This is a genomic window from Edaphobacter aggregans DSM 19364, from assembly GCF_000745965.1.
GTDB classification, from domain to species: Bacteria; Acidobacteriota; Terriglobia; order Terriglobales; family Acidobacteriaceae; genus Edaphobacter; species Edaphobacter aggregans.
Window position 1 is genome coordinate 1 of the sequence record NZ_JQKI01000021.1, and the last position, 57,671, is coordinate 57,671.

The window sequence follows — 57,671 nt, forward strand, 5'->3', positions numbered from 1 at the left end:
CGCACCCGACTCCGGCGTGGACTGCAGCGTCCGGCTGTCCACCACCATCGCCGTGGGCTGTGGCTTGCGCTCGGCAAACTCACGCAACAGAGAGCGCAGGTCTTCCACCATGATCTCGAAGCATCCGGCACCGATCCAGCGCCGCGTCTGCTGGTACACCACCGGCCACGGCGGAAGATCGTTCGGTATCATCCGCCAGTGCGCCCCAGTCTTCACCAGCCAGCGCAGAGCGTTGAACACCGCTCGCAAACTGTGCGACCGCTGCGCAGCGTCCTCCCGACACAACGCCAGATAGGGCGCTACAAACGCCCGCTCCTCATCGCTCACATCGCTCGGATAACCAACCTGACCCTTATTCCCCATACAAACTATGCTGCACGATGACAACAACACAATCACCGCCTTCCTACAGATGGGAATTAAAGTTATTAACAGTCTCTAGTGTTCTTCCGGTGTACTCGATCCCTTTTTGATTGACGTAGACGAGCCTCCCGTCTGGTGCGGCCTTGAACAGAACCGCAGGGAGATTCTCGGCGAGGAGATTCAGTTGCAGCTCACTCTCCCTGAGGGCGGTTTTCTTTGGTTCGAAATCCAATGAGTTCAAGGTAGCTCCAGGAAGCGAGAACACCCTCGGCTCTATGCGTATAAAATACGAGGATGACCTCGACTTTGTCAAATTCTGTCCGGGTGAAGCCGAAGCAGGAGCGCGCAACACGGCGGCTTGCGAATTTTCTGGATGCTGCAGCGGAACTCTTCGCAGAGATCGGCTATGAAGCTGCAACGATGACTGCTATCGCCGAGCGTAGCGGTTCCGGGATTGGCACGCTTTATCACTATTTCCCAGACAAGCAATCCATGGCCCTCGCTCTTCTGAACCAATATGCAAAGAAGATCGAGGCGCATTGGAAGCCCTTGACGGAACAGACAGAGACCCTGTCCCACACCGCGTTTGCAGAGACGTTCCTGGAACGCATCACTGAATTCCTACGGGAACGCCCCGCCTATCTGAAGTTGCTCACCGCGCCGATCCGGTTTTCCCGTGACCCAGGTGCACGCAGGGCTTTACGCGTCGCAATTGCGAATGCCTTTCGAGCAAAGGCCCCATCGCTCACCAATGAGAAAGCTATGTTGGCCGCAAACATCACGCTCCAGATAGTCAAAGGCATGACAACGCTCTATGCGGAAGCAGGCCCAGGAGAGAAACCTCTGATCATCACAGAGTATAAGAAGGCACTGACGCTGTATCTGGGAAGCGTTTTGTCCGAGGACGAGCGGCCTCCAAAAGAGAGACAACGGTAAGGCAGCGTTCTGGGCGAATCCACGTACCATCACAAGCGTGAGGAGAAGGGCCAAAACTATGGTATGGATGCTCATTTAGCACCGTAATCAAAGCGGTGAAAGACAAAGCAGTGTCGCGAAACGGATGCTTCGATGGATTTGCCAACGCGGCCGATTTGGAAGCACCCTCTCCACTCAAGTCTTTAGTTTGGCGAGCAATGAGTTCAATTCGCACAGGGATGAAGATGGCTGAGGGCAGCCTGCGGTTCAGCGTCTTTTTTCATTGGGTCTGGACGTACCTCAGCGCAAACCGTGGTTGGTCATTGAACAGCGCGAGAATAGCTGACGAAGGTTTCACAACGGCAGTTGAGGAAGCAATCTATGCGGTTCATATGACGCTACTGAGATCCGAACTCGCTATCTTTCATGCCTCTGGGTCTTGTGGCAGTGGTTGCATCCGCTCAGAATTTTCCGCAGCGAAATGCCCTTAGCAATTTCGTGGTCCGCATAGCTGTTTACTTCGGTTGTCTTGAACCGCTCTTAACCGCAAGTCTCCGCTATCAACTCATCATGCTTTACATAAACATGTAATAGATCAAGGGTGCCCAGTGGCATATTGTCTTATTCATAAAGTCGAGGGTGTCCTCGATTATGGAGCTACGCTGAACTCATTAGATCTCGGACGGAAGGACACCGACCTCGCATCCAACGGGCGACCGGAACCGTCGATCACCTGGCGGTCCGTATCCTCGATCAGTTTGGGCTCGATCACTCCGCTGCCCGTCGTTGGGAAGGAATGAAAGCCGGTAATGTCACCAATCACGAATTCGCAGAGGTAAAGTAGCGCCACTTTTCGAACAAAGGAGAATGTTATGACAACACTTCGACATGCAATCAGAGTTGGGGCTTCTCGTGACGCAGCCTACCACGCATTCACTGACATCGCCGGATTAGCCGGCTGGCAGCTGGGCCGCGTCCAGGGTGAGGTCCGTGTCGGCAAGACGCTCACCATAGAACGACACCCCGGTCTGCACTTCGGCTGGCGGACGGTTGAGCTCGATCCCGGCCATAAGATCGTACAGACCTGCGTCGAAGGTCCTGGTTCGTCCGCCGGAAAGACCTTGACCATCACCTTCTCTAATGAAACCGATAGCAAAACCCTTGTCGAACTGAGCGATGCAGGATGGCATAACAATGACCCGCATCTGCCGCTCTGCAACACCTATTGGGGCGAAGCGCTGACGCGGTTGCGTTCGTATCTGGAAACCGGCAAACGCTAAGCGAAACGAACAATGCAATCAGCAAACCCATTTTCACTGTGGAGGTAAGTCTAACGTGGCCTACAAAGATCTTCGAAGTTTTCTGAAACTCCTCGCCGAGAACAATCAGCTTTTGCGAATCAGCGAGCCAGTCTTACCTGAACCGGATATTGGAGCAGCCGCATCGGCTGCTAACAAGGGTCTCGGAGAGACCGCACCGGCATTGATTTTCGACAATATCAAGGGATACGGGAAGGCGCAGCTTGCCATTAACGTGCATGGCTCGTGGCCCAATATGGCTCTCATGATGGGCCTGCCGAAAGATACGCCGCCCAAGGCGCAGTTCCATGAGTTCTGCCGCCGTTATCAGAACTTTTCCAAAGGGGTTGTCGAGGAGCGGAAGACGGCACCGTGGCAGGAAGTTCAAATCACGGAAAACATCAATCTTTATGAGTTAATGCCGCATTTCAGGCTCAATCCTGGCGACGGCGGCCTCTATATCAACAAAGCCTCGGTCGTATCGCGTCATCCAGATCATCCCGATGAGCGGAATGTCGGCATGTATCGGTTGCAGGTGAAAGGCCCGAACCGGTTGAGTGCACAGTTTGTGCCTGAGCACGATATCGCGCTCCATTTTCAGGCTGCAGAACGCGAGAACAAGCCACTCCCCATCGTGATCGCCGTGGGCAACGATCCAGTACTTAGCATCGTCGCATCCATGCCTCTGCTGTACGGTCAGTATGAGTTTCAGATGGCGAGTGCCCTGCACGAGGAGCCTTATCCAGTGGTAACGCTCGAAAATGGCCTCCAGGCTCCTTGGGGTGCCGAGTATATCCTCGAAGGCCATGTCACTCCTGGAGTCCGCGAACCTGACGGTCCCTACGGTGAATTTACGGGTCACCTGTCCGGGCTGCGAAACATGGTATCGGTCGAAATCACCAAAGTCTGGCATCGCAAGGACCCGATCTATGAATATACGTCGATCGGCATGCCTTGGACCGAGATCGACTACATGTTCCTCAATACCTGCCCGCCGCTTTATGTGCAGCTCAAGGAGAAATTTCCGGAGATACAAGCGGTCAATGCCCTCTATACGCATGGCCTTATCGTCATCGTTTCTACGAAGACACGGGTTGGTGGCTTCGGCAAGGCGGTCGGCATGTCCGTCCTGACAACGCCCCATGGTTTGGGTTATGCAAAGGTCGTCATTGTCGTCGATGACTTCGTCGATCCATTCAACCTGCCTCAAGTTATGTGGGCGATATCGACCAAGGTCAATCCGAAATACGACACAGTCGTCATACCGGACCTATCGGTTTTGGCTCTTGATCCGGGTTCGGAGCCTCCTGGGATCACCCACAAGATGATCATCGATGCCACGACCCCGGCGCCGCCTGAAAAGCATGGCGAATACTCTATGCAGGTCTTGGATCCGCTGGAAGCAAAGGACTGGTTGCCAAAGCTGCAGGCTTTGATGAAGCACGCCTGATGTTAGCAAAGACTGAGAGGAATCATAATGACAGATAAAAGCACTCTGATTTGCCCACGATGTGAGTCTATCTCGACAGGGGTTCGATTCGAGTCTCCTGTTGCAGGCGTATGGACGCTCTACGGCTGTGACGACTGCCTGTTTACCTGGCGGTCGACTGAGCCGAAGACGATTACTGACCCGAAGCAGTACCCCACACGCTTCAAGGTGAAGCTCGAAAAACTCAAAGACATTCCCGTGATGCCGGCCATCGCCCACCCGGATCGCTGAGTGGAAGGGGTCCGCACCAATACGGTCAGCCTGCGTGCGGAAAAGGCACATCGCAGACGAATAGGCCCCCGAGGTTCCTATTCCGAGCAAAACACGGACAGGGATCAGCGTGCCCATTGCGGGGAGCAGATCACTGCGGCAGGAGAGAGGATTGCCAAGGCACATCGTCACTGTTCACATGGCGCGGCGGTACCGGCCCCCATCTCGCCGATAAAAAGCAAGTTTGTCGGGATCAATGGTCATGCCGAAGCCAGGACCGGACGGGACGACAAGGTGGAAATCCTGGTAGACAAGCTGCTCAACTGTGAGGCTATCGCTGAACAATTCCGGTGCGAAGAGCTGGCAACCCCAATCGAGCCGCGAGACCGTGGAGAAGAGCTGCGCTGACGCGGCGGTTCCAATACTGCTCTCGAGCATGGTGCCACCGAACAGCGACAGCCCGGCGGCCTCCGCAATTGTAGCCACCTTGCGGGTGCGCAGTAGACCACCATGCTTGACGAGTTTGAGGGAAAATGCACCGGCGGCGCGATTGCGCGCAAAAGCCATTGCACTGTCTATGGTGTCCACTGCCTCGTCGGCCATGATCGGCACGGCGAAGCGCTCGCTTAGCCGCCGCATCCCTTCGATATCCGCGCGAGGCAGTGGCTGTTCGATAACGGCGATACCAGCGTCCTGCAACCGTTCAATCGCCCAAACTGCCGTGGTCTCATTCCAACTCTGATTGATGTCGACGTGTACGCGCGCCCGGTCGCCCAGCGCCTGCTTCACTGCGGCAGCCCGGGCAACGTCATCGTGCGGGTCGCCCTTGCCGATCTTAACGAGGAACAGTTTGTAGAGCCCTGCAGCCATTTTCTCCTCAGCCTCCGCGATATCCTTCGCTGCATCTCCGGTTCCCAACACCCATAGCGTAGGGATTCGTTCACGCACGGCGCCCCCGAAAAGTGTAGCGGCGGAAACGCCGAAGCTGCGGGCTGTCAGATCGACGCAGGCCATCTCGACTACGCCCTTCGCATAGGCGTTATCCTTCACTATTTTGTCCATTGTTAGCAGGATGGCCTCCAACGCTGGCGGATTCTGGCCGATGACGGACGGACTCAGATAATCGTCGATCAACGATTTGATGCCTTCGACGGTCTCTGCCCCGTAATGTGGGATAACAGGGGCTTCGCCGATCCCTTCATTTCCATTCTCGTCGCGAATCCTGGTCAGGACTCTTCCTTGGCTGTTGATGGTCGCCATTGCCAGGTGATGCGGGCGGCGAGTGGGAAGATCAACAATGATCGTCTCGATTGAAGCAATACGCATGTCCAGACCCTTTCCATTGCAGTTTTCGTTAAATCAATGCGTTGCCATGGCCTCTGATTCGCGAAGGCCATGCCACCGAACAGCCTGTGGCGTTTCGAGTCCGAACTGATCGAGAACGCGCGCGACAATGTGGTCTACCATCTCATCCAGGTTCCTGGGGCGGTTATAGAAAGAAGGAACCGGCGGGATCATCACTGCGCCCATTCGACTCAGCGCCAACATGTTCTCAAGATGAATATCGTTGAGTGGGCTTTCGCGAGGAAGAAGAACCAGCTTGCGTCGTTCTTTCAGCACTACGTCTGCCGCACGTCCGATCAGGTCGGCAGCATATCCACTACGAATCGCTGCAAGCGACTTCATGCTGCACGGAGCAATGATCATGCCATCTGTCTTGAACGATCCGCTCGAAATAGACGCAGCAAGATTGCTATTGGAGTGAACCTCAGTGGCCAACGCCTCTACCTCTGGTGCAGTAAACTCCGTCTCGTGCTGTATGGTTACCCTCGCCCACTTGCTTAAGATGACTTCAGTATTGACGCCCAGCTCGCGAAGCGCTTGAAGTATGCGGATCCCAAAGATCGCGCCTGTCGCACCGGTAATGCCTACTACGACTCTCATATTTGCCCTCACGTTCATTGGGGAATTAATTTCTGACCGTGTCAGATACACATATCACCCGGAAATCCATAGAGGGTTGTCCAGCCGGCGAGCACCTTGCGTTTGAGCTCCTCTGGATAAAGCGTCGCGAAATCGGCGCGAACAGGCACCTGGTCAGCAGCCCAATCGTCACGAGGAAGCCCGTTGAGCACGGCCTTTGTGGTGAACATGGCCGCTTTTTCGTTGCCCCGCATAAAGGCATTCAGAGGATTGGCGGACAGGGTGGGGAACATGATCTCACCGTCGCCAGGATGGACGCGTGTCACCATAGCCCATAGCACGTCGGCCGGATTACTCGGATCCACGTCGTCCAGTACGACGAAAATGCGCGGCACCACTTGCCCGCCTCGGAGTGAAAACACGTAATCGCCCAATGCACGCGCAAAATCGGCGGCGTTCGTGTGGGCGGTGCGCCGCTTCCAATTCCCCGACACAGTTACGACAAGTAGGTGGCATGCTGCCTCGAACGGGACAAAGCAGGCGGTCACCGGCCAGCCATTCTTGCGCAACTCGGCCAGCACGGTTGCCGCGATGCCGATGCCCCAGCAGGTGTGATTCTCCTCCGGCGGGTATCCGGCCGCGACAATTGGCAGAATGGGATCGTCCCGGTATGTCATCGCCGAAACGCGATACAACGGCCGCAATTTACGCGAGCTTGGTACGATGTAGCCTGGGTACTCGGCCATCGGACCTTCCGCATCCATCTCGTCGAGGGTGAGATGGCCCTCAATGACGATCTCAGACGATGCCGGAACGTCCAGGTCGACGGTTTCGCAGCGAACAACCTCGATCGGCTCACCCACGTAACCACCGATCACTGGCCCCTCAGAGATGCCGTCACGCAGCGGCATCCCAGCGAAGAACGGCACCACTGGATCCTGGCCGAGTGAGAGCGCGAAGGGCATGGGCTTGCCAATCGCCTTCCACATGGCGTGCACGCGGCCGACATGTTTCTGCGGCGAGACGATGCCAACCATCGTGTTGCGGTCTCGTAGCATGATCCGAGCGATCGACCAGTTGGTCCAAGCGCCGTCTGGCGAACGTGCGACGATCGTTCCCCAAGTGTTGATGTAGCGCCCGCCATCGCCGTCATGGATGAGCGGCGTCGGCAGACGCATCAGGTCCACTGCGTCGCCTGTGAATACATTTCGCTTGCAGGGTGCGTCCTCGACGACGCGAGGCGGGATAGGCGGATTGTCTTCAGCGCGGGACAGCGCTTCCACGATCTCAAGCGCTGTTGCTCCCGGCGGCAGCCCGACCGAAACGGCGATGCGGGCGAAGCGTTGGCCCGGACGAGCACTAAGACCTGCGGGAGCGCCCAACACGCGAAACCCGGGTTCGGCACCCTTGACGCGGCCGAACAGAGGAGCGGCCGCGCCGGTCTCGTAGCAGCGGCGGGTCACCGCGCCAATTTCAAGATTCCAGTCGACCTCGTGTGCGATCTCCTGGAGTTCGCCGAGATCACGCAGAGCGTCGAGGTATTGTCGCAGGCTGGAGAGATGACGGGAGGAACGGAATCCCTGCAAAGGCGGGACGGCTACGTTCGTAGCAACAGGATTCTGTTCGATAGGGCACATAGGTAATTTCTCAGCGGTCATTTTGAACCTCTCTGTTGGGCAGCGCTGGCGACCATGTCGGTTATTTTTTCCATCCACTGCTGAGTTCCAGCCAGGCATGATCGGCCTCTGTTTTGGGCTCTATGCTCCACTCGATCGTCGCTTGAAAGCAGCTTCAGCAATATCCGGTGAACAATCGTGCCGCCGGCTCCTGTGTACGCTAGTGTGATGTTGTGTTTGTCCGGCATACAGTTTCTCCTAGGGGCTGAGGTTATTGTTGGTCTAGCTGCCGGTATCGGTAAGGAGTGGTTGGTGCCAATCACGAGTTAAGAACCGAGGACATCCTCGACTTTATGAAGTAAAAGATATGTCGCTTGGCACCCTTGATCCATTACATATTTATGTCAAGCATGATGTTGAGCTGAAGCGGAGATTTGCGGCTCCAGAAAGCGACGGCACCCTCGAACTGATTAGCATAAAATGCGAGGATGCCTTCGACTGTCCCAAATTCTGTCCGAGTGGAGCCGCAGCAGGAGCGGGCAACACGGCGGCTTGCTAATTTTCTGGATGTTGCAGAGGTGCTCTTCGCAGAGATCGGCTATGAGGCCACAACGATGACTGCTATCGCCGAGCGTAGCGGTTCCGGGATTGGCACGCTTTATCACTATTTCCCAGACAAGCAATCCATGGCCTTCGCTCTTTTGAACCAATACACACAGAAGGTCGAGGCTTATTGGAAGCCTTTGATAGGACAGGCGGAGACACTGTCTCACACCGTATTTACGGAGACGTTTCTCGAACGCGTCGTCGAATTTCTAAGGGAACGTCCCGCCTATCTGCAGTTACTGGCCGCGCCGATCCGGTTTTCTCGTGATCCGGCTGCGCGCAGGGCTTTGCGCGTTGCTATCGCGAACGCATTTAGAGCGAAGGACCCATCGCTCACCAGCGACAAGGCTATGTTGGCCGCAAACATCACTCTCCAGATGGTCAAAGGCATGACAACGCTCTACGCGGAAGCAGGTCCGAGGGACAAGCCTCTGATCATCGCAGAATATAAGAAGGCCCTGACGCTGTACCTGGGGAGCGTTTTGTCCGAGGACGAGCGGTCTTCAAAAGAGAGGCGACGGTAAGGCGGGCCGTTTCTCGACACCGCACTGTGACCGTTGAGATGCTTGCGGTTGGGGGGGAACTCGGAAGTTGGCACATGGACGTAAAGTCGCCTTTGCGGACAAGTGACCCTCCCAGGAAGCCGACTGCTATTCATTTTTGGCGAATTTACTTCACTGTTAGCGATACGGGCTCGCACCCCATGAGTCTGGGTTGACCTGCTGCTGCGCTTTTGAAAATGTCCGTTACTGCGGAGCAGACAGACGACGCTCTCTTCTCCACCTCGTTTGAAGCGTCAATGAATAAAGAGAGCGATCTTGGAATAGGCTGGCGTCGATCGTTCTTATATATGCACATCTATCACATTCCCATAGGCTTGGAAGGGCGCCTTTATCGGCAAGGGCAGCGCACGACCAATACACGACCATTCCCGAAAAGCGTCATGTTATTCATAACAGGTTATTTAGCCAAAACGCGCGAAAGCCTCCCGTCAGGGGTGGCTCATCTTTGTGCTTCGTAAATCATTGATTCTAAATGGTGGCCAGAGACGGGATCGAACCGCCGACGCCGGCCTTTTCAGGGCCGCGCTCTACCACTGAGCTATCTGGCCTTGGCACTCAAGCAAAACGCCACATCGGGGATCGCCAAGAACACCCGGGCGTACGTCTGTTGCATCTGCCTTTTCAGGGGAGCTCGCCACCGGGCAGGGAGCCCGCGGCTCAAACGCAAATCAAGTATAGCAACTCGAAGCCGTTCTCTCCAAACTCGCCTTCACGTTATCCTTGCACCAACGACACCTCTTATCTAATTCAAAGGACGCTTTCATGCCCCGTCCCGCCCAGCGCCTCGCGGTTGCGCTCCTCCTCTGCCTCGTCTCCTTCGCCCAGTCCCAGACCGCGGCAAAGCCTTCTCGCCTATTCCCGACCCCGCAGGAACAGCGCGCCATCCAAGCCTTCGAAGCCGCAAAGAAGAACCCGCTCGAGCTCACCGCCTTCCTCGTCAACATGCCCAAAGGCGGCGACCTCCACATGCACCTCTCCGGCGCCGTCTACGCCGAGACATTCATTCGCCAGGCCGTCGCCGACGAGCTTTGCTACAGCCCCGCAACTCGCAGTCTCTTCAAGCCCTCTTCCGCCGCCAGCAGCCTTCCTCCGCAGCAGATCTGCGGAGAAGGGAATCGCCGCGCCGAAGACGCCCTCAAAGACCAGAAGCTCTACGACGCTCTCGTCGACAACTTCTCCATGCGCAGCTTCGTCTCCTCGGCCGGCGTCAGCGGACACGACCAGTTTTTCGCCACCTTCTCCCGCTTCGGTTCCATCAAGCAGCGCCATGTCTATGAGTGGCTCGACGAGGTCGCCACGCGCGCCGCCGCGCAGAACGAGCAGTACCTCGAGATCATGCAGACGCCCGACTTCTCCGCCGCGGCGAAACTTGGTTACTCCATCCCCTGGCCCTCCACGCCCGCCGACCCCGCGATGAACCGCACCGGCGATGCGACAGGTACTACACACGCCGACCTCGCAAAGCTCCGCGACCAGCTCCTCGCCGGCGGACTCCGCGACATCGCCGCCGCCAATCTCCAGGAGCTGTCCGACGCGCTCGACGGGCGCAATCGTATCGAAAATTGCGGCACGCCCGCCGCCACACGCGCCTGCTCCGTCAAGATCCGCTTCCTCTACCAGGTCCTCCGCGGCTTCCCGCCCCAGCAGGTCTTCGCGCAGACGCTCCTCGGCTTCGAGGTCGTGCAGGCGGAGCTCGACTCCGGTCAACCCCGCATCGTCGGCCTCAACTTCGTCATGCCCGAGGACAGCTATCTCTCCATGTCCGAGTACCACCGTCAGATGCTCATGCTCGATTACCTGCACAGCATCTACCCGCGTGTGCACATCTCGCTTCACGCCGGCGAACTCGCCCCCGGCCTCGTCCCGCCCGACGGCCTCCGCTTCCACATCCGCGAGGCCATCGACCTCGGCCATGCTGAGCGCATCGGCCACGGCGTCGACATCATGTACGAGAACGAGCCCCAGGCCCTACTCAAGGAGATGGCCTCGCGCCACATCATGACCGAGATCAACCTCACCTCCAACGACGTCATCCTCGGCGTCGAAAAGCAGTGGCATCCGCTGCCCGTCTACCGCGCCGCCGGCGTTCCCGTCGCGCTCTCCACCGACGACGAAGGCGTCTCGCGCATCAACATTACTCACGAGTACACCCGTGCCGCACTCGACTTCTCACTCTCCTACCTCGACCTCAAGCGCATGGCCCGCACCTCGCTCGAGCACAGCTTCCTCCCCGGAGCTAGCCTCTGGTCCCAACCCGACGTCTTCACCGCTGTGAATCCCGCCTGCGCCGCACAACCCCTCGGCTCTGAAAACCCCACACCCAAGTGCCTCGCCTTCTTCCGTTCCAGCGAAAAGGCTGCGGAACAGTGGCAGCTCGAACACCGTTACCAGTTGTTCGAATCCAGCAAGTAAACGTCCTCTCACGAATGACTCCGGAGCGCTCCTGAGTATCTCGGCGATGCATTCGGGTGACGATCGCCTCAGACCTTGTTTCGTGAGGATCTGAAGGATTCGCTATTTTTTTTTACCATCTCCGGAAGAGTAAGAATCCAAATGTGATGGATAGCGGCCCTGTGATCATTGGGCCCAGGCCCGTTGCCAATCATGGGACACGCCGTCTATATTCCACTGCGCCATCAATTGTCACGAAACGGTTCGATGGTAACGGGCCCTCCTCATAACGTAAGCAACCGTTTCCTAAACCCTGGTCCAAAATTCGCTCCCATTAATGGACTTGAGCAGAACAACGTTCGAGTCTGGATACAGAGGCGCCAGGCCTAAAAAAGGAGTATTGACATGAATCTGACACCAGAACAACGTGAGCAAGTCGCTAACGAAGTGAAGAGATTCGCAGCGGATTTGCAACTCACCTCTGATCAGAAAGAAAAACTGCAAACTGCTTTTCAGGATGCTCGTGGAAAGCTGGGCGATTACATGAAGGAACATCCAGGCGTCACAAAGGCCGATATCGTCAAGCAAGTGGCCGGCCAGCGTGATCAGATTCGCCAGCGTGTCGTGAACTTCCTCAACCCAGAGCAACTGAAGAAGTGGGACTCCGAGATCATCAAAGCCAAGGAATTCCTCGGACAGCCCATGGCATAAGTAAACTCCTCAAACAGCTCGGTGGCGGCCAACCTTAATCGCCACCGAGCCACCACACTCTCGGCGACACTCCAAGCCCGATACGATCCCAGACCATTCCTCCCGCCACACCAAGGAAGCCTGAACCTTGCCCTCGCTGCCGCGAAAAAACGCTATCGGGGCTGACGGTAACTCCTCGTTGCATTTAGCATCCTCATCAGGCATGCCATACGCAGCAAAGGCCTCGGGACAATGACTAAAAACATCCTCTTCACCATCCTGCAGTTCTTTCTCTTCTTCATCATCTTCGCCGTCGGCAGCCTCCTGCATCCCTTCAATCTGCACTGGGCCACCACCACCACCGCGCGGGCCACGCACTTTTTCGTCCCCGATGGACTCCTCCTCGCCATCGGCGTCTTTCTCGCCATCCTCGTCCTGCAGGCCCTCCGCAAGCGGCTCTGCGACTCAACATGGACTATCGCTGCCTTCCTGCTCGCCATCGGTGCCGGCTACGCCATCAAGCTCGGCTTCGTCACCAAAGACATCTTCTAGACCACGGCATTCGAGCCGAAGAGAAACTCAAAGCTAGCCGCGAGCTATAAAAGAAAGTGTCATCCTGAGCGAAGCCTCTCGCAGTCTTATCGCGAGAGCCGAAGTCGAAGGATCTGCGTTCCCTTCGACCGGATCGACCATCACGAAACAGGCACCCTCACGGAACCCCATCACGGAACCAATGAACGACTCCTCCAGCAATCTCTTCGCCCTCCTCAGCCGCGCCCAGCACCAGCTTGACCAGGGCTTCGCCGATCTTCCTCCCGCCCCCTCCGAGCCTCTCGGCCCCGATGCCGCCGCCATCCTCCGCGACGCCGCCACGCGTCTCCACGACAACTACCCCTACGCTCACCCTCTCTACGCCGGCCAGATGCTCAAGCCGCCGCATCCCATCGCACGCGCCGCCTACGCCCTCGCCATGTCCGTCAACCCCAACAACCACGCCCTTGACGGCGGACGCGCCAGCTCCGCCATGGAGGTCGAAGCCGTGGCCGCTCTCGCCAAAATGTTCCGTTGGCCCCAGCACCTCGGCCATCTTTCGAGCGGCGGAACCTTCGCCAACCTCGAAGCCCTCTGGGTCGCAAGCCAGCTCGCCCCCGGCAAAAAGATCGCCGCCTCCGACCAGGCCCACTACACTCACTCCCGAATCTCCTCCGTCCTTGGCCTCCCCTTCGTCTCTGTCCCGTCCGACGCCTCCGGCCGCATGGACCTCGCCGCCCTCGAGCAGCTCCTCCAGACCAACGAGATCGGCACCGTCGTCGTCACCCTCGGCACCACAGCCATCGGCTCCGTCGATCCCCTCGATCGAATCCTCGCCCTCCGCGACAAGTACCCCTTCCGCATCCACATCGACGCGGCCTACGGAGGCTACTTCACCCTCGCCTCCAACCTCGGCCCCGGAGCCCGCGCTGCCTTCGACGCCATCCCCCACGCCGACTCCATCGTCGTAGACCCCCACAAGCACGGCCTCCAGCCCTACGGCTGCGGAGCCGTCCTCTTCCGCGACCCCACCGTCGGCCGCTTCTACAAACACGACTCCCCCTACACCTACTTCTCCTCCAAGGAAATCCACCTCGGCGAGATCTCCCTCGAGTGCTCACGCGCCGGAGCCTCCGCCGTCGCCCTCTGGGCCACCCAGCGCCTTCTCCCCTACACCCCCAACGGCCAGTTCGCCCGCGGCCTCGAGCAATGCCGCGCCGCCGCCCTCGAATTCAACCGCCGCATCGCTGCCGATTCTGCAAGTTCAGCCCCGCGCTTCCTCGCCCCCATCGCCCCACCTGAGCTCGATATCGTCTTCTGCGCCGTCCGCTCCCCCAAACAAACCCCCGCGGCCTCCTCCGCCCTCGCCCAGCGCATCTTCGACGAGGCCGCCCGCCTCGACCTCCACCTCGCCCTCGCCAACCTGCCCCTCCGCTTCTTTCCCCCCGAAACCTTCCCCGGCCAGACCACCGGCACCGTAACCTGCCTCCGCTCAGTTCTCATGAAGCCCGAGCACCTCGCCTGGCTCGACCAGATCTGGCGCCGCCTCGACCAGGCCACCACAACCGCCCTCTCCAGCTAGCTCCCATTTCTTCGCCATTCTGACCCGTCTCCTCTCGCCGTCATTCTGAGCGGAGCGGAGAATCTCAGTAGTTCGCTCGCCCGCCACCAACGCCTTGCAAAATCAATCACTCTCCATCCCGCAATCTCGCCAAAAACCTGTCAATACCCCCACTGAACCACCCCAGATGACCCCTTCTTGCAGGTCCTCCCATACTCCCCTTTGATAAACTCACGCCAACGGGCCCAGAACACCGAGCGCACCATATCCAGTGCATTCGAGGTCTTGACTGCAACAGGGCGCCCACAGAAGCCGTCATAACAGTTGTAGGCAGTTTTTCGGGCCGGTTTTGAAAAGGAACACCACAGCATGAGTCTTCCCTCCGCTGCTCCCGCCACCCTCGATCTCACCCGCCGCAGCATCGCATACTTTTCGATGGAGATCGCGCTCTCCCCGGCACTCCCCACCTACTCCGGAGGTCTCGGCATGCTCGCCGGCGACACCCTCCGCTCCGCCGCCGACACCTCAGCCCCCATGGTCGCCATCTCCCTGGCGCATCGCCGCGGCTACTTCCGCCAGCAGCTCTCCGACCTAGGCCTGCAGTCCGAGGTCGACGTCCCCTGGTCGCCTGAGACCCTCCCCACCGCCGGCAAGACCATCGCCCTCACCATCCAGAACCGCCAGGTTCAGGTCCGCGCCTGGCGCTTCGACGTCACCGGAACCACCGGCCACATTGTTCCCGTCTTCCTCCTCGATACCGACATCGACGGCAACGACCCTTGGGACCGCAGGCTCACCGACCACCTCTACGGCGGCGACACCTACTATCGCCTCTGCCAGGAGGCCGTCCTCGGCCTCGGCGGAATCGCCCTCCTCCAGGCCCTCGGCGTCAAGCCCGAGGTCTATCACATGAACGAGGGCCACGCCGCGCTGCTCACCATCGGCCTCCTCGAAGAGCGCCTCGGCTCCCGCCGTCTCAGCGAAGCATCCGACGCTGACCGCGAGGCCGTGCGCAGGCAGTGCGTCTTCACCACCCACACCCCCGTCCCCGCCGGCCACGACCAGTTCGGCCTCGACCAGATGTATCAGGTCCTCGGCCACGATCGCGGATCCGCCGTCGACGCCTCAGGAGGCCTCCACAACGGCCTCATGAACATGACCTACCTCGCCCTCGCCCTCTCCCGCTACGTCAACGGAGTGGCCATGCAGCACGGCAAGGTCTCCCAGATCATGTTCCCCGAGTACAAGGTCCACTCCATCACCAACGGCGTCCACGCCGCCACCTGGCTCTCCGCCTCCTTCCAGGAGCTCCTCGATCAGGAGATCCCCGACTGGCGCACCGACAACAACTACTTCCGCTCCATCTACGGCGTCGACCCCGCGCGTATCGCCGCCTGCCACGCCAAGAACAAGCACCGCCTCTTCGCCTGGCTCGCCCGCCGCACCGGACACTACTTCAATCCCTCCGTCCTCACCCTCGGCTTCGCCCGCCGCGTCGCCACCTACAAGCGCGCCGGCCTCCTCCTGCAGGACCCCGACCGCCTCTGCGCCATCGCCGAAAAGATCGGCGGCCTCCAGATCCTCTTCGCCGGCAAGGCCCATCCCGCCGACAACGCCGGCAAAGCCCTCATTCGCGACGTCTACGCCGCCGCCGTCAAACTCAACTCCGAGTTCCTCAAGATCTACTACGTCGAAAACTACGACTGGGAACTGGGAGCCCTCCTCACCCAGGGCGTCGACGTCTGGGTCAACACCCCGCGCCGACCCTACGAGGCCTCCGGAACCTCCGGCATGAAGGCCGCCCTCAACGGCGTCCCCTCCCTCTCCATCCTCGACGGCTGGTGGATCGAGGGCTGCGCCGAGAACACCACCGGATGGGCCATTGAGGACGGCCGCTCCGAGGCCGACGAGGCCGCTCACCTCTACAACAAGCTCGAAAAGGCCGTCGCCCCCCTCTTCGCCAGCCCGCTCGCCTGGGCCCGCCTCCAGCGGCACTGCATCGGAATCAACGGCAGCTTCTTCAACACCCACCGCATGCTCTCGGAGTACATCCACAACGCCTACTTCCCCTACGAAAGCGTCCCAACCCCAATCACCCCCAGCGAAGTCCCAGGAGAAATCACCAAACCCGCCCTCGTCTAACATCGGCCTTTCCTCGTCATTTTCCTCGTCATTTTGAGCGAAGCGAAGAACCCCCGCATTTTGCTTTTGCCGTTGCCGTTGCCGTTGCTTTTGCCGTTGCAGTTGTTTTGCCGTTACCGTTGCTCTGCTTTTGCCGTTGCCTCTGGGGGAGGACTGGGCTTCAGGGAAAGAATCGCAGTAGTTCCAGCCGTTCGCAACGCCGCGAATGCAGGTGGCGTCAAGACCTGCCACTCCCCGGCACATTCTTACTCCGCGACAGCTGTCAAGCCCCCTAAGCTACGAATTCCACTCCAACCAACACAAAACAAATCACTAAAACCCCACCCCAAAGTTGCCGATTAATTTCCCTCGCCCCGCTATACTTAAAAAGCTGGAGAAATCAAAAGCCCCGGACGCCAAAAGCGCACGGGGCTTACTCTCTTAGAATCAATGTTTTTACCCATAAACCATCTCGATTCAATATTTTAGCCTGCGGAAAACACGCAAACTATTGAATCGAGATAATTTACAAAAACGAAGGGGGGAGGGGGTCAATCTCCCGTAACCGTCTGGGGCACCGCCCGCATCGGCTTCTTCCGCTCTGCCATCCGCGCGAACCTTCCCCGCAGACGGTCGAAGAAGAGGTAGACCACAGGAGTCGTAAACAGCGTCAGGCACTGCGAGACGATCAACCCGCCGACGATCGTGATGCCCAGCGGACGCCGCAGTTCGCTTCCCGTTCCAGTCCCCAGCGCCAGCGGCAGACCGCCCAGCAGCGCCGCCATCGTCGTCATCATGATCGGCCGGAAGCGCAGCAGGCAAGCCTGATAGATCGCCTCCACCGGAGTCTTGCCCTCCAGCCTCTCGGCCGCAAGCGCAAAGTCGATCATCATGATCGCGTTCTTCTTCACAATGCCGATCAGCAGAATGATGCCGATCATCGCGATCACGCTCAGATCCACCTTGAACAACAGCAGAGCCACAATCGCGCCCACGCCCGCCGAAGGCAGCGTCGAAAGAATCGTCAGCGGATGAATGAAGCTCTCATACAGCATCCCCAGCACGATGTAGACCGCAACCAGAGCCAGCAGAATCAGCACCGGCTCGCTCGAGAGCGAATCCTTGAACGCCTGCGCCGTTCCCGCAAAACCGCCGTGGATCGTCGAAGGCATCCCGATGTCCACACGAGCCTGCTCGATCGCCTCCGTCGCCTGGCTCAGCGACGCGCCTGGAGTCAGATTGAAGCTCAGCGTCGCCGCCGGCGACTGCGACTGGTGATTCACCGTCAGCGGAATCCGCTCCGTCTCGTAATGCGTGATCGCCGACAGCGGAATCATCGCGCCCGTCGTGCTCTTCACATAAATGTTCCTGAGAGCGTCCGGATCGCGCTGGTACTGCGGCGCAACCTCCATCACCACGTGATACTGGTTCAGCGGACGATAGGTCGTAGAAACCTGCCGCTGCCCGAACGCATCCGACAGCGTCGCATCAATCGCCAGCGGCGAAACGCCGAGCCGCGACGCCGTATCGCGATCGATCACCAGCTGCGCCTGCAACCCGTCGTCCTGCTGATCGGTTGCCACGTCCTTCAGCTCGGGAAGCTTCTGCATCGCGGCCATCAGCTTCGGTGCCCATTCATCCAGATCCTTCAGGCTGTCGGCCATCAGCGTGTACTGATACTGCGTCGCTGAGCTTCGTCCTCCGATGCGCAGCTCCTGGAACGCCTGCAGATACAGCGTCACGCCCGGAATCCCCGCTGTCTTCTGCCGCAATCGGCCGATGATCACCTCCGCCGTGTCGCCTCGCTTTATCCGCTCATCATCTGTCTTCAGCGAGACGAACATGTTCCCCATGTTGCTTCCGCCGCCGCCCGGACCGCCGCCGCCGACAAACGACATCACGTTCTGGACGCCCGGATCCTGCTGCACGATCTTGGCCAGCTGTTCCACCTTAGGCTTCATCGCGTCGAACGAGACATCCTGCTGGCCGCGAATCTGTCCCCCGATGCGACCTGTATCCTGCTGAGGAAAAAAGCCCTTCGGAACCAGAATGTACAGATAGACATTCAGCGCGAAGGTAAGAACGGTGATCAGCAGCACGAGTCCCTGATGCTGAAGCACCCACTTCAGTCCGCGTTCGTACTCTCCCGCCAGCCAGTCCTGAATGCGTCCGCCCAGGCGGTAAAAGCGGCCGTGCGTGCGCTTCTCATGGGGTTCCAGAAACTTCGCGCTCAACATCGGCGTCGTCGTCAGCGAGACGACCAGCGAGACCATGATGGCCACCGACAGCGTCACGGCAAACTCGCGGAAGAGCCGTCCCACGATTCCGCCCATCAACAAGATGGGGATGAAGACTGCGATGAGCGACGTGCTCATCGACAGCACCGTAAAGCCGATCTCGCGCGAGCCGTCCATCGCCGCCTGGAACGGCTTCTTGCCGCTCTCCAGATGCCGCGAGATGTTCTCGATCACCACGATCGCGTCGTCCACCACGAAGCCCGTCGAGATCGTCAGCGCCATCAGGCTGAGGTTATCCAGCGTATACCCCAGCAGGTACATAATCCCAAACGTTCCCAGGAGACTCAAGGGAACCGACACGCTTGGAATCAGCGTCGACCGCACCTCGCGCAGGAACAGGAAGACGACCATGATCACCAGCAGGATCGAGATGATCAGCGTCCTCGTCACGTCCTTCACCGAGGCGCGAATCGTCGTCGTCCGGTCGAGTGCAACGTGAAGCTGAATCGCAGGAGGAATCGCCGCCTGCAGATTCGGCAGCAGCCTCAGCACGTTGTCAACGGTCTCGATTACGTTCGCCGCCGACGTCTTGAAGACAATCACCAGGATCGCCGGCCTCCCATTGAAGAATCCGCCCGTATAGCTGTTCTCGACACCGTCGTAGACATCAGCAACATCCTGAATCCGCACGATGCCATGGGAAGCCGCAGCAGGACTCGCGCTCGACGATGGCTTCGTGCTGCCTGTGGATGTGTTGGTCGAGCTGCTTGAGCTACTGATCGCGCTCTGCAACGATGTCGGCAGCCCATTCGAAGCAGCCGCCGAGCTCACCGGCCCGCGATCCGTCGCGATGATCAGCGGAGCATACGCCGCGGCCCCGAAGAGCTGGTCCGTCGTGCTGATGCTCCATCGGTGCGTGTCGTTCTGCAGGTATCCCTTCGGCTGGTTCACGTTCACCGTACCGATGGCTCCACGCAGCGCCTCCAGTCCGAGGCCGTAGTTGAACAGCTGCGTCGGGTTCGCCTCGATGCGAACCGCAGGCTTGGCGCTGCCGCCGCAGAACGTTTGGCCGACGCCCTCCACCTGCGCGATCTTCTGCGCCAGGATACTGTCGCACGCGTCGTACATCTGCGGAACCGAAAGCGTTTGTGAAGTCAGCGCCAGGATCAGGATCGGCGAGTCCGCCGGATTGATCTTCCGGTAGCTGGGATTCTGCGGCAGGTTCGATGGCAGCTGACTGCGCGCGGCATTGATCGCCGCCTGCACATCCCGCGCCGCTCCATTGATGTCACGGCTCAGGTCAAATTGCATCGTGATCGATCCATTGCCCAGGCCCGAGGAGGATGTCATCTCGTTCACGCCCGCGATGCGGGCGAACTGCCGCTCCAGCGGCGTCACGATGGCCGAGGCCACCGTCTCCGGATCGGCGCCCGGCAGACCGGCTCCGACCGAGATCACTGGAAACTCGACCTGCGGCAGGCTCGCGACCGGAAGCAGCGTGTAAGCGACCACTCCGGCCAGAATGATGGCAATCGACAGCAGCGTCGTCGCTACAGGTCGCTTGATAAAGGGCGCGGAAAAGTGAACGCCCGCTGCCTTGGGCATCTTCGCGGCCTCTTTGCGAGCCTCGATCAGATCGTCGTTGCGCCTATGCTCTGCCATCAGTCCGCACTCACCGCATGCTCGTGCTCGTGGAACTCACGGGCAGCCTCGTCCGTGCGGAGATACTTCCGCCCGATTCGGTCGAAGAACAGGTAGACGACCGGCGTCGTATAGAGAGTAAGAATCTGCGAGACGATCAGGCCGCCAACAATCGAGATTCCCAGCGGACGCCGCAACTCGCTTCCGGTTCCGGTTCCCATCGCCAGCGGAAGACCTCCCAGAAGCGCCGCCATCGTCGTCATCATGATCGGACGGAAGCGCAGCAGACAGGCCTGATAGATCGCCTCCTCAGGCCGCATCTGGTGTTCGCGCTCCGCCTCCAGGGCAAAGTCGATCATCATGATCGCGTTCTTCTTCACGATGCCGATCAGCAGAATAATGCCGATCAGCGCAATGACGCTGAGGTTGATGTGGAACAGCAGCAGTGCCAGAATCGCGCCGACGCCTGCCGATGGAAGCGTCGAAAGAATCGTGATCGGGTGAATGTAGCTCTCGTACAACACGCCCAGCACGATGTAGACGACGATCACCGCGGCGAGAATCAGCAAAGGCTCGTTGCTCAGCGAGGCCTCAAACGCGCGCGCGGTGCCCTGGAACTCGCCGTTCACGCTCGGCGGCAGGTTCAGCTCTGCCTTGGCGCGGTTGACCGCAGCCACGGCATCGCCGATCGACTTGCCCGGCGCAAGATTGAACGAGATTGTTACGGCAGGGAACTGCCCCTGGTGATTGATGGCCAGCGAAGCCCGGCGCTCCTCGAAGTGTGTGAAGGTCGAGAGCGGAACCTGCGTGCCGTTCGAACTCTTCACGTAGATGTTGTCCAGAGCTGAAGGGTTCCGCTGGAACTTCGGCGCCACCTCGAGCACCACGTGATACTGGTTCAGCTGCGTGAAGATCGTCGAGACCTGCCGCTGGGCAAAGGCGTCGTTCAGCGTGTCGTCGATGTTCTGCGGCGTAATTCCCAGCCGTGAAGCTGTGTCGCGATCGATGACGAGATGCGCCTCCAGGCCCTCCAACTGCTGGTCGCTCGCCACGTCGGCCAGCTCGGGAAGCTGCTTCAGCTTCTCGACCATGCGATTCGTCGCATGCGCCAGCTCATCGGCGCTGGCATCCTCGAGCGAGTACTGATACTGCGTGCGGCTCACGCGATCTTCCACCGTCAGGTCCTGCAGCGGCTGCAGGAAGCACTGAATGCCTTCCACCTGCGCCAATCGGGGCCCGAGCCGTTGAATCACATCGGTTGCGGAGGTCGTCCGCACTTCGCGGTCGCGGAGGTTGATCTGAATGCGCCCGCTGTTCAGCGTCGAGTTCGTGCCATCGATGCCGATGAACGACGAGACGCTCTCCACGTCCGGATCTTCCAGGATGACGCGGGCCAGCTGCTGCTGCCGCGTGCTCATCGCCTGGAAGCTGATCGTCTGCGGAGCCTCAGTGATGCCCAGCAGCACGCCCGTATCCTGCACCGGGAAGAAGCCCTTCGGCACCACGATGTAAAGATAGATCGTCAGCACAAACGTCGCCAGCGTGACCAGCAGCGTCAGCGTCTGATGACGCAGCACCCACCGCACGCCAACCGCGTACTTCGCAATAACATAGTCGAAGAACTCTTCGCTCTTGCGATAGAAGGCGTTCTGCTGGCTCTCCGGCTTGTGCTTCAGCAGCTTGGCGCACATCATCGGCGTCAGCGTCAGCGAGACCACAGCCGACATCAGAATCGTGACCGAGAGCGTGACCGCGAACTCGCGGAAGAGACGACCCACGATATCGCCCATGAAGAGCAAGGGAATCAGCACGGCGATGAGCGAGACCGTCAGAGAGACAATGGTGAAGCCGATCTGCTCCGAGCCCTTGAGCGCAGCCTCGAGCGGTGAATCGCCCTCCTCCAGATAGCGCGAGATGTTCTCGATCATCACGATCGCGTCGTCAACCACGAAGCCGGTCGAGATGGTCAGTGCCATCAGGCTCAGGTTGTTGAGGCTGTAGCCCAGCAGGTACATCACCCCGAAGGTTCCGACGATCGACAGCGGAACGGCAATCGAGGGAATGACGGTAGCCGCGAGCGATCGCAGGAACAGGAAGATCACCATCACAACAAGCGCAATGGTGAGCATCAGCTCGAACTGAACGTCCTTCACCGAGGCCCGGATCGTATTGGTCCGATCCGTCAGCACCTCCAGCGTCACCGTCGCCGGCAACGACGAGCGAAGCTGCGGCAGCAGCTGCTGCACCTCGTCGACGACGCCGATGATGTTCGCTCCCGGCTGGCGCTGAATGTTGAGGATGACGGCGGGCTTCAGCTCCGGCCCGCGCGCCGGAATGACACTGCCCGTGGCGTCCTTGCTCTCCGGCCGCGCCGAGGTCCCCATCCACGCCGCCTGGTACAGGTTCTCCGCGCTGTCCACAGCGTTGGCCACGTCAGAGAGCCGTACCGGCGATCCATTGCGGTAGGCGATGATGACCTTGTTGTAGTCGGCGCTCGAGAGAAGTTGATCATTCGCGCCGATCGTATAAGCCTGGTGCGTGCCGTTCAGACTGCCCTTCGCCTGATCGACGTTGGCCGTGCCGAGAGCAGAGCGCAGATCCTCCATGCTCAGCCCGTAGTTCGCCATCGCCGTCGGGTTCGCCTGAACGCGGACCGCGGGCTTCTGGCCGCCGTTGATCGAAACCAGCCCAACGCCGGAGAGCTGCGAGATCTTCTGCGCCAGTACTGTGTCGGCCAGGTCTTCGACCTTTGCCAGCGGGAGCGAGTCGCTTGTCAGCGCCAGCGTTAGAATCGGCGCGTCGGCCGGGTTCACCTTGCTGTAGACCGGAGGATTCGGCAGGTCGTTCGGCAGATAGGTGTAGGCCGCGTTGATCGCCTGCTGCACGTCCTGCTGGGCAATGTCGATCGACTCAGACAGATCGAACTGCAGCGTGATGACGCTGCCGCCGCCCGAGCTCGTCGAGGTCATCTGGGTCAGTCCCGGAATCTGGCCGAACTGCCGCTCCAGAGGAGCGGTGACCGACGATGCCATCACCTCCGGGCTCGCGCCGGGATAGAACGTCATCACCTGGATCGTCGGGTAGTCGACCTGCGGAAGCGCCGAGACCGGAAGCTGCAGATAGGCGACCCATCCGGCAAGCAAAATGGCCACCATCAAAAGCGAGGTGGCCACCGGCCGAAGAATAAATGGCCTTGAGGGACTCATGGCTGCTGGCCTCCTGCGCGGCCCTGGCGGCCTGACTGTGCTCCCTGGCTCGGATTCGACTGGTTCTGCTGGGGTTGCGAGGCAGCGCCCACACCCGTATCAGCGCGGTTCGGATTCACAGCGCGCGGCCCGTTCGGGTTCGCCGCCTGCCGAGGAATCACGCGGCTGCCCTCCCGTAGCTTCTCCTGTCCATCCACCACAATCGGCTCGCCGGACTGCACGCCACCGGTCAGAATGATCTGCGACCCCTCCGTCAGGTCGACCTTGACCGGTCGCGCCTCAACGTAGAAGTGAGGCTGGTTCTGCGCGCCGGCGCCTGCCCCTGCTTCCGGCGCCGCTCCGGCACCTTTGCGTCCCGCCTTGCCTGCGTCAGCTGGGTTTGCACCCTTAAGGTCAGCGGGCGGATCTCCCGGCTTCACCACATAGACGAAGCTGCCTTGCGAGCCCGACAGCAGCGCCGCGGCCGGAATGACGATCGCATTCGGCCTCTGTTCGAGGATCAGGCGAACATTGACGAACTGATTCGGAAACAGCGCGCCATCCTTGTTGTCGAACACCGCCTTCACCTTCACGGTTCCCGTGGTGGGATCGATCTGGTTGTCCACGGTCAGCACGCTGCCGGTCGCCAAATGGTTGGCGCCCGAGCGGTCGTACGCCTCCACCATCAGCTTCCTGCCCTTGCGGATGAGATCAAGCACCTCGGGAAGATGGTCTTCCGGAAGCGTAAAGATCACGGAGATCGGCTCAAGCTGCGTGACCACCAGCAAGCCGTTCGTATCGGAGGCATGCACAATATTCCCCGGATCGACCTGCCGGAGCCCAACGACACCGTTGATCGGAGCGGTGATCTTCGTATAGTTCAGATTGACCATGGCGGCCTCGATCGCAGCCTGATCGGCCTTGATCGCTCCGCCGGACTGCCCCGCTGCGGACTGCTGGATCTGAGCATTCTCCTGCGAGACCACCCCCGTCTGAAAGAGAGCCTTATAGCGGTCCGCCTGGGCTTGATCGTTCGTGTGCTGCGCCTGGTCCCGGGCTAGCTGACCTTCCGCCTGTGCCAGCGCTGCCTGGTACGGTGCCGGATCGATCTCCGCCAGCAGCTGTCCCTGGCGCACATGCTCGCCTTCGCGAACGTTCACGCGGATCAGCTGGCCGTCCACCCGCGACTTGATCGTCACGGTGTTGTATGCAGTCACGGTGCCGAGCTGGGTCAGGTAGATCGGCATCGTCCTCTGCTGTACGAGAGCCGTCTGCACCGGAATCGGCCGGTCGAGCATTGCGGCCATCTTCTGGCCTTGCGCCGTCTGATCCTCCATGTTCTTGCGGATCTTCCACATGGCCGCTCCCACGACGCCGGCGACTATCAGGAGGACAAGCCACTTCCGAATACCCGATCCCGGCTTCTCGGGCTCGGGCAGGGGAAGTTGCGGCTCTCGGGCGGGCAGAGTCGTTCTTGGCTCTTGTTCGCTGATCGGGGCTGATGGCATTGGCGCGTTCACCGTGCTCTCAATAAAAATGTGATGAAACCATGGCTGAAGAAGTAATTGTGTCGAATGGATTCAGTAACTCCCGGTAGAACAGCAGAATAATTGATAATGACGTATAACGAGGCTCGAAGGTTTCGTCCCAGGCAGCTCCTGAAACGCGATATTGGGCGTAAATTGCGGTTTTCGTCCGGTAATCGCTCTAATTTCAAAGAGAGGCTCACACTTGCGCATCTCCGATTCCGCTCTCGACACTGCTACCCTTCCGGCGCTCTGTGTCGATCTCGACGGGACGCTGGTCAAGTCCGATACACTCGTCGATTCCACCCTGGTGCTTGCACGTCATCATCCCGAGCTCCTTCTCCGGATTCCCGGCTGGATTCTTGAGGGCAAAGCCGCCCTCAAACGACATATAACCTCCGCTGTCTCATTAGACGTAGCCCATTTGCCCTACAACCGCGAACTGCTGCAATTTCTTGAGCAGCAGCACTCCACCGGCCGGCCGATCTACCTCGCTACCGCAGCCGACTCGGCCCTTGCCGAGCGGGTCGCCGTGCATCTCGGACTCTTCAACGGCGTCCTGGCCTCCGACGGCGAGCTCAACCTCGCAGGACCGAACAAGCTCGCTGCCTTCCGCCAGGCGTTCGGTGACCACTTCTGCTACATCGGAAATGCGTTACCCGACCTTCCGCTACTCCAGAACTGCCAGCAGCCCATGGTGGCCAACCCCACCGCCGGGCTGAGTGCTGCCCTGAGAAAGACCAATGTCATTCCGGTCCGTACCTTTACCGAGAGGGCCTCGCCCATCAAGTCCTGGCTCAAGGCGATCCGCATCCATCAGTGGGCAAAGAACGTCCTTATCTTTCTCCCCGTTCTGCTGGCCCATTCCCTCTCCCTCGGCCTGCTTGTAGCCTCCTCGCTCGCATTCCTCTCCTTCGGTCTCTGTGCCTCGGCCACCTATATCGTGAATGACCTCCTCGATCTCGAGGTCGACCGCCAGCATCCGCGCAAGCGCAGGCGCCCCTTCGCGTCAGGGGATCTCTCGGCGATCGCTGGTGTCTGGGTAGTCCTCGCCTTCCTGATCGCCTCCATCTCGATCGCCCTCGCGCTCCCGCACGTGCTCGCTGCAATGTCGCCGGCGCACGCCCTTCGTCGGCCCTATCACTTCCTCACCTGGCTTGCGATCTACGCGATCACGACCCTGGCTTACTCTCTGCGGCTCAAGCGTATGGTCCTCGTAGACGTCATCGTCCTCTCCGGCCTCTACACCATTCGCATCCTGGCCGGTTCGGCCGCCACCGGCGTTGAGGCCTCCGCGTGGCTCGGAAGCTTCAGTATCTTCTTCTTCCTCTCGCTGGCCTTCGTCAAGCGCTTCGCCGAGCTTGAAAACCTGCGCGAGCGCGGAGGCGCCAGCGCCAAGGGCCGCGGCTACCACATCACCGATGTCGAGCAGCTCCGCACCTTCGGCTCGGCATCGGGCTATGTCTCGGTCGCCGTCCTTACGCTCTACATCTCAAACCTCGACGCTGCGCATCTTTACAGCCACACCAAGCGCCTCTGGCTGCTGATTCCGGTGCTCCTGCTCTGGATCAGCCGTCTCTGGCTGCTCGCCTCGCGCGGCAAGCTCGACGAAGATCCCGTCGTCTACGCCATCACCGACCGTCGCAGTCTTTTGCTCGGCGCAGTCGTGCTGGCCATCGTGCTGTCGGCGCTGTAGCTGCCGCGTCATTTATTCCCCGCTCGTTTATCCTTGAACTACGCAGCCATGACCGACGCCATTCCTCAGCTTCCTTCGTACGACGAGCCCGCCCTCGATGCCGCCTTCGCCACCCTCGCCGAAGAGGTACGCGCAGGCTCCTCCTCGCTGACCACCGTGGAGGCTCAGGAGAACTTCCGCCTGCACTGGCTCGGCCGCAAACAGGGACGCCTCAAGCTGATCTCAGACGCCTGGCTTAAGTCCGCTCCCCCCGAGGCCCGCAAGCCACTCGGCATGCGATTCAACCAGCTCAAGCAGCAGATCGAGCAGGTCCTCGAAGCTCCTGCTGCCGCGAAGCCGGCAGCAACGGCAGTGCAGGGAATCGACATCACGCTCCCCGGAGCCGTTCGCCGCCCCGGCATCGCACACCCGCTGCTCGAGACCATGCACGAGGTCGTGCGCGTCTTCCACCAGCTTGGCTACTCCACCAATCTCGGCCCGCAGGTCGAGAGCGACTTCTACAACTTCGAGGCGCTCAACTTCCCGCCCAACCACCCCGCGCGCGACACCCAGGACACGCTCCAGATCGCCGGCCAGCACACCCGCCCCTCGCGCGACCGCCTGCTGATGCGCACCCACACCTCGCCAGTGCAGATTCGCACCATGATCGCGCAGGCCCCACCCATCCGCATCGTCATTCCGGGCAAGGTCCACCGCAACGATGCCGCCGACGCCACGCACTCGCCCATCTTCCACCAGGTCGAAGGCCTCTGCGTCGACACCAACATCACCTTCTCCGATCTCAAGGGAACACTCGACCACGCCATGAAGGCGCTCTTCGGCTCTGCCGTCAAGACGCGCTTCTTCCCCAGCTTCTTCCCCTTCACCGAGCCCTCGGCCGATGTGCAGATCTCCTGCATCTTCTGCGGAGGTTCCGGCTGCCGCAAGTGCAAGCACTCCGGTTGGATCGAGCTGCTCGGCTGCGGCATGGTCGACCCCGCCGTCTTCGCCGCCGTCACCGCCGAGCGCCGCAAGATCAACCCCGACGACGACGCCTACAACCCGGAGAAGATGACCGGCTTCGCCTTCGGCATGGGCGTCGAGCGCATCGCCATGATGCTTCACGGCGTCTCCGACATCGGCCACTTCTACTCAGGAGACATGCGCTTCCTCGAGCGGTTCGCCTAAGCAAAGACGATCTGCTTCACATCCTGTACGGTGATGTGGAAGGGCCCGAGGTCGCTCTCACCATTGAAGGCGTAGTCCTTCTTCATCGCACCGTCGACTGTCCTTCCATCGACCAGCGTCACCTTGACATCAACCGTGCGCTCATCTGCGTGCACGTCGAGAAAGTCGATCGCCTTGATCTTTTCGAACGCGATCGTCTGACCGCTGGTCAGTTCAATGGCCTTCTCGGTGAAGTTATGGATAAATGTCTTAGCCGATAGATTGGTGACCTCTCCGGCACGCGAGGTCACGGTCACCCTACCCCTCGCCGCAGCCGGAGCAACTGCCGTAGAAACCGAACCCTGTTGCGTGGACGCAGGCGGCGCAGAGCCAGGCGCAGTGCTCTGCAACGGAGCAGAGACCGCAGCAGGGTGTTCGTTTGCGCCGGGTTTCTCGTGCGGACCTATGGCAACCCACAGACCTGTAGCCGCAGTCAGCAGCGCTGCAAGGCCGGTCAGGATTCCCGGCATCGTCGTCCAGAAGTTCTGCTTCCTCTCGAGCTCAGGCAAGATCGCACCTCGCTTCCCGATACGAGATACAGATGGACGGAATTCTACATCCGCGAACACAAGGACATAGTCCGAGCCGCACGCATCGTCAGGATGCTCTACTTCATGCCCGTTCGAACAGTCTCCAGGTTCACCGGATGAACACGGATCGTTCCCCTGCTCGGGCTGTCGATATCTGCAATCAGAAAAAACGCGACCGAGACCACCAGGGGCAACACCATCAGGAGCTTTAAATTCGGCAGCCTCACTCCAAACCCAAGCAGTGCATTGCAGAAGATGGCGATCGAGAACAGGAGTGCCCACGCGGAGCCCGGTATCCGGTTTCGCCAGGCCGCCAGCGTGTAACCCTGCGAGTTGATCACATCGTTCATGCCGGCCACGGCCAGCGTGATGACCACGGGAAGCGGTTGCGTGAGCGCCGGCCGCGAAACCGTAATCCACATCTCGTTCTGTAACCGTTCCGTCTCAGCGTCGATCCGTGCCAGTTCGTTCGAGTCGCGCATCGTGTAGAACTGAATCCTCAGGTCCATGTACTGGCGAAGCTGTTCCCGTGCCCTATCCCCATTTGCCGGAAGTAGATCGGTCCGAAGGTACTCGGTCCCTATGGCATTTGCTTCGGCCTCTTCGTAGCTCTTGCGCAGATCGTATCTCCCGATCGCCATGGAGAAGCTGAAGCTGATAATCAGAGCAAGCAGCGTCAGTGTTGCTCCCAGGACCACACTGTAATCCGCGCGCAGATCCTCCGAGATGCCAGGTCGCCGCTCCCTCAGCTTTAGTCCAACCCAGGCCACGAACCAGAGCACCAAAAACGCAACCACCAGAACTAACCGCGGATAATGGACGAGTGTCTCCATCTGCTCTCTCCTATGCCTGAGGTGCGCTCCGTTACGCCGTCTTCTCCGCTCCAAAGAAGCCCAGCAGCATCTGGATCAGCGCCAGCACCAGCGCCGCAATCAACGCCGGCATGAAACCTGTAATGGTAAACCCGGGAACCAGCTTGCTCGAAAACCACAGCACAATCGCGTCAATGACAAAGACAAACAGCCCCAGCGTCAGCAGCGACAGCGGAAACGTCATGAACTTCAGAAAGAGTCCCAGGGTTGCGTTCACGATTCCAATGATCACCACCGCGAACATCGCTGAACCGAAACTACTGATCTGGAAACCCTGGACGAAGTGCGAGACCACCAGCAGAACAACTGCGTTCACAATCCAATGCAGCAACCAGCGCATAGCGATTCCTTTCAGACTCTGGATTTGGTAGAGACAGAAGGCATGGCCCGGCGAATCAGCCTCTAGAGCATAACCGAGCCTCTCGCAATCTGCACTTGCAAATTCACTTCGCCGCTTCGTGGTCGTAGCTGATCACTCGCGTCACCTTCCACGCTCCGTCCTTGTACCGCCACAGGTGGATGAACTTCGCCTCGCCTACCTCGCCATGGTCCTGCGCGTAGGGATGGTAGAAGCGATGCACCCCGATCTCCACCGCCCCATATCCATGCAGGGGATGCGCCTCCAGAGTCCCCTCCACCAGCTTTCGCTGCACCTTCCCGCAAATGTTGTTCTTGATTGCATCGAGAAACGGCTGCTTGCCCACCGTCAACCCCGTCTTGTCGTGATAGAACTCCAGGTCATCCGCTACCAGCGAGCTCATCCTGGCCAGGTCGCAGTTGTTGTATGCGTCGAACAGCTGCTTATCCAGCTCCGCCACCACACCCGTCAGTTCCTGCTCGTTCTTGATTGCGTCCAGCGCAGGGACAGCCTGGCCCTGCATCGGAATCCCCATCCCCAAAGCGGCCATCAACGTCAGGCCAAGCACCATGTTCATAAACCTCAACCTCCTCGCTCCATCCACGCCCAGATACGACAACAAGGCACAGAAGGTTCACGTACTCCATCAGCTAACGCTCCCTCGCTCCTTTACAATGAAGCTACCCATCAGAGCAGCCGGGAGGCCTTCCGCTGACTTGCTGACTCGCTGACTCACTCATGAAAATTCTCACAAACTGGCTGCGCCACTATCTCCCTACGCTCTCCGTCACCGACCGGCAGCTCGCCGACGACCTCACCCTCCGCGGCGTCGCCGTAGAAGGCGTCCACCCGCTGGGCGAAGGCAACGGCCACCTCTTCGAGATGGACATCACAACCAACCGCGTCGACGCCATGAACCACTACGGCATCGCCCGCGAGGCCGCGACCATCTACGACCTTCCGCTCGCGCCGCTGCACCCCAGGCTCCCCGTCGGTACCCTCGTCGACGAGCCCTTCCCCGTCACCATCGCGCCTGAAGCCAAAGGCCTCTGCGGACGCTTCACCGCGCAGGTCCTGCGCAACATCACCATTGCGCCATCGAGCGGTTGTGTCGCCCAATACTTCTCGCTCCTCGGCCAGAAGCAGATCTCGAACGCCGTCGATGCCTCGAACTTCGTTCTAACCGGCATGGGCCATCCCACCCATGCCTTCGACCTCGACAAGATCGAAGGCGGCATCCTTGTCCGTCTCGCCCGCAAAGGCGAAAAGCTTCGCCTCCTCGACGGCTCCGAGCGAACCCTCGAGCCCGACGACCTCGTCGTCGCCGACGAGAAGAAGGCCCTCGGCCTCGCCGGCGTGATGGGCGGCTGGGACTCGATGATCACCCCGGAGACGAAGAACGTCCTCGTCGAGGCCGCGTGGTTCGATCCCGCAAGCATCCGCCGCAGCTCGCGCCGCCACCTCCTCTTCACCGACGCCAGCCACCGCTTCGAGCGCGGAGCCGACATCAACGCCGCGCCCATCGCCAACGGCCTCGTCTCGCAGCTCATCCTCGAGGCCGGCGGCAAGCTCGAAGGCGAGCTCATCGATGTCATCGATCCCGACGTGATGGCCCACACCGCAGGCCGTCCTACCATCGAGATCTCCATTCAGCAGGTGCACCGCCACCTCGGTACCACCCTCGAGCCCGAAGGCATCACCGGCGAGATCGTCTCCCGCTACCTCACCTCGCTCGGCTGCCAGCCTCTCCTGCACGGCCTCGATGTCTACCAGGTCAAGCTGCCCTCCTGGCGCCTCGACCTCGAGCGCGAGATCGATCTCGTCGAAGAGGTCGCTCGCGTCTACGGTTATAACCGCTTCGCCAACACACTTCCCACCGCGCTCCCCGTCACCGACTATCCAGCCGCTGCAGCCGAGCACGCCGTCCGCAGCCGCCTCCTCTCCCTCGGCTACAGCGAGGCCGTCTCCAGTTCCTTCGCCAGCCGCGAAGACTCCGAGCTCTTCTACGCTCCCGGCGCCGAAGGGAAGGGAACCGTCGCCATGGAGAACCCTCTCTCCGAAGAGGCATCCCTCCTCCGCCCTGCGCTGGCCCCCGGCATGCTCACCATGCTGGCCCACAACCTCAACCGCGACGTCCGCGAGGTTCGCCTCTTCGAGCAGGGCCAGATCTTCATCGGCTCCGCCATTCCCGACACCACATTCATCGGCGAGGTCACTGAGACTCCGCAGCTCGCCATCGGCCTCACCTCCGCATCGCAGCAAGCCACACCGCTGCACTCGGCATCGGACGCCCCCGTCTTCGAGCTTAAGGGCGTCATCGAATCCCTCGTCTCCCTCTTCGCCCCACCGGGCGGCCCCGCAGCCCTCAGCTTCACCACGGCCAAAACCCCCGCATGGCTCGAGCCCGGCCGCTCCGCCACTGCTCTGCTCGACAACCAGCCCCTCGCCCACTTCGGCGAGCTCGCCTCCGCCCAGCGCGAGTCCCGCAAGCTCCGCCAGACCGTCTACCTCGCGCAGCTCGACCTCGCCCGCCTCTACGAGTTGCCGCTCAAGCGCGTCACCGCCCGCGAACTCTCCCGCTACCAGGCCGTCGAGCGCGACTTCTCCTTCGTCTTCCCCGACACCACCTCCTGGCACACCATCGCCGAGAACATTCGCGCGCTCTCCATCCCGGAGATGTCGCGCCTCACACCGGAGGAGATCTTTCGCGATCCAAAGGGCAAAGCCGTCCCCTCCGGCCATTACTCGCTGCTCCTCCGCACCGTCTTCCAGTCGCACGACCGCACCCTGCGCGACGAAGAGATCACCGGCTGGTCCGCGCGCATCATCGAAGCCCTCACGAAGCTAGGCGGAGCCCAACGCGCCTAGTCCTTCAAAAACCGTGAGAAAAGAGGCACCCAGAAAGGTTCCTTGCACACAAAATCCACGCCCCGCGCATCTATACTTCGCAACAGGAGTATGTAAATGAGCACAGCTACCATCAGCGTCGACGAGTTCCAGGCCCTCGAACAGAAAGTCCTTCGCGCGGTCGAGATCATCAAACAGGAGCGCGAAGCCCGCGCCAAGGCCGAGGCAGAGATCGCCAGCCTCAAGGAGCAGCTCGAGTTTCAGACCCTCGTTGCCCAAGAGGCTCAGACCGCAGTCGCCACCCTCAGCAAGGACCGCGAAACGGTCAAGCAGCGCGTCGAAAAGATGTTGCAGCAGATGGACGAGCTAATCTAAACCGCTACAGGAGCCCCGATGGACCAGACTCTCACGCAGCCCGCACCGCAACAGACCCAGCCTCAACAGGCCGTGAGCCAGTCCGTCGCCGTCGAGATCTACGACCAGATCTATCACCTTCGCGGAATCGACCCTGCATACATCGAGCAGCTCGCGCGCGTCGTCGACGCCAAGATGCGCGCCGTCTCCGCCCACGGCAACACGGTCGACTCGCTCAGAGTTGCCGTGCTCGCCGCCCTCAACATCGCCGACGAGCTTGAAACCCTGCGCCAGCGCTACGAGGCCCTCGCAGGCAGCCTCTCGCTCTCGCAGGTCACCATCCGCTCCCGCGCCGGTTCCCTCGCCGGAATGCTCGACGAGATCCTCGAAGACCGCAAAGCCGGCTAGTTCTCTTGATTTTCCTTAGCTCCCTACTCCTTTCAACACACCCCGTCAACTTGCAAAGCCACCCCACCGCCTGTAGCATCACAACCTAAGAGACCGGCCTGCAAAGCAGGTACGCGATCCACGCTGGTTGAACCAACATTCATTGAACAGGGGCCTGGCTCGTATATATGGTTCGGTGTGCAACGTCCGCCAGTCCGGAATGCCTAAAGAACCACGGCAGGGTCCCGCCGTCTTAGGACGGGTTCACCAGCGCATCAGCGTACGGCCCAGTGGGTCGGTCTTTTGCATCTTTAGCCGGTCGGTCTCCTTGCCTCTGGCCTTGTGTCTCACAATTCAGCTCTGTCATCCTGAGCGAAGCGCATAGCGCGGAGTCGAAGGACCTGCATTTTTGACGCCCGTGCACCCCAATCTCCTTCACCTCGGATTCCTGACCATCCCAACCTTCGGCCTGCTTGCGGCCATCGGCCTGATGCTCGCGCTGGGCCTCAGCCTTCGCACCGCCGCCCTCGTCGGCCTCAACCCCGACCGCCTCTGGAACGCAGGACTCTTCGCCGTCATCGCGGCGTTCGTCCTCTCGCGACTCCTTCTCGTCGTCACCAATCTAAGCACCTTCCTCGCCTACCCCATCCTTCTGCTGATGGTCCCGTCGCTCACGCCGCTGGGGATTCTCCTCACCGCCATCGCCACGGCGATCTATCTCCGCACGCGAAGCCTCCCCCTGCTCGCAGCGCTCGACGCCTGGGCCCCATGCGCCACGCTCGCCTGGGCCTTCCTCGCCCTTGGACACTTCGCCGAAGGCAGCGACCCCGGCCTTCCCAGCTCGCTCCCCTGGGCCGTGACCGTTCCCTCTACGTCTCTGCGGATTCACCCCGTCGCGCTCTACGTCGCGCTCGCCGCTGCCGTCATCACCGTCATCCTGTTCCGCCATCTCCCGCGCCGCCGCCGCTCCGGAGACACCTTCGCTCTAGTCCTCTTCTTCACCGGCCTCGCGCAGTTCCTCCTCACCTTCCTGCGCCAGCCCACCTACTCCGAAGGCAGGCTCGCCACCCTCCTCGACCCCATCCAGTGGGTCGCGCTCGGTATGATCGTCACAGCTGCGCTTCTCTGGCAGCAACCCCGAAGGCTGGTCGCTCATGCCGTCTAAAAACATGCTCCCCAAGGGCCAGCGCCGCCGCACGGTCAAGCCCCAGTACCGCGCCACCCGTGGCGTCGAGTCACCCCCACCTCCAGTTATCCCTATCCTCGACATCGACGACGATGCCGAAGACAGCACCCACGCCTTCACTGCCGCGCCCGAGGCCGCCGGCCTCCGCCTCGACCAGTACCTCGCCCAGGCCATTCCCGATATCTCCCGCGCCCGCGTCCAGCTCCTCATCGAACACGGCCAGGTCCGCGTCAACGGCCAGCCTCCCAAGGCAAAGCTCAAGCTGCAAGGCGGCGAGCAGATCGAGATCGAAGGCGCACCGCACCCGCCGCCACTGCACGCCTTCCCCGAGGACATCCCCCTCACCATCCTCTACGAAGACAAGCACCTCGCCATCATCGACAAGCCTGCCGGCATGACAGTCCACGCCGGGTCCGGCAACGCCGCGCCGGGCGAAGTCGACGAGCGCAACGCGGGCACCCTCGTCAACGCCCTCCTCCACCACTTCAACAAGCTCTCACAGGTCGGCGGCGAACTCCGCCCCGGCATCGTCCACCGCCTCGACAAGCAGACCAGCGGAATCATCATCGTCGCCAAAGACGACAGCACCCACCGCAAGCTCGGGGAGATGTTCTCCTCACGCGAGCTCGAAAAAACCTACATCGCTCTCGTGCACGGCCGCCTCACCAAGGACTCGATCACCATCAAGCTCCCCATCGGCCGCGACCTCGTCCGCCGCACCCGCATGACCACCCGCCGCTCCGCCGACAGCGAAGGCGTCCGCCCCGCCGTCTCCCACGTCAAGGTGCTCGAGCGCATCCACTCCCCACACTACGGCGACTTCACGCTCGTCGAGGTCCGCATCGAGACTGGCCGCACCCACCAGATCCGCGTCCATCTCCAGGCTCTCGGCCACCCCGTCGTCGGCGACACTCTCTACGGTGCCCCGCACCAGATCGGCCAGCCTCCATCCACACTCTCGCTCGACCGCAACTTCCTCCATGCTGCCCGCTTGGCCTTCACTCACCCTCAGACCCGCAAAGCCCTTGCCATCGAATCGCCTCTACCCGTGCAGCTTAATCAGTTTCTGGCTAATGTTCGCACCGATAAGCGGCCAATTTGAGTAAAATGAACCGGGTGACTGGTCCCGTCCGAATGAATCGCTCCTCCTGGCTCCCTAACGTTGTTTTCCTTGCTGCCGCCCTCGCCGCAGCGCCTCTCTGCGCCCAAGCCCCCACCACCTCCCCCCCGGCACCCGCGCCAGCCGCAGCGCCCACAACGCCACAGACGCAGCCGGCGCAGACCCCGGCTGCGCAACAGCCTGCCCCCGCGTCGGCCAACGGCCAGCAGCCCCAGCCCGGTGACGATGCCAATCCTGACGCCTACAAACTCGTCGTCCGCGTCAACGAGGTCAACCTCATCTTCACCGTCACCGACAAGAAGGGCCGCTTCATCACCGGTCTCAAACGGGAGAACTTCGGCCTGCTCGACGACGGCCGTCCGCCGGTCGCTGTCCTCCGCTTCAGCCAACAGACCAATCTGCCCCTGCGCGTCGGCATCATGCTCGACACATCGAGCTCCATCCGCCAGCGCTTTCAGTTCGAGCAGGACTCCGCCATCGAGTTTCTCCTCCAGATCCTCCACCGCAACGACCGAGCCTTCGTCGAGGGCTTCGACATCGAGACCGACGTCACCCAGGGCTTCACCAACAACATCGACCTGCTTAATCAGGGCATCCGCAAGTTGCGCCCCGGCGGAGGCACCGCTCTCTACGACGCGCTCTATAAGACCTGCCGCGACCAGATGTTGACCCTCAAGGAAGATGGCGCCGTCCGCCGCGCCCTCATCGTCGTCTCCGACGGCGACGACAACTACAGCCGCGCCCAGCAGTCCGACGCCATCAAGATGTGCCAGCGCGCCGAGACCATCGTCTACACCATCTCGACCAACATCTCCCCCAGCAAAGACAAGGGTGACGAGGTTCTTCGCACTATCTCCGAGGCCACAGGCGGCATGCCATTCTTTCCCACCAAGATTGAGGACGTCGCCATCGGCTTCCGCAACATCCAGGAAGAGCTGCGCAGCCAGTACTCCCTCGTCTATCGCCCCGCGGACTTCAAGCAGGACGGTGCCTTCCGGACGATCTACCTGCAGGCACTCGATCAGCGCTACCACGTCCGAGCCAGCAAAGGCTACTTCGCCCCCAGGGCAACCCCTTAGCGGAAATCGAAACGCTGTCAAGGCACATCACGGCGTAATGTTCAGCTAAATATAACAAAACAAGTGACTAAGGTTAGTATCCCAAACTGCCAATTAATTTCCCTCATTTCACTACAATAGAGATAGAAGATAAGTCGATGGCCCGGAGCGATTCGTTCCGGGCCATCTGCTTTGCTAACTCGCTTGGTTTGAATATCTTGCTGAATCCGGCACTGAAAACATCGTAGTTTTGCGTCAAAGTACCAGGCTAAGTCAAATGAATATAATACTTTACACAATTAAGTAGTGAGGGGGGAGGGCTATGGAACCTCGTTGAATAAGAGAACGATCCGGAGTTATCCGTACTGCTCAACCTGCTGCAGCAGCGCCAGCTTTCGCGCCGGATCGAGGAAGCTCGCCTCCACTGCATTGGCCGCCAGCTCGCGCATCTGCTCCATCGTGAACCCGAACTGATCCTGCGCCAGCACATACTCCCCCAGCAGGTCGCTGCCGAACATCGGCGGATCGTCCGAGTTCAGCGTCACCATCAGCCCTGAGTCAAAGTACTGCCGCACAGGATGCTCCTTGAAGCCGTTGCAGCATCCCGTCCGCACATTGCTCGTTACATTGATCTCGAGCGGAATCTGCTTCCGCGCCAGCACCTCCATCAGATCGGGATCGTGCTGCGCCGCCAGTGCATGGCCAATTCGCTCCGCTCCAATGTTGATCGCCGACCACACGCTCTCCGGTCCCACCGACTCACCCGCATGGGCCGTTAACCGCAGCCCGGCAGCCTTGGCCTCTTTGTACAGATCGCGAAAGTGGTCCGCCGGCCCCCGAGCCTCGTCGCCGCCGATCCCAATCCCCACAATGCTCGGATACTTCTCTTTGAGCTCCGCCGCCTTCCGAAAGACCCGCGCTCCCTCGTCCACGCCAAAGTGCCGCACCGCGTCGACGATCCACAGCACGCTCGTGTTGAAGTCCTTCTCGCCCCGCTCGCGCCCCCGCTCGATCGCCTCGACGTAAGGCTCGACCTCGGTCTTCTTCCAGTAGTAGATGATCCCGAACGAGACATACACCTCGGCGTGCACGACGCCCTGCGTCGCCAGCTCGCGAATCATGTTGTACGTAATCAGCTCGTAGTCTTCCGGCCGGCGCAGCCGCTCGGTCACCGCCTTGAACGACATCAGAAACCCGAGAAAGTTCTCGTACTGATAGAGCGCTCGCGCACCCTCCAGCGTCAGAGGCTCCGGATCATGCCGCCGACTCAACTCCACCAGTGTCTCCGGCTTGATCGTGCCCTCAAGGTGAAGATGCAGCTCTGCCTTCGGCAGCCCCCGCAGCCAATCCACCACGTCGATCTGGGAATCCTGTTTCGCTAGCTTTCGAGCCATCTCACTATCTTAGGCTTCGGGCGAGTAAAACTCACTTCGCTTCCGGCTGTAAAACACATAAACGAATAGGCCAATCACCAGCCACACAAAGAACCGCAGCCACGTCTTCGCCGGAAGCCCCGCCATCAGCAGCCCACAAAAGATCACGCTAAGCACCGGAATCACCGGCCCGAACGGCACCCGGAAGCCGCGATACCGCTCCGGCTGACGCGCCCGCAGCACGATCACTCCAATCGAGACCAGCACAAATGCGAACAGCGTGCCAATGTTCGACATTTCCGCCAGAGAACCCACGTCAAACAGTCCCGCCGGAATCGCCACCAGGAAGCCCGCCACCCACGTCGCAAACGCCGGAGTCCTGTACCGCGGATGCACCTTGCTGAAAGCGTCCGGCAACAGCCGATCCCGCGACATGGCAAACCAGACCCGCGCCTGTCCCAGCTGAAACACCAGGATCGACGAGATCATTCCCACGATCGCGCCCAGCAGCACCGCCAGCCGAACCCAATGCAAGCTGTGGCCGCCCGGCGTCAGAGAAACCCGCTTCAGCGCATTCACCACGGGAGCGCCGTCACCCGCAACCGTCTGCCACGGAACGATCCCGCACAACACCAGCGCCACGCCCATGTAAAGGATCGTGCACACCACCAGCGTTGCCAGGATCCCCTTGGGAACGTCCTTCTGCGGAGCCCTGCACTCCTCGCTTGCCGTCGAAACCGAATCAAACCCGATGTACGTGAAGAAGATGATCGACCCGCCCGCAAGCACGCCGCCCCATCCATTCGGCGTAAAAGGAACGTAGTTGGTGGGATGGATGAAGCTTAGCCCAAAGAAGACGAAGATCAGGATCGCTATGATCTTCACCAGCACCATAATGTTGTTTGTCCGGGCAGACTCGCGAATCCCGCGCACCAGCACGACCGTCAGCAGCAGCACAATCAAAAATGCCGGAATGTTGAACCCCGCGTGCCATCCGCGCCCATAGATATCGTGCCCTTGCAGGTCCTGCAGGCCCAGCGGCAGGTATGCAGGCGACAGCCACTTTGGTGAGATCTTCAGCCCCAGCCAGTCCAGCAGGTCCACAACGTGCGCAGCGAAACCCACGCTCACGCTCATATTGCTGAACGCATACTCCAGGATCAAGTCCCACCCGATGATCCACGCCACGAGTTCGCCCAGCGTCGCATACGTGTACGTGTACGCTGACCCCGCAATCGGGATCATGCTCGCCAGCTCTGCGTAGCACAGCCCCGTCAGCGCGCACACAATCGCCACCAGCACCAGCGAGATCGCCAGCGCCGGACCTGCTCCCGGCCGTCCTGCCACCGCGCCGCTGGTATGGTGCAGCAGTCCGAGAAACAGGTCGATCACCGGCGAATCAGCCCACTTCGCCTCGGTCGCCGGATTGCCGCCGATCGCCGTGCCGATCACCGTGAAGATGCCCGAGCCGATCACGGCGCCGATTCCCAGAGCCGTCAGGCTCAACGGCCCCAGCGTCTTCTTCAGAGCATGCTCCGGCCGCTCCGATTCCGAGATCAGCTTGTCGATAGATTTGGTTCGAAAGATCTGCCTGGCCAGCGCCCTGCTCCTCAAACAGAATTGTCCGGGATCCTGAGGGAGTCGTCCCGGACTCACCCGAGTACAACATACAGCCTGTGAGACGGAAACACTTCGGGGAGGAGCGAACCTCCCGGGCCTCGGCTTCGGCATTCATCGCCGCAACGTCGGCCCGGAAGGCCTCATCGTTTCATCGCGCTAGCGCTTCGACTGGCCGCGCGACAACTTCCTGACCTTCGCCTTGTTCGAGCCGCGCGGAGTCGTACGCTTCGCCTTCGGAGCCGCCTTCTTGCGCGCCGCCCGCTTTACCTTCTTACGCTCTACCTTGTCTGTAATGCTCTTGGTATTTGCCATTTAATCTTGCCAATCACTCTCTAAAAGAATTTTTCGGGAAACCTAGAGGCGCTCCAGCTGGGCAAACTTCTCCACCAGCTTCTTCACGCCATGCTGTTGAAATTGTACTGTAATCTTCGCGTCATCCCCATCGCCTTCGCGACGAAACACCGTTCCTTCGCCGTATTTCGGATGCCGGACCCTCGTCCCCTGCTTCAGGCCGGTCTTGCCCGTCGGCTCCTCGATCTCCATCTTCGGCCGCGCAGGTTTTGCTCCTGGCTTCTGCCCGCGCCCCGCAAAAAAGCTCGCAATGTTGTCCAGCGAGCCCGAGCCCCCTGTTTTGCCTCCGCCAGAACGAAAACGTGACGCCGCATACGAGGACACTGGACGCTCGCCGCTCTGGTTTTCGTCTTCATAGCTCCAGTGTTGCTCTCCGGCCTCCTGCTCGCCGCGGCCAAAGCGGTTCGCCTTCGGATAGGGCGTCGCATACAGCCCGCTGTAGTCTCCGGAGAACTGCGGTCGCGCTGGCGGGCTCCCCAGGTCCTCCACCAGTCGCGACGGAACCTCCTCCAGAAACCGCGAAGCCACGCTCGCCTCCGGAGCATCGTTCCCATAGCGCCGGCGATAGCGCGCCCGTGTCATCACCAGCGTGTCCATCGCACGTGTCATCCCCACATAGCAGAGCCGCCGCTCCTCCTCCAGACCCGTCGGGTCCATCATCGTCCGCGCGCTCGGAAACAAACCCTCTTCCATGCCCGCAAGGAACACCAGCGGAAACTCCAGCCCCTTGGCCGCGTGCAGCGTCATCAGCGTCACCTTCGCCTCCGCTGAGTACTGATCCGCATCGCTCGCCAGCGCAGCATGGTCCAAAAACTCATCCAGCGTCTCACCGCGCTCTTCGGCATCCTGCGCAGCGTTCGCCAGTTCCTTCAGGTTCTCAATCCGCGAAAAGCTCTCCGGCGTCCCCTCATCCTCAAGCGCACGAATATATCCGCTGCGATCGTTCAAAAACTTGATCAACTCCGGCAGCGTAGCCCTGTCTCCCGGCTTCCGAAACGCTGCCCGTTCCTTAGGCGAGGTGTTCCCTCCAGGCGTGTCATCCTGAGCGGAGCGCAGCGGAGTCGAAGGATCTGCGGTCCTCTTGGAGCTCGCCTCCTTCAGCACCACCGGAGCGAACGGATTGAAGCTCGCCGCCGCAAACCCATGCGCCTCATCCGAATCCTTCGCATTCTCCGGCGCAATCGTCGAGATCTCCTCACTCAGCCCGAAGTCAAAGCTGAAATTAAAACTCGTGTCGAACGGAGCATCCTCATCCGCCCCATCCTCGACCGGCACGGCATCTGCCTCGGCCTCAGGCTCGCCGCCAAACTCCGATACATCGAACGATGCATCGCCGCTCTCGGCCTCGCGCACATCCTCGGTCAGCTTCTCGGCGAACCCAGCCCCAAGCATCGCGCGAGCATCTTCAATCAGCCTGCGGAACCCCTCCAGCGCATTCAGGGTCCGCTGCGGAAGCAGCCGGTCCTCCATCGCGCGAGCCATCGTGTCCCACGTGCTCATGCCCGAACTCAGCGCCATCCGCTCGAGCGTCTCCATCGTCGTCTTGCCGATCCCGCGCGCCGGCGAATTAATCACACGCTGCAGCGCAATCGAGTCATGCGGATTCTGCACCAGCTTCAAATAGCTCAACAGGTCCTTCACCTCAGCGCGATCGTAGAAGCTGAACCCTCCCACCATGTGGTACTGGATCTGATACCGCCGCAGCGCCTCTTCCACCAGTCGCGACTGTGAGTTCGTCCTGTACAGCACCGCGCACCGCGGCTCGTCGTTCTGCTGCCCAGCGTCCCGCAGATACTGCTTGATGCGGTCCGCGATAAACAGCGCCTCGTTCTCGCCGTCCGGAGCCTCGTAGTACCCGATCAGCGAGCCGCCCTCGCGCGAGGTCCACAGATTCTTTCCCTTGCGCTGCGTATTCTGCGCCACCACCGCGCTCGCACCCTCCAGAATCACCTGAGACGAACGATAGTTCTGCTCCAGCCGAATCGTCGTCGCGCCCGGAAAGTCCTTCTCGAAATCGAGGATGTTCTTGATGTCCGCGCCGCGCCAGCTATAGATCGACTGGTCTTCATCGCCCACCACGCAGATGTTCTTCTCCGGTCCCGCGAGCAGCTTCATCAGCTCGTATTGCGGACGATTCGTGTCCTGGTACTCGTCGATCATCACGTAGCGATACCGCCGGTTATATCTCTCCCGCACCTCAGGCGCAGACTTCAGCAGCCGCACCGTCTCCAGCAGCAGATCGTCGAAGTCCATCGCATTCGCCTTCGCCATCTCCTTGCGATAGATCTCGAAGATGTGCGCTATCTTCTCCTCCAGCGGATTAGTCGAGGCAAGAAAGTACTCCTGCGGATCGATCATGTGGTTCTTCGCCCAGCTGATCCGTCCCAGCGCCACTCTCGGCTTCAGGCTCTTGTCATCGATCCCCAGACGCTTCAGCGCCATCTTCACCACAGCCTGCTGGTCCTGCTCGTCATAGATCGCGAAGCTCTTCGTCAGCCCCACCCCGCCAACGCGTAGCGCTTCGATATCGCGTCGCAGCACGCGCACGCAAAAACTGTGGAAGGTCGAAAGCGTCGGCTTCGTCAGCGACGTGTGGCCAAGAATCTTTTCCACACGCTCTTCCATCTCCTTCGCCGCTTTATTGGTGAACGTCACTGCGAGAATTCCGTCCGCAGGCACACCACGCTCTTCTATCAGGTACGCGATGCGATGCGTGATCACCCGCGTCTTGCCGCTGCCCGCACCCGCAAGCAGCAGCACCGGCCCATCCACCGTGCGAATCCCCTCCTGCTGCTGAGGATTCATATTCTCTAAAAGACGACTCAATCTGATACACGCTCCAATTTCAATTTTAACCTTCGCGACACATTCTCATCGCCTCGTCACCGTTTCCCCACAATTCGTCACATTGCAACATCTTCGGGAACTTTCATGAGTCCAATGCGTATCGACATCGACGGGCTTTCTGAACCATGGCAGACAAGCCCATCGTTTGTAAACGCAGCACCACTGGGAGCTAAACAATGAAATACCGCAATCTTCTTGCAGTCACTGTCGTCGCATCTTCACTGCTCGCCTCGCCCGTCTCCTATGCCGCGACCGCCGTTCACTCGCCGGTCAATGCCATGTTCGGCAAGACCAAGACGGTCAAACTCACCCTGCTCAACGACTCCAACTCGCCCGTGGAAGTAAAGGCCGGTGAGGAAGTCGTAAAACTCGATGCCGGCAAGCCGGTCACGCTAAATCTCCAGCCCGGAACCCGCGTCGTCTACCACTCTGCTACCGAAACGCAGCAGGCCGGCTCGCTCATCGCCGAGGTCTCGACCTCGCTCAACGGAGCCACGATCCACATCAAATAAATCAGAGCGCCCAAAGAGCGCACGCAACTCCCCGTCTGGCTTCTGAGGCGGCGCCCCGCATCAGGGACATCGCCTCAGAAGCCGCAACTTCGCAGTCATTGCCCTCTCATTCACATTCCTCATAACGCGGCTTGATATCCTCAGATTCGTGATCTCAAACGTCGCCATCTTCTGCGCCTCAGCCAACGGTACCAACCCCATCTATCGCGAGACCGCCGTCGAACTCGGTCGCATGCTCGCGCAGCAAAACATCGGCATCATCTACGGCGGAGCCAACGTCGGCCTCATGCAGGCCCTCGCCGAGAGTTCGCTCGCCGCAGGCGGTCGCGTCGTCGGCGTCATCCCCGAAGTCCTCGTCAACCTCGAAGTCGCCCACCACGGCATCACCGAGCTGCACGTCACCAGCACCATGCACACCCGCAAGGCGATGATGGGCGATCTCGCCGACGCTTTCCTCATCCTTCCCGGAGGCTTCGGAACCTTCGAGGAGATGTTCGAGGTTCTCGCCTGGCAGACTCTCAAGATCCACCAGAAGCCCATCGTCCTGATCAACATCAACGGCTTCTACGACAAGCTCCTCGACTTCCTCGACCACTGCGTCGCCGAAGGCCTGCTCAAGCAGCGCAACCGCGAGGTCCTTCTCGTCGCGAACTCCGTCGAAGACGCGCTGGCGCAGCTTGACGCGTACGCCGGATCAAGCCGCTAGCCCTTGCCCCCACACGCCTCGCACTGGCACACCCGCCGCAGATACTCCCACGAGTAAATGCCGCTCTCGTGCCCGTCCGTCCACTTGAACTTCACCGCATACTTGCCCATCGGAGTCACCTCCGCCGGCCGCACCGGCGCCTCGTACATCGGCAGCAGCGCCTGCGCCTTTGGCTTCGCCTCGCCCGGCTTTCGTCCGCTCTGCTCGCGCTCTTCATGGCACGTCGCACACGGACAGGCGTTTCTGAGCCACGCGAAGCTCCACTCGCTCCTGTGGCCGTCCTTCCAGTCGATCTCGACTCCCGTGCCCTCTGTCTTATGCACCCGAACCTTCGCCGGAGTCGCCGCCTCCACCGGAAGCCTCTGCTCCGTCGCAGCCTCGCGCGTCGCCTGCTCCGCATTCACAAACCGAATCCCTTCGTGGCTCATACTCCCACTTCCTTCTCAAGCGCCCCGCGGCCGTATCGCAACTTCAACACCAGAATGCTCACCGACAGTACAAGCGTCACTAAATTAGATGCGATCACCGGCTTCGACCCCGTATAGATCCCATACAGCAGCCACAGCGCCACTCCCACCGAGAACAGCAGAAACGTCCCCAGCGAGATATCGCGCGCCGACCGCAGCTTCACCACGCGCAGCAACTGCGGCACAAACGCCGTCGTCGTGCAGAACGCCGCCACGAACCCAATCAGCTCCACCTCATGCCCACCCAGATGCATCATCTGTACCTCCAGAAGAAGTAGCCCGCCACGGCGCACCCGGTCACCACCACAATCGCCCGCAGCACATTCGCGTTCATTCGCCGTGCGTACTGCGCTCCCACATAACCGCCCACGCCGGCAAATACCATCGAGATCACACAGTAGCGCCACACCACCGCGCCGCTCACGATAAACGTCAGCACGGCGCACAGATTCGAGAGGCACGCGGCCAGCACCTTCAGCGAGTTCAGCGCGTGCATCTCCTCCACCCCAAACAGCGCCAGCGCCGTCATGATCAGAAATCCCGCTCCCGCGCCGAAGTAGCCAATGTAGAAGCACACTGGCAGCAGCACCAGGAACAGCGGCACGAGCGCCGGCGTGTGCGCCTCATGAGGCGTCGCCGATCGCTGCCGCAGCCACCGCGACACCGGGCCGCTCAACCCGAACAGCAGGGAAGCGACCAGCAGCAGCCAGGGCACCATATGCAGAAACGTAAGTTGCCGCGTATTCAGCAGAACCACCGCGCCGCTCACTCCGCCCAGCACGGACGCGCCGCACACCACCGGCAACAGGTCGCGCCGCAGGTCATCCCGCAGCGCCGCCACCGAAGTCAGCTGACCCGGCCACAGCGCAACCGTGTTCGTTGCGTTTGCCTGAATTGGCAAGACACCCACGGCGAGCATCGCCGGGAACGAAATAAACGAGCCGCCTCCCGCCATCGCATTCATGACGCCCGCGATCAGCGAAGCTGCGACCAGCCAGACAGAATGCAGATACGCGTTAAATTCCGAGATCATCCATCTTCTATTGTATCGACACTCCCGCAGCCGCTCAGACAATACGCATCTCCGGCGTCGCAGCAATCAACTCTCGCGTATACGCCTCCTGTGGCGAGCCGCACACGTCCTCGCACGCTCCCAGCTCCACCAGACACCCCCTCCGCATCACCGCCACGCGGTCGCAGAGATAGCGCACCAGAGGCATCGAGTGAGAGATGAACAGATATGTCAGTCCATGCCGCCGCTGCAACTCGCGCAGCAGGTTCACTACCTGAGCCCCCACGCTCACATCCAGCGCGCTCACCGGCTCATCCAGCACCACGAACTCAGGCCGCAGCGCCAGCGCCCGCGCAATGTTGATCCTCTGCCGCTGACCTCCGCTGAACTCATGCGGATACCGCTCAAGCGCGCTCGCGTCCAGCCCCACCTCGCCCAGCATCTCCGCCAGCCGCTCCCGCGGGCACCGCTCGCGGTGAATCGCAAACGGCTCCGCCAGAATCTCCCGCACGCGCATCCGTGGATTCAGCGCCGCATACGGATCCTGAAACACGATCTGCATCCGCCGACGCATCGCCCGCAGCTTGCCTGCACTCCCCCCAAGCACATCCCGCCCGTCGAACATCACCTCGCCCGCGGCCGGCTCAACCAGCCGCAGCAACATCCGCGCCACCGTGCTCTTGCCCGAGCCTGACTCCCCAACCAGCCCCAGGGTCTCCCCACGCTCAATCGTGAACGACACATCATCCACAACGCGCACCCCCGCGCCATACTCCTTCACCAACCCACGCGCCTCAACCAACGTACTCACCATCGCACTTCCACTAATCACTAACCACTGCCGTCGGATGCATCCGATGAAATCCCGTCGCCTCCTGGTAAGCCCGCGCAAACGCGGCCAGCCGCGCATCCGAGTACAACCCTCCCAGAAACGTCAGCGACACCGGAGTCCCCGGCCCGCCTGTGTTTTGGCGGTCGCCGTCTCCCTCATGGTCCGGCTTCGGAGCATCCTCCCCGCGCACGCCATTCGGCACAATCACCGCAGGATTTCCCGTCAGGTTCGTCCCGGAAAGCTGCGCCCCATTGCTCGGCGTCACCAAAACATCCACCTCGCTGAACAGCTTCGCCATCGCCTCCATCGCCAGCGTCCGCGCCCTCTGCGCCTGCACATAGTCCACCGCAGAATAAAACCGTGCCTTTCGAAACGAGTTAGGCCAGTCGAAGCTCTGCTGCCCCGTCAGCAACCCATCGCGCCCGCTCAGCGTCAACTCGTCAAACGCCGCCGCGGCCTCTGCACCCAGTACCGGAGTGATATCGCCAAAGTGATACCCCTTCGGCATTTTCACATCGATCAGGTTCACACCCATCTTCCTTAGCGCGTCCAGCGCCGCCTGCCCATACTTCACGTCGTACATCTGCCGCGCAAAGTCCCTCTTCTGCTCATCGTTCGCATCCTTCGGAGCCTCCGGCGGATCGAACTCGCTCTTCAGATAGCCCACCCGCAACTTCTTCCAATCGAGCTCCGCATCCCAGTTGAACGCCGCGTCCTTCACGCTTCGATCGTGGCCATCCGGCCCGTAGATCGCGCTCATCACCAGCGCGCAGTCCTCCACACTCCGGCAGATCGGCCCGATCTTGTCCATCGTCCAACTCAGCGCCATCGCACCTGTACGCGGAACAAACCCAAACGTAGGCCGCAGCCCCGTCACGCCGCACCGCGTACTCGGTGACGAGATCGACCCCAGCGTCTCCGTCCCGATCGCAAACCCTACGCATCCCGCACTTACCGCGCTCGCGCTCCCCGCCGAAGACCCGCTCGACCCCTGCTTCGCATTCCACGGATTCCTCGTCCGCGCTCCGAACCACAGATCGCCCTGCGCCAGCGCGCCCATCGTCAGCTTCGCCACCAGCACCGCACCGACTGCATCCAGCCTCTCCACCACCGTTGCGTCATAGTCGAACGTCTGCTCTTCGAATCCAGCCGCGCCCCACGTCGTGCGACACCCCTTCACCGCCAGCAGGTCCTTTGCTCCCCACGGAATCCCATGCAGCGGTCCACGATACTTTCCTGCCGCAATCCCCCTATCCGCATCCGCCGCCTGCTTCAACGCCCGCTCTTCGGTCAGCGTAATCACAAAGTGCAACCGCGGATCGCACCGCTTCAGCCGAGCCAGATACATCTTCGTCAGCTCCACCGAGCTGACCTTCCTCGTCTTCACCAGCTCCGCCAGCTCGCGCACCGTCGCAAACGCCAGCGCATCCTCTCCGCTGCTCGCAAGCGACCTCACATCAGGAGCTTTGCTCATCCTCATGGGCTTGCGCTCCGTATCCAGCTTCATACCCGCCGGAACGGGATCGAAGACAAACGCCGGAGCCACGCTGTTCGGAATCTTCATGCTCCGGATCACCAACACCGACTCACGCTGCTGCTTCAGGCCGTCGAGAACCATCTTCTTCTGCTCATCCGTCAGCTTCACCGCTGCAATCGCCGCCGCCGCATCGATCATCTCCGTTGTAATCGCAGCCAGGTGATCGTGATCCACCCCTGCACCCTCCGTCTTGTCTTGAGTCGAACCCGCCTGCGCCGCCATCCCCCACAGCACCCCGGGCAACAGCGTTTGCCCCAGACCCACTGCCGAACACACGACCAGAAACTGCCGCCGATCCACCCGCCCAGATTGTTCGCTCATCCCAAAATTATTGCATTGCGCCCGCGCCCAGTCCGCACGTGGGCCAATTCTCACCTGTGAAAGAACGGCCCTGGTGGAAGTTTTCGAACTTTCCAAGTTTCGGATGTCACCTTCGAGTCCTGCTCGCCACCCTTTTAAGGTCTAAAAAGTAAAGTGACTTCCCGCGAAGTCACGGGGCCGCCGATGTCGATTGCAGAACCGCTGTAGGTAGTTTGCATGCCAAACCGTAGCGAAATAATCCACATTCGTACTAACTCTGCTATATTTACCGCCACCGCAATTTGTGATCCATGCAGCGAGTTTCTGATCATCCCGGATCTCAGTCAAGTGAGATTGTCCACACGAAAGGAGCCAAAGAGATGCGTATATCAAGGAATACCTTCGCAAAGGTAGGAATGGGCCTCATTTTGACTTTCGTGACATGCATGGCGATGTCCGCTCAGGACGTGACAAGCAACGCCATGCCTGGAACGGATTTCTCGAAATATCACACCTATAAATGGATAGCCATTGAGGGAGCAAGTCATCCCAACCAGATTGTCGATGCCCAGATCAAGGAGGCCGTCGATTCACAATTGGCTACCAAAGGCCTCACCAAAACCACTGGCGACAAAGCCGACCTCTATATCGGATATCAGACTTCCGTCGATCAACAAAAAGAGTGGAACGCGTACAGCATGGGTGGTGGTCCCCGATGGGGTGGGATGGGAATGGGTGGGATGGCAACGGCAACCAGCTCAACCATTGACATCGGAACTATCGTGTTGGATATGTACGACCCGTCGCCCAAACAACTGGTTTGGACGGGACGCGCAACCAAAACCCTTGATCCCAGCAATAACCAGGAAAAGAACCAGAAGAATCTCGACAAGGCTATGCAAAAGCTGCTGAAGAATTTTCCTCCAAAATCGAAGTAGTGGTCGTCTTCTTACGCTCTCCCGTCACCAAACAAACGGCTGGACCCCATAAGGTCCAGCCGTTTCAGTTGTCGACCCCCGAAGTGCTCTATTTCTGTTCGTCACTAAGGCTGGTCGCCAGCTTCGGGGGGCCGAAAACCCTCAAATATCGCCCCCGCTTGGGAAGGAAAACATGCGCCCGGTCGAGGGTAAATCTCTTCCTTTTTTCCCTTGATTGAGTGCAACGTCCTGCATATTCCCCAAGTCGACGATTACCTAGTCCGTTGCAATCAGGTGACTTGAGTAACACTCCCATTGGTACTCGAAGTGCACTATCTCCGGTGTACGTGTGCGCTTCGTGCGAGTGATTCACAGGAGAGCTATGCGCTACCTATCCGTCATTCTTGCCTTGACATCGTTCTCTGCCAGCGTCCCGGCTGTGGCTGACACTATCTCGTATGGCAGCACGGGCAGTATCGCCCCAACCAGCTTGCTGACCGCCAATGTCACAGGCGATATCATCGGTTACTTCATCGGTCAGCGGGCCGACCATACAAGTGTCATCCGCATGGTCGATGTAACCAGCGGATACACAAGCGGTTACTTCTTCAACAATCACGCCGCGGCTGCCGGAACCATCGCGAACTTCGGTTCCGTCTCCGCCGGAGATGTTCTGGCCTTCGAACTCTCCAACTTCAACTCCGGATTCCTCTTCGGAACCGATCCTTCACACAGTCCTGATGGAATCAACCACAGTTACACCGCCGCGTTCGGAGGCGGCACACTGAATGGCGTCTCCGGCCTTCCCGCTGGAACCTATGTCGGCATGGAAGATCTTTTCAACGGCGGCGACCTGGACTATGACGACAACAACTTCCTCTTCACCAACGTAGGCACGACCACCCAAACCGCCAACACACCGGAGCCCGAAACCCTTGTGTTGCTCGGCACCGGTATCCTTGGCGTCGCCACCCTCCTTCGCCGCCGCCTCCACGGCCGCTAGGCCTCTTCACAGACAAACAAAACAGACAAAACAAAGGGCTGGGCCATCGTTCACTGGCCCAGCCCTTTTTCCTTCACACTCCTGCGACGACCTGCTTAGATGTCCAGGTTCTTCACATCCAAAGCATTCTCTTCGATGAACTTGCGCCGGCTCTCCACGTCTTCGCCCATCAGCGTCGTAAAGATCTCTTCGCACGCCGCCAGGTCTTCCAGCTTCACCTGCAGCAGCGTCCTGCGGTCCGGATCCATCGTCGTCTCCCACAGCTGAGGAGCCGTCATCTCGCCCAGGCCCTTGTACCGCTGCACCTGGTACTCCTTGCGGCCCTGTTCGATCACATACTCGAAGACCTCGCGAGCCGTCTTCTTCTCCACCGGATCCTGGTTCGCCTTCGCCGGCCGCTTGCCCGGCTTCGCCTCCAGAGCCGTACCCGGAGCCGCAGCCGTCTCAGCCACGCCCTCCTCTGATGCGACCTCCTCAGCCTCGTCCGCCGCATCCGCCTTCGCACCCTTCGCCGCATACTCGATCACAAACGGCCCAGTCAGCTGTTCCTTGATCTGCGCATGCTTGCCCAGCATCTGCCGGCTCTCCGGAGCCGACGCCAGCGTCCAGTCGATCGTCCTTACCGCACCCTGCGCGTCCGTAAAGTTCACCGAGTACATCTTGTGCTCCTCGTCGAACTCCACGTCGCCCACATGCTTGAACTGGTACGTCTTCGCCACCGCGTCCAGCTTCGCCTTCATCGCCTTCAGCTTCTCCGGCGACTCGAAGTCCGCGCGCTTTGCCGGCTCCTTGCCCTCATGGGCAAACAAGTCGGCAAACTCGCGCATCACCTCTTCGTTCCTCAGACGCTTCTGCGCCTTGTCGAAGAACTCGAGGTAGTCCTTCAACTGCCCCATGAACTTCGTAAGCGATGCGCCTTCCAGCTTTGCTCCGCCGTCGCCATAACGAATCACCATGCCGTCCGACGCGCGCTTCACCATCACGCTCACATACTCGCGGTCGTCCTTGATGTACTGCTCAAACTTGCCCTTCTTGATGCGATACAGTGGCGGCTGCGCGATATACACGTGCCCGCGCTTGATCAGCTCCGTCATGTGCCGGAAGAAGAACGTCAGCAGCAGCGTGCGGATGTGCGAACCGTCCACGTCGGCATCCGTCATCAGAATCAGCTTGCCGTAGCGCAGCTTCGTCGCGTCGAAGTCCTCCTTGCCGATGCCACAGCCCAGCGCCGTGATCATTGCACGAATTTCTTCGTGGCCCAGCATCTTGTCGTACCGGGCCTTCTCGACGTTGAGAATCTTACCCTTCAGCGGCAGAATCGCCTGGAACTTCCGGTCGCGCCCCTGCTTCGCCGTTCCGCCTGCGCTCTCACCCTCGACCAGATAAAGCTCGCAACGATCCGGCTCCCTCTCCGAGCAGTCCGCCAGTTTGCCCGGCAGTCCTCCGCCATCCAGCGCACCCTTGCGCCGCGTCAGGTCCCGCGCCTTGCGCGCAGCCTCACGAGCACGCGCCGCGTCGATCGCCTTGTTGATGATCTTCTTCGCAACCGAAGGATTCTGCTCCAGGAACGCGCCCAGCCGCTCGTTCACAAACGCCTGCACCGTGCCTGCAATGTCCGAGTTCAGCTTGCCCTTCGTCTGTCCTTCAAATTGCGGCTGCGACAGCTTTACGCTGATCACGGCAACGAGACCCTCGCGAACGTCGTCGCCCGAAAGGTTCTCCTTCACGTCCTTGAACAGGCCCATCTGCTGGCCCGCCCAGTTGATCGTCCGCGTCAGCGCCGCGCGGAAGCCCTGCAGGTGAGTTCCGCCGTCAACCGTATTGATGTTGTTGGCAAAGGTGAAGATCGTCTCCGAGTACGCATCGTTGTACTGCAGCGCAATCTCCATGGCCACGTTGTCACGCTCGGCCTCCATGTAGATCGGCTTCTCGTGCAGTACCTGCTTGCCCTTATTCAGGTGCTTGATGAACTCCGCGATGCCGCCAACATACTTGAACTCCTGGTGCCGGCTCTCACCCGTCTTCGCATCCGTCGTGCGCTCGTCCGTCAGGTGGATCTCCAGGCCCTTGTTCAGGAACGCCAGCTCACGCAGCCTCTGCGCCAGCGTGTCGTAGTTGTACTCCGTCACCGTGAAGATCGTCTTGTCCGGAAGGAAGTGAACCTTGGTTCCGCGCTTCGTGCTCGGACCCATCTTGCGCAGCTTGCTCGTCGGATCGCCCTTGGCGTAGTCCTGCGTCCAGGCGAAGCCGTCGCGCCAAACCTCGACGTCGAACTCCTCGCTCAGAGCGTTCACGCAGCTCACACCCACGCCGTGCAGACCGCCCGAAACCTTGTAGTTCGACGAGTCGAACTTGCCCCCCGCGTGCAGGATCGTCAGAACCACCTGCACCGCCGGCATCGTCTTCCCGTTCACGGTCTTGTCGCCCACGGGGATACCGCGACCGTCGTCGGTCACCGTAATCGAGTTGTCAACATGGATCGTCACATCGATCCGCGTCGCAAACCCCGCCAACGCCTCGTCCACCGAGTTGTCCACCACCTCATACACCAGGTGGTGCAGTCCCATCTCGCCCGTCGAGCCGATATACATCGCAGGCCGCTTCCTCACCGCAGCCAGGCCCTCGAGAACAGTAATGTTCTCGGCCGAATAGCTGCCCGGCGCCTGCTTCGGTTCCGTGCTATTCGCCGTCTTCTCGTCCTGCAAAAGTTCTGTTCCGGTGGGGACTGCCGTGGTTGCCATGTAGCTCCTGAAAGTGCTCGCAAAACCCTCCGGGAACCCGCGGCCCGATTCGGGAAAAGCCGCGTCAATCAAGCACTTTACACAGGTTCAACCGGGATTTTTTGTAACTTAAGTATAACACGCGCAGGGGCTGCCCCAAGCCGCGAAAGACACTTCAAAACACGCAGTATCCGGCTGGATTCCGGGCACACTATGTGTCAGTTCCCGTGGTAGCTCTGATTGCTAAACTCCCTGAAATCAGGTGGCGCGCTCCAGACTCGACGTCATCTCGACCGAAGCGAAGCGGAGTGGAGAGACCCTGTATTTTTCGACTCTCCAGAGCTCATCGTCTTCCAAGCTTCGCCACAGCAACCCACCCTCCAAACTCCCACCCTCCCCAGACGCATCTTCTCCTCCATCTGCCCTCTAAGTCCTTGCACCTAAAGTTGTAATGATTCCTCACCCACCCGTTGCTATCTTGATTCCCCAGAGGTGAAGCAATGAAGCTGAATCGTCTTTTGATGGCATCTGCACTCTGTCTTTCCTTGGTGGCCTCCCCCTCTGCCTTTGCTTCCGAGCATAGCGGCGGCGGTTGGTTTTCCTCCTTTTTTCACCACGACGACCACAGCAGCGATACCGGTCCCGATCACACCAACACGAAGCGCCAGTGCGACCAGAACGGCCAGAACTCCGGCCAAGGCAACAACTGCGATCGCGGCCGCGGTAACGGCGGTGGCTACTGCGGAACTGGTGGCAGCACTGGTGGCGGCTCCACCTCTGGCGGTGGAACCTCGTCCGGCGGCAGCTCGAGCGGCGGCGGAATAATCTACAAATAACGAACCACAGCAAACCAAGCTGCCCAATGCAGGGCATACCATCCATGGCCTCGGCAGACTCCCGCCGGGGCCCTCACCTTTTACCCCAAATTCGCGCTGTCAAGCCCCTGTTTTGCGTAACTAACACAAAAACAAGCACATACACTTCAAAAAATCTGCCGATCCATTTCTCCCATTGCGATACACTGGAAGTAATAAGAAAAATCGGGGCCGCGCGGACAGTTCAAAGCCCGGAATCCATCTTGAATGAATAGTTTACGATCAAACTTCTCGTAAATCAGGACTCTACCGCCTCTTGCCCGGCGAAGTACCAGACCAAGTATCGTAAATAGAATACTTTGCGCAATTATGGGGGAGGGGAGGGGCAGGGGAGCCGGTACCGGTCCCGGCTGCTGAAACCCTCCGCTTCCGGACCGATTTCATGTATACTCAAAAGGTTGTCGAAACACGAGCAACCAGTCAGGAACACAATGCCAAAGTTGAAGACACACTCAGGCGCGGCCAAGCGCTTCAAGAAGACCGGCACGGGCAAGTTCAAGCGTGGCCAGTCCAAGATGCGCCACATCCTCACCTCCAAGAAGACCAAGACCAAGCGCCACCTGCGCTCGATCACCCTGGTCTCCGAGGCGGATTCGGCCAAAGTCGCCCGCATGATCCCCTACGCCTGAGGTTAGGCAAGGGACACAGGTTTTCAGATCGAGTCGCTGGAGACAGCAAAGGGCCGGCAAGAGCGTAAAGGCCCCTGGAGTGAGCGTAGCGAACTCCACCGAGATCTGAAGTAGCAAGCGAGTGAAGAGGCAAGCCTTACCTCCAGCCGCTAAACGTAGTACGCAAAAGGAGAATCACCATGCCCCGTGTAAAACGGAGTACAAAGCGCAGCGACCGCCGCAAAAAGATCCTCAAGCGCGCGAGTGGCTACTTCCTCACCAAATCCAAGCTCTACCAGGCAGCCCAGGAAGCCGTCGAGCGCTCCCTGATGTTCGCCTACACCGGACGCAAGCAGAAGAAGCGCCAGTTCCGCTCCCTCTGGATCGTCCGCATCGGTGCCGCCGCCAAGCTGAACGGCATGAGCTACTCGACCTTCATCGACGGCCTCAAGAAGGCCGGCAACGGCCTCGATCGCAAGATCCTCGCCGACATCGCCGCCAACGACGCAGCCGGCTTCACCGCACTCGCCGAGCATGCCAAGGTCGCCCTCGCCGCCGCGAAGTCCGCCAAGGCAGCAGCGTAAACACGACACAAACGCATCCAAAGAAGCGCGGCGAAAGCCGTGCTTCTTCTTTTTATCCACTGCGTTTGAACGTCAAGGGAAGTATCCTCTAACCATGCCGCCCGCCGAAGCCCAAGAAGCCCAGAAGAGCCTCCGCTACGACTCCGGCAACTCGAACCCCGCATCCGCGAGCTTCGAATCCTGGGGACGTTACCCCACCTACGCAGCCAAAGTCATTCCGCTGCACTGGCAGAGTGACTTTCCCGCCGTCGCGCGCGACCTGCACAACGGCATCCTCCCGGTAGGCCTCGGCCGGAGCTATGGTGACGTCTGCCTGCTCAAGGACGGCAACCTGATCGCGACCCCGGCGATGAACCGCCTCATAGCCTTCGATCCTGAGACCGGCCTGCTCACCGCCGAAGCCGGCATCTCGCTCGCGCAGATCCTCGACTTTGCCGTCCCCCGAGGCTTCTTCCTCCCCGTAACCCCGGGCACGAAGTATGTCACCCTCGGCGGAGCGATCGCCAACGACATCCACGGCAAGAACCACCACGTCGCCGGAACCTTCGGCCGCCACGTCACCCAGTTCGAGTTGGTCCGCACCGACGGCACCGTCCTCCACTGCTCGCCATCAGAAAATCGCGAGTTCTACTCCGCGACCATCGGGGGCCTCGGCCTCACCGGCCTCATCCGCTGGGCGACGCTTCAACTCAAGCCCATTGTCTCCCGCCTCATCGACTACGAAGGAATCCAGTTCCACGGCATCGACGAGTTCCTCGCCCTCACCGAGGCCAGCAAGGAGATCGAGTACACCGTAAGCTGGGTCGACTGCACCTCCACCGGAAAAAACTTCTGCCGCGGAATCTTCATGCAGGGCGACCACTCGACCAAGCGCGCCGAACTGAAGCCCTCGCCCGAGCCGAAGCTCGTCTTCCCCTTCGACGCCCCCGGCTTCGCCCTGAACCACTTGAGCGTCGCGGCCTTCAACACGCTCTACTTCCACAAGCAGATGAGCAAGCGCCAGGTCGCGCTTCACGACTACGAGCCCTTCTTCTACCCTCTGGACAAGGTCCTGCACTGGAACCGCATGTACGGCAAGCGCGGCCTGCTTCAGTTCCAATACGTCATCCCGTGGAACAACGCCCGCGAAGGCACCGTAGCGATCCTCAAAGAGGTCGCCAAGTCCGGCCTGGCCAGCTTCCTCGCCGTTCTCAAAGCCTTCGGCGACGCTCCCTCGCCCGGCCTGATGAGCTTCCCCAAGCCCGGCATCACGCTCGCGCTCGACTTTCCCATCAAGCCTGACAAGAGCTTCCCCCTCTTTGAGCGCCTCGCCGACATGACGCTCGAATTTGGTGGAAGGCTCTATCCAGCCAAAGACGCAGCAATGACCGCCCTGCACTTTCAGGCCTTCTATCCCGAATGGAAGCAACTGGCTCGTTTCCGCGACCCAATGATCACCTCGAGCTTCTGGGAGCGCGTCACCGGAGACCAACCGCATCTATGACTCAAACCGCAATCGCAGTGAATGGAGCGGCGAACGCAGCTCCGCGCAAGATTCTCGTCCTCGGGGCGACCTCCGGGATCGCCGAAGCAACGTGCCGCATCTGGGCCTCGCGCGGTGATAGCCTGTTTCTCGTCGCCCGCAACCCAGAGAAGCTCGCCGCCGTCGCCGCCGATCTCCGCGCTCGTGGCGCCAGCTTCGTCGAAACAGCGGTCGCCGATCTCGACGACACTGACGCGCATCCTGCTTTGCTGGCCCACGCAGTCAACTCGCTCGCAGGCCTCGATGTCGCTTATCTTGCCCACGGCGTTCTCGGTGATCAGACACGTGCCGAGCAGGACTTCAACACTGCGGCGCACATCCTCTACACCAACCTGATGGCACCGGTCTCACTCCTCACCTGGCTGGCGAACTTTTTCGTCCAGCGGCACGCCGGAACCATCGCGGTGCTCTCCTCGGTCGCGGGCGATCGAGGACGCAAGTCAAACTACGTCTACGGCTCCTCGAAGGCCGGCCTCTCGGCGTTCCTCGCTGGACTGCGCAATCGCGTGGATCGCGAGGGCGTTACCGTCCTGACGATCAAGCCCGGACCGACGAAGACCGCGATGACCTCAGGGATGAAGGGCTCGGAGAAGTTCGCCGACGTGAACGCTGTCGCGAAGTCCATCGTCGCCGCCATCGACAAGCGCGTCGACAATCTCTACGTTCCGTTTCAGTGGCAGCCGATCATGTTCGTCATCCGCCACATCCCGGAGCGGGTCTTTAAGAAGTTGAACCTTTAAATCTCCAGAGAACGCAGGTCTAAATTTCTAACGAGCGCAGGTCGACGCGCCTTCGGATCTGTTGCTGCTGCGCCATCTGCTGCTGGCGCGTTGTCTGCGGCTGCTCAGGCAGCTGCGTCGCCTTCTCCACCAGTATCGACCAGTCCTCCGGCACTGGAAGCTCCTGATCGAGCCCTGTCGTCGCCTCGCTCGGGGTCACGCGAACCGCTACGGTCAGCTCGCTGCCTGCCTGGCCCCGAAACATGCCGCGTGTTGGGGGAACATCGGCATAATCGCGGCCGATGGCCGTACGGATGTGACGGTCTCGCGCGAGCAGCCAGTTGGTGGGATCGAATCCGACCCAGCCAAGCTGCGGCAAAAATGCCTCGACCCAGGCGTGCGTGGCCGAGTGCAGCGAGCGATCGTGGTCATGCGCTCCGTGAAACAGGTAGCCGCTGACATAGCGACAGGGAATCCGCAGCTTCGAACGCACGAGCGCGGTCATGATGTGAGCAAAGTCCTGGCAGACGCCGGCTTTGGTGCTGAGGGCCAGATCGATCGACGAGTCGACCTTGGTGGACTTCGGCTTGTAGTCGAAGTGCTCGTAGATCTGCTGGTTCAACTGGTGCAGCACCATCAGCGGATCGTCATGGCGGCGAACGTCAAGCTCCGTCGCCAGCGATTCC

General features: G+C 60.4%; 49 protein-coding genes, 1 tRNA gene and 1 other RNA gene (1 of these 51 running past the window's edge). 28 read left to right on the forward strand and 23 right to left on the reverse strand.

What is annotated here, in order from left to right; genetic code table 11:
* Positions 1 to 363: transposase (locus tag Q363_RS10675; protein ID WP_035349945.1), on the reverse strand; the 363-nt coding region annotated here is incomplete at its 3' end.
* A 324-nt stretch (positions 364 to 687) separates the two neighbouring features.
* On the opposite strand from Q363_RS10675, the gene Q363_RS10685 reads away from it, so the two are divergent.
* From Q363_RS10685 to Q363_RS10700, 4 genes are all read left to right on the forward strand, one after another.
* On the forward strand, positions 688 to 1,299 hold the full coding sequence (locus Q363_RS10685; RefSeq protein WP_245632155.1) for a TetR/AcrR family transcriptional regulator: 612 nt from the start codon (positions 688 to 690) through the stop codon (positions 1,297 to 1,299).
* 851 nt (positions 1,300 to 2,150) lie between these two features.
* A complete protein-coding gene (locus Q363_RS10690) occupies positions 2,151 to 2,558 on the forward strand; it encodes an SRPBCC family protein (RefSeq protein ID WP_035349948.1) in 408 nt (135 codons plus the stop codon).
* Positions 2,559 to 2,613: 55 nt separating this feature from the next.
* Positions 2,614 to 4,026 (forward strand): non-oxidative hydroxyarylic acid decarboxylases subunit C, encoded by a 1,413-nt coding sequence (locus Q363_RS10695; protein ID WP_035349950.1) that lies wholly within the window; start codon positions 2,614 to 2,616, stop codon positions 4,024 to 4,026.
* A 27-nt stretch (positions 4,027 to 4,053) separates the two neighbouring features.
* A complete protein-coding gene (locus Q363_RS10700; RefSeq protein ID WP_051978641.1) occupies positions 4,054 to 4,296 on the forward strand; it encodes a non-oxidative hydroxyarylic acid decarboxylases subunit D in 243 nt (80 codons plus the stop codon).
* A gap of 174 nt (positions 4,297 to 4,470) precedes the next feature.
* On the opposite strand, the gene Q363_RS10705 is transcribed toward Q363_RS10700, so the two are convergent.
* From Q363_RS10705 to Q363_RS10715, 3 genes are read right to left on the reverse strand one after another with little or no spacing between them, the layout of a single operon-like run.
* The gene (locus tag Q363_RS10705; protein WP_035349952.1) at positions 4,471 to 5,601 is read right to left on the reverse strand and encodes a muconate cycloisomerase family protein; all 1,131 of its coding nucleotides are present in this window, start codon (positions 5,599 to 5,601) and stop codon (positions 4,471 to 4,473) included.
* Between the two features lie 33 nt (positions 5,602 to 5,634).
* Positions 5,635 to 6,219 carry a UbiX family flavin prenyltransferase gene (locus Q363_RS10710; protein WP_035349954.1) on the reverse strand — a complete coding sequence of 195 codons (585 nt, stop codon included), beginning with the start codon at positions 6,217 to 6,219 and terminating at the stop codon, positions 5,635 to 5,637.
* Between the two features lie 41 nt (positions 6,220 to 6,260).
* Complete coding sequence (locus Q363_RS10715) at positions 6,261 to 7,856, reverse strand: UbiD family decarboxylase (RefSeq protein WP_169746962.1); 1,596 nt, start codon at positions 7,854 to 7,856, stop codon at positions 6,261 to 6,263.
* Between the two features lie 446 nt (positions 7,857 to 8,302).
* Between Q363_RS10715 and Q363_RS10725 the strand changes: the two genes are divergently transcribed.
* Entirely contained in the window at positions 8,303 to 8,944 is a 642-nt protein-coding gene (locus tag Q363_RS10725) for a TetR/AcrR family transcriptional regulator (RefSeq protein ID WP_035349958.1), read from the forward strand.
* A gap of 512 nt (positions 8,945 to 9,456) precedes the next feature.
* Here Q363_RS10725 and Q363_RS10730 read toward each other — a convergent pair.
* Positions 9,457 to 9,531: transfer RNA gene (locus Q363_RS10730), tRNA-Phe, on the reverse strand.
* Positions 9,532 to 9,745: 214 nt separating this feature from the next.
* Between Q363_RS10730 and Q363_RS10735 the strand changes: the two genes are divergently transcribed.
* The 5 genes from Q363_RS10735 (at position 9,746) to glgP (ending at position 16,298) form a co-directional block, all read left to right on the forward strand.
* The gene (locus Q363_RS10735; RefSeq protein ID WP_084080234.1) at positions 9,746 to 11,395 is read left to right on the forward strand and encodes an adenosine deaminase family protein; all 1,650 of its coding nucleotides are present in this window, start codon (positions 9,746 to 9,748) and stop codon (positions 11,393 to 11,395) included.
* A 384-nt stretch (positions 11,396 to 11,779) separates the two neighbouring features.
* On the forward strand, positions 11,780 to 12,085 hold the full coding sequence (locus Q363_RS10740) for a hypothetical protein (RefSeq protein ID WP_035349960.1): 306 nt from the start codon (positions 11,780 to 11,782) through the stop codon (positions 12,083 to 12,085).
* A 231-nt stretch (positions 12,086 to 12,316) separates the two neighbouring features.
* Complete coding sequence (locus tag Q363_RS10745; protein WP_035349962.1) at positions 12,317 to 12,616, forward strand: hypothetical protein; 300 nt, start codon at positions 12,317 to 12,319, stop codon at positions 12,614 to 12,616.
* Positions 12,617 to 12,797: 181 nt separating this feature from the next.
* Positions 12,798 to 14,177 (forward strand): pyridoxal phosphate-dependent decarboxylase family protein, encoded by a 1,380-nt coding sequence (locus Q363_RS10750; RefSeq protein WP_035349964.1) that lies wholly within the window; start codon positions 12,798 to 12,800, stop codon positions 14,175 to 14,177.
* 348 nt (positions 14,178 to 14,525) lie between these two features.
* The gene (glgP, locus tag Q363_RS10755) at positions 14,526 to 16,298 is read left to right on the forward strand and encodes an alpha-glucan family phosphorylase (protein ID WP_035349966.1); all 1,773 of its coding nucleotides are present in this window, start codon (positions 14,526 to 14,528) and stop codon (positions 16,296 to 16,298) included.
* Positions 16,299 to 16,828: 530 nt separating this feature from the next.
* On the opposite strand, the gene Q363_RS10760 is transcribed toward glgP, so the two are convergent.
* Genes Q363_RS10760 through Q363_RS10770 form a run of 3 tightly spaced genes read right to left on the reverse strand, consistent with a single transcriptional unit; the run spans position 16,829 to position 24,848 of the window.
* Entirely contained in the window at positions 16,829 to 20,119 is a 3,291-nt protein-coding gene (locus Q363_RS10760) for an efflux RND transporter permease subunit (RefSeq protein ID WP_035350112.1), read from the reverse strand.
* Positions 20,120 to 20,175: 56 nt separating this feature from the next.
* Positions 20,176 to 23,361 (reverse strand): multidrug efflux RND transporter permease subunit, encoded by a 3,186-nt coding sequence (locus Q363_RS10765; protein WP_035349968.1) that lies wholly within the window; start codon positions 23,359 to 23,361, stop codon positions 20,176 to 20,178.
* Positions 23,358 to 24,848 carry an efflux RND transporter periplasmic adaptor subunit gene (locus Q363_RS10770; protein ID WP_051978643.1) on the reverse strand — a complete coding sequence of 497 codons (1,491 nt, stop codon included), beginning with the start codon at positions 24,846 to 24,848 and terminating at the stop codon, positions 23,358 to 23,360. The genes Q363_RS10765 and Q363_RS10770 overlap by 4 nt, the downstream gene beginning before the upstream one ends.
* Before the next feature lie 223 nt (positions 24,849 to 25,071).
* Between Q363_RS10770 and Q363_RS10775 the strand changes: the two genes are divergently transcribed.
* Complete coding sequence (locus Q363_RS10775; protein ID WP_035349970.1) at positions 25,072 to 26,562, forward strand: UbiA family prenyltransferase; 1,491 nt, start codon at positions 25,072 to 25,074, stop codon at positions 26,560 to 26,562.
* 48 nt (positions 26,563 to 26,610) lie between these two features.
* Positions 26,611 to 27,729 (forward strand): phenylalanine--tRNA ligase subunit alpha, encoded by a 1,119-nt coding sequence (pheS, locus tag Q363_RS10780; RefSeq protein WP_035349972.1) that lies wholly within the window; start codon positions 26,611 to 26,613, stop codon positions 27,727 to 27,729.
* Here the strand turns inward: pheS and Q363_RS10785 are convergent.
* The 4 genes from Q363_RS10785 to Q363_RS10800 all read right to left on the reverse strand — a co-directional run bounded on the left by Q363_RS10785 (position 27,726) and on the right by Q363_RS10800 (position 30,105).
* Complete coding sequence (locus tag Q363_RS10785; protein ID WP_035349974.1) at positions 27,726 to 28,277, reverse strand: hypothetical protein; 552 nt, start codon at positions 28,275 to 28,277, stop codon at positions 27,726 to 27,728. The genes pheS and Q363_RS10785 overlap by 4 nt on opposite strands.
* A 98-nt stretch (positions 28,278 to 28,375) precedes the next feature.
* On the reverse strand, positions 28,376 to 29,131 hold the full coding sequence (locus Q363_RS10790; RefSeq protein WP_035349977.1) for a bestrophin-like domain: 756 nt from the start codon (positions 29,129 to 29,131) through the stop codon (positions 28,376 to 28,378).
* 31 nt (positions 29,132 to 29,162) lie between these two features.
* A complete protein-coding gene (locus Q363_RS10795) occupies positions 29,163 to 29,510 on the reverse strand; it encodes a phage holin family protein (protein ID WP_035349980.1) in 348 nt (115 codons plus the stop codon).
* 103 nt (positions 29,511 to 29,613) lie between these two features.
* Positions 29,614 to 30,105, reverse strand: coding sequence for a nuclear transport factor 2 family protein (locus tag Q363_RS10800; RefSeq protein ID WP_035349983.1), 492 nt, complete (start codon positions 30,103 to 30,105; stop codon positions 29,614 to 29,616).
* 161 nt (positions 30,106 to 30,266) lie between these two features.
* Between Q363_RS10800 and pheT the strand changes: the two genes are divergently transcribed.
* The 7 genes from pheT (at position 30,267) to Q363_RS10830 (ending at position 36,501) form a co-directional block, all read left to right on the forward strand.
* Complete coding sequence (pheT, locus tag Q363_RS10805; RefSeq protein WP_035349985.1) at positions 30,267 to 32,396, forward strand: phenylalanine--tRNA ligase subunit beta; 2,130 nt, start codon at positions 30,267 to 30,269, stop codon at positions 32,394 to 32,396.
* A 96-nt stretch (positions 32,397 to 32,492) separates the two neighbouring features.
* The gene (locus Q363_RS10810) at positions 32,493 to 32,750 is read left to right on the forward strand and encodes a hypothetical protein (protein ID WP_035349988.1); all 258 of its coding nucleotides are present in this window, start codon (positions 32,493 to 32,495) and stop codon (positions 32,748 to 32,750) included.
* Between the two features lie 18 nt (positions 32,751 to 32,768).
* Entirely contained in the window at positions 32,769 to 33,137 is a 369-nt protein-coding gene (locus Q363_RS10815) for a cell division protein ZapA (protein WP_051978644.1), read from the forward strand.
* Positions 33,138 to 33,229: 92 nt separating this feature from the next.
* Positions 33,230 to 33,417, forward strand: a non-coding RNA gene (gene ssrS, locus Q363_RS46160) — 6S RNA.
* 117 nt (positions 33,418 to 33,534) lie between these two features.
* A complete protein-coding gene (locus Q363_RS10820) occupies positions 33,535 to 34,281 on the forward strand; it encodes a prolipoprotein diacylglyceryl transferase (RefSeq protein WP_245632162.1) in 747 nt (248 codons plus the stop codon).
* Positions 34,271 to 35,404: an RluA family pseudouridine synthase gene (locus tag Q363_RS10825; RefSeq protein ID WP_035349993.1), complete on the forward strand. Its 1,134-nt coding sequence runs from the start codon at positions 34,271 to 34,273 to the stop codon at positions 35,402 to 35,404. The genes Q363_RS10820 and Q363_RS10825 overlap by 11 nt, the downstream gene beginning before the upstream one ends.
* 5 nt (positions 35,405 to 35,409) lie before the next feature.
* Positions 35,410 to 36,501: a VWA domain-containing protein gene (locus Q363_RS10830; RefSeq protein WP_245632163.1), complete on the forward strand. Its 1,092-nt coding sequence runs from the start codon at positions 35,410 to 35,412 to the stop codon at positions 36,499 to 36,501.
* A 335-nt stretch (positions 36,502 to 36,836) separates the two neighbouring features.
* Here Q363_RS10830 and add read toward each other — a convergent pair whose 3' ends face one another.
* The 4 genes from add to Q363_RS10845 all read right to left on the reverse strand — a co-directional run bounded on the left by add (position 36,837) and on the right by Q363_RS10845 (position 42,629).
* A complete protein-coding gene (gene add / locus Q363_RS10835; RefSeq protein WP_035350004.1) occupies positions 36,837 to 37,874 on the reverse strand; it encodes an adenosine deaminase in 1,038 nt (345 codons plus the stop codon).
* A gap of 9 nt (positions 37,875 to 37,883) precedes the next feature.
* Entirely contained in the window at positions 37,884 to 39,467 is a 1,584-nt protein-coding gene (locus Q363_RS10840) for an amino acid permease (RefSeq protein WP_035350006.1), read from the reverse strand.
* Between the two features lie 162 nt (positions 39,468 to 39,629).
* A complete protein-coding gene (locus tag Q363_RS42005) occupies positions 39,630 to 39,785 on the reverse strand; it encodes a hypothetical protein (RefSeq protein WP_169746963.1) in 156 nt (51 codons plus the stop codon).
* 42 nt (positions 39,786 to 39,827) lie between these two features.
* Complete coding sequence (locus Q363_RS10845; RefSeq protein ID WP_035350008.1) at positions 39,828 to 42,629, reverse strand: ATP-dependent helicase; 2,802 nt, start codon at positions 42,627 to 42,629, stop codon at positions 39,828 to 39,830.
* A gap of 218 nt (positions 42,630 to 42,847) precedes the next feature.
* On the opposite strand from Q363_RS10845, the gene Q363_RS10850 reads away from it, so the two are divergent.
* Together Q363_RS10850 and Q363_RS10855 are read left to right on the forward strand one after the other, a co-directional pair.
* Positions 42,848 to 43,183 (forward strand): hypothetical protein, encoded by a 336-nt coding sequence (locus Q363_RS10850; protein ID WP_035350011.1) that lies wholly within the window; start codon positions 42,848 to 42,850, stop codon positions 43,181 to 43,183.
* A 148-nt stretch (positions 43,184 to 43,331) separates the two neighbouring features.
* Entirely contained in the window at positions 43,332 to 43,889 is a 558-nt protein-coding gene (locus Q363_RS10855) for an LOG family protein (RefSeq protein WP_245632156.1), read from the forward strand.
* Here the strand turns inward: Q363_RS10855 and Q363_RS10860 are convergent.
* Genes Q363_RS10860 through Q363_RS10880 form a run of 5 tightly spaced genes read right to left on the reverse strand, consistent with a single transcriptional unit; the run spans position 43,886 to position 48,058 of the window.
* Positions 43,886 to 44,317: a gamma-butyrobetaine hydroxylase family protein gene (locus Q363_RS10860; protein WP_035350013.1), complete on the reverse strand. Its 432-nt coding sequence runs from the start codon at positions 44,315 to 44,317 to the stop codon at positions 43,886 to 43,888. The genes Q363_RS10855 and Q363_RS10860 overlap by 4 nt on opposite strands.
* Positions 44,314 to 44,613, reverse strand: coding sequence for a SemiSWEET transporter (locus Q363_RS10865; protein ID WP_245632157.1), 300 nt, complete (start codon positions 44,611 to 44,613; stop codon positions 44,314 to 44,316). The genes Q363_RS10860 and Q363_RS10865 overlap by 4 nt, the downstream gene beginning before the upstream one ends.
* Positions 44,610 to 45,389: a sulfite exporter TauE/SafE family protein gene (locus Q363_RS10870; protein WP_035350015.1), complete on the reverse strand. Its 780-nt coding sequence runs from the start codon at positions 45,387 to 45,389 to the stop codon at positions 44,610 to 44,612. The genes Q363_RS10865 and Q363_RS10870 overlap by 4 nt, the downstream gene beginning before the upstream one ends.
* A 34-nt stretch (positions 45,390 to 45,423) precedes the next feature.
* Positions 45,424 to 46,182: an ATP-binding cassette domain-containing protein gene (locus Q363_RS10875; protein ID WP_035350018.1), complete on the reverse strand. Its 759-nt coding sequence runs from the start codon at positions 46,180 to 46,182 to the stop codon at positions 45,424 to 45,426.
* A 10-nt stretch (positions 46,183 to 46,192) separates the two neighbouring features.
* Positions 46,193 to 48,058, reverse strand: a complete 1,866-nt coding sequence (locus Q363_RS10880; RefSeq protein ID WP_035350020.1) for an amidase — start codon at positions 48,056 to 48,058, stop codon at positions 46,193 to 46,195.
* Positions 48,059 to 48,483: 425 nt separating this feature from the next.
* On the opposite strand from Q363_RS10880, the gene Q363_RS10885 reads away from it, so the two are divergent.
* Together Q363_RS10885 and Q363_RS10890 are read left to right on the forward strand one after the other, a co-directional pair.
* Positions 48,484 to 48,975: a DUF4136 domain-containing protein gene (locus tag Q363_RS10885; protein WP_245632158.1), complete on the forward strand. Its 492-nt coding sequence runs from the start codon at positions 48,484 to 48,486 to the stop codon at positions 48,973 to 48,975.
* 361 nt (positions 48,976 to 49,336) lie between these two features.
* Positions 49,337 to 49,957, forward strand: coding sequence for a PEP-CTERM sorting domain-containing protein (locus Q363_RS10890; RefSeq protein ID WP_051978646.1), 621 nt, complete (start codon positions 49,337 to 49,339; stop codon positions 49,955 to 49,957).
* Positions 49,958 to 50,052: 95 nt separating this feature from the next.
* Here the strand turns inward: Q363_RS10890 and gyrB are convergent, their stop codons facing one another.
* The gene (gene gyrB / locus Q363_RS10895; RefSeq protein ID WP_035350023.1) at positions 50,053 to 52,698 is read right to left on the reverse strand and encodes a DNA topoisomerase (ATP-hydrolyzing) subunit B; all 2,646 of its coding nucleotides are present in this window, start codon (positions 52,696 to 52,698) and stop codon (positions 50,053 to 50,055) included.
* A gap of 479 nt (positions 52,699 to 53,177) precedes the next feature.
* Between gyrB and Q363_RS42740 the strand changes: the two genes are divergently transcribed.
* The 5 genes from Q363_RS42740 (at position 53,178) to Q363_RS10920 (ending at position 57,006) form a co-directional block, all read left to right on the forward strand.
* Entirely contained in the window at positions 53,178 to 53,513 is a 336-nt protein-coding gene (locus Q363_RS42740) for a hypothetical protein (RefSeq protein ID WP_035350025.1), read from the forward strand.
* A 470-nt stretch (positions 53,514 to 53,983) separates the two neighbouring features.
* Complete coding sequence (rpmI, locus tag Q363_RS10905) at positions 53,984 to 54,181, forward strand: 50S ribosomal protein L35 (RefSeq protein WP_035350027.1); 198 nt, start codon at positions 53,984 to 53,986, stop codon at positions 54,179 to 54,181.
* A 179-nt stretch (positions 54,182 to 54,360) separates the two neighbouring features.
* Entirely contained in the window at positions 54,361 to 54,744 is a 384-nt protein-coding gene (gene rplT, locus Q363_RS10910) for a 50S ribosomal protein L20 (RefSeq protein ID WP_035350029.1), read from the forward strand.
* A gap of 94 nt (positions 54,745 to 54,838) precedes the next feature.
* On the forward strand, positions 54,839 to 56,227 hold the full coding sequence (locus Q363_RS10915) for an FAD-binding oxidoreductase (RefSeq protein ID WP_035350032.1): 1,389 nt from the start codon (positions 54,839 to 54,841) through the stop codon (positions 56,225 to 56,227).
* Complete coding sequence (locus Q363_RS10920) at positions 56,224 to 57,006, forward strand: SDR family oxidoreductase (protein ID WP_051978647.1); 783 nt, start codon at positions 56,224 to 56,226, stop codon at positions 57,004 to 57,006. The genes Q363_RS10915 and Q363_RS10920 overlap by 4 nt, the downstream gene beginning before the upstream one ends.
* 19 nt (positions 57,007 to 57,025) lie before the next feature.
* Here the strand turns inward: Q363_RS10920 and Q363_RS10925 are convergent, their stop codons facing one another.
* Positions 57,026 to 57,671, reverse strand: the 3' portion of a protein-coding gene (locus tag Q363_RS10925; RefSeq protein ID WP_035350035.1) for a transglutaminase family protein. Its footprint extends 374 nt past the window's final position; 646 of the gene's 1,020 nt are visible here — the last part of the coding sequence; the start codon falls outside the window, past its right edge; its stop codon occupies positions 57,026 to 57,028.

What these genes read in the sequence shown, in the direction of transcription:
- Q363_RS10870 (WP_035350015.1), bottom strand. Translation starts at nt 45,389, where the DNA reads ATGATCTCGGAATTTAACGCGTATCTGCATTCTGTCTGGCTGGTCGCA.
- Q363_RS10800 (WP_035349983.1), bottom strand. Translation starts at nt 30,105, where the DNA reads ATGAACATGGTGCTTGGCCTGACGTTGATGGCCGCTTTGGGGATGGGG.
- Q363_RS10810 (WP_035349988.1), top strand. Translation starts at nt 32,493, where the DNA reads ATGAGCACAGCTACCATCAGCGTCGACGAGTTCCAGGCCCTCGAACAG.
- Q363_RS10725 (WP_035349958.1), top strand. Translation starts at nt 8,303, where the DNA reads ATGCCTTCGACTGTCCCAAATTCTGTCCGAGTGGAGCCGCAGCAGGAG.
- Q363_RS10830 (WP_245632163.1), top strand. Translation starts at nt 35,410, where the DNA reads ATGAACCGGGTGACTGGTCCCGTCCGAATGAATCGCTCCTCCTGGCTC.
- add (WP_035350004.1), bottom strand. Translation starts at nt 37,874, where the DNA reads ATGGCTCGAAAGCTAGCGAAACAGGATTCCCAGATCGACGTGGTGGAT.
- Q363_RS10890 (WP_051978646.1), top strand. Translation starts at nt 49,337, where the DNA reads ATGCGCTACCTATCCGTCATTCTTGCCTTGACATCGTTCTCTGCCAGC.
- Q363_RS10865 (WP_245632157.1), bottom strand. Translation starts at nt 44,613, where the DNA reads ATGATGCATCTGGGTGGGCATGAGGTGGAGCTGATTGGGTTCGTGGCG.
- Q363_RS10845 (WP_035350008.1), bottom strand. Translation starts at nt 42,629, where the DNA reads ATGAATCCTCAGCAGCAGGAGGGGATTCGCACGGTGGATGGGCCGGTG.
- Q363_RS10705 (WP_035349952.1), bottom strand. Translation starts at nt 5,601, where the DNA reads ATGCGTATTGCTTCAATCGAGACGATCATTGTTGATCTTCCCACTCGC.
- Q363_RS10920 (WP_051978647.1), top strand. Translation starts at nt 56,224, where the DNA reads ATGACTCAAACCGCAATCGCAGTGAATGGAGCGGCGAACGCAGCTCCG.
- Q363_RS10850 (WP_035350011.1), top strand. Translation starts at nt 42,848, where the DNA reads ATGAAATACCGCAATCTTCTTGCAGTCACTGTCGTCGCATCTTCACTG.
- Q363_RS42740 (WP_035350025.1), top strand. Translation starts at nt 53,178, where the DNA reads ATGAAGCTGAATCGTCTTTTGATGGCATCTGCACTCTGTCTTTCCTTG.
- Q363_RS10700 (WP_051978641.1), top strand. Translation starts at nt 4,054, where the DNA reads ATGACAGATAAAAGCACTCTGATTTGCCCACGATGTGAGTCTATCTCG.
- Q363_RS10875 (WP_035350018.1), bottom strand. Translation starts at nt 46,182, where the DNA reads ATGGTGAGTACGTTGGTTGAGGCGCGTGGGTTGGTGAAGGAGTATGGC.
- Q363_RS10885 (WP_245632158.1), top strand. Translation starts at nt 48,484, where the DNA reads ATGGCGATGTCCGCTCAGGACGTGACAAGCAACGCCATGCCTGGAACG.
- Q363_RS10760 (WP_035350112.1), bottom strand. Translation starts at nt 20,119, where the DNA reads ATGCCCAAGGCAGCGGGCGTTCACTTTTCCGCGCCCTTTATCAAGCGA.
- gyrB (WP_035350023.1), bottom strand. Translation starts at nt 52,698, where the DNA reads ATGGCAACCACGGCAGTCCCCACCGGAACAGAACTTTTGCAGGACGAG.
- Q363_RS10790 (WP_035349977.1), bottom strand. Translation starts at nt 29,131, where the DNA reads ATGGAGACACTCGTCCATTATCCGCGGTTAGTTCTGGTGGTTGCGTTT.
- Q363_RS10860 (WP_035350013.1), bottom strand. Translation starts at nt 44,317, where the DNA reads ATGAGCCACGAAGGGATTCGGTTTGTGAATGCGGAGCAGGCGACGCGC.
- Q363_RS10750 (WP_035349964.1), top strand. Translation starts at nt 12,798, where the DNA reads ATGAACGACTCCTCCAGCAATCTCTTCGCCCTCCTCAGCCGCGCCCAG.
- Q363_RS10765 (WP_035349968.1), bottom strand. Translation starts at nt 23,361, where the DNA reads ATGAGTCCCTCAAGGCCATTTATTCTTCGGCCGGTGGCCACCTCGCTT.
- Q363_RS42005 (WP_169746963.1), bottom strand. Translation starts at nt 39,785, where the DNA reads ATGGCAAATACCAAGAGCATTACAGACAAGGTAGAGCGTAAGAAGGTA.
- Q363_RS10735 (WP_084080234.1), top strand. Translation starts at nt 9,746, where the DNA reads ATGCCCCGTCCCGCCCAGCGCCTCGCGGTTGCGCTCCTCCTCTGCCTC.
- glgP (WP_035349966.1), top strand. Translation starts at nt 14,526, where the DNA reads ATGAGTCTTCCCTCCGCTGCTCCCGCCACCCTCGATCTCACCCGCCGC.
- Q363_RS10715 (WP_169746962.1), bottom strand. Translation starts at nt 7,856, where the DNA reads ATGACCGCTGAGAAATTACCTATGTGCCCTATCGAACAGAATCCTGTT.
- Q363_RS10795 (WP_035349980.1), bottom strand. Translation starts at nt 29,510, where the DNA reads ATGCGCTGGTTGCTGCATTGGATTGTGAACGCAGTTGTTCTGCTGGTG.
- Q363_RS10880 (WP_035350020.1), bottom strand. Translation starts at nt 48,058, where the DNA reads ATGAGCGAACAATCTGGGCGGGTGGATCGGCGGCAGTTTCTGGTCGTG.
- rplT (WP_035350029.1), top strand. Translation starts at nt 54,361, where the DNA reads ATGCCCCGTGTAAAACGGAGTACAAAGCGCAGCGACCGCCGCAAAAAG.
- rpmI (WP_035350027.1), top strand. Translation starts at nt 53,984, where the DNA reads ATGCCAAAGTTGAAGACACACTCAGGCGCGGCCAAGCGCTTCAAGAAG.
- Q363_RS10915 (WP_035350032.1), top strand. Translation starts at nt 54,839, where the DNA reads ATGCCGCCCGCCGAAGCCCAAGAAGCCCAGAAGAGCCTCCGCTACGAC.
- pheS (WP_035349972.1), top strand. Translation starts at nt 26,611, where the DNA reads ATGACCGACGCCATTCCTCAGCTTCCTTCGTACGACGAGCCCGCCCTC.
- Q363_RS10710 (WP_035349954.1), bottom strand. Translation starts at nt 6,219, where the DNA reads ATGAGAGTCGTAGTAGGCATTACCGGTGCGACAGGCGCGATCTTTGGG.
- Q363_RS10770 (WP_051978643.1), bottom strand. Translation starts at nt 24,848, where the DNA reads ATGCCATCAGCCCCGATCAGCGAACAAGAGCCAAGAACGACTCTGCCC.
- Q363_RS10740 (WP_035349960.1), top strand. Translation starts at nt 11,780, where the DNA reads ATGAATCTGACACCAGAACAACGTGAGCAAGTCGCTAACGAAGTGAAG.
- Q363_RS10690 (WP_035349948.1), top strand. Translation starts at nt 2,151, where the DNA reads ATGACAACACTTCGACATGCAATCAGAGTTGGGGCTTCTCGTGACGCA.
- Q363_RS10815 (WP_051978644.1), top strand. Translation starts at nt 32,769, where the DNA reads ATGGACCAGACTCTCACGCAGCCCGCACCGCAACAGACCCAGCCTCAA.
- pheT (WP_035349985.1), top strand. Translation starts at nt 30,267, where the DNA reads ATGAAAATTCTCACAAACTGGCTGCGCCACTATCTCCCTACGCTCTCC.
- Q363_RS10825 (WP_035349993.1), top strand. Translation starts at nt 34,271, where the DNA reads ATGCCGTCTAAAAACATGCTCCCCAAGGGCCAGCGCCGCCGCACGGTC.
- Q363_RS10745 (WP_035349962.1), top strand. Translation starts at nt 12,317, where the DNA reads ATGACTAAAAACATCCTCTTCACCATCCTGCAGTTCTTTCTCTTCTTC.